Below are 57,671 nucleotides of genomic sequence, written 5' to 3' on the forward strand. Positions count from 1 at the left end.
GGCAGGGTGTGTAAGCGTTGTGAGGCGTTGAGCTAACCTGTACTAATTGCCCGTGAGGCTTAACCATACAACACCCAAAGGGTTTTGATGGACTCAAAGCAAGAACAAATTGAATGTGTATGAGAACACAATAACAGCTTTCCGAATTAAGAATTTGCTTGGCGACCATAGCGTTGTGGACCCACCTGATTCCATGCCGAACTCAGAAGTGAAACGCAATAGCGCCGATGGTAGTGTGGGGCTTCCCCATGTGAGAGTAGGACATCGCCAGGCTTTAAATTTGAAAGAGCCCGTTTGAAAAGACGGGCTTTTTTAGTCCTGAAGGGCAACCACTATGCTGATATAGCTCAGGTGGTAGAGCGCATCCTTGGTAAGGATGAGGTCCCCAGTTCGAGTCTGGGTATCAGCACCAGTATTTAGAGTCATCTTGCAGAGCAAGGTGAACCCAAGCAAGATTTTTGTTTGGCGACCATAGCATTGTGGACCCACCTGATTCCATGCCGAACTCAGAAGTGAAACGCAATAGCGCCGATGGTAGTGTGGGGCTTCCCCATGTGAGAGTAGGACATCGCCAAGCTTTATTTCCACGCCTCAGCATTTGCTGGGGCGTTTTCGTATGTGTTGCTTGCAGATCGTCGCACCGTAGGATATTGCCAAGCTTTAATTCCACGTTTCCGCATTTACTTATAGTGCTTTGTTACTTATTTCCTTTCGCTACAGTTGTAGTAATGTTTGGATTTATTATTTAATTCCGTCCATCTTCTTCAAACTGCCATCTTTTATCACATTAAAACAGTGTTAGACTCGTTACTATCTTTACCTACTAGCAAGATTACGATGGAACGACATAGTCCCTTTATTATTACAGGCGGGCCAGGGTCTGGTAAGACAACACTGCTTGATGCTTTAGCCGCTCGTGATTGTAAGACGTTTGAAGAAGTACCGAGAAAGCTTATTGAAGAACAGTCGAAACTAGAAAATGGAATACTTCCTTGGAATCAATTAGCTGCTTTTGCTGAACTATGCTTTAAGGATATGATGAATCAAAAGCAGGTAGCGTCGACAAGCGATCAACTGAGCTTTTTGGATCGTGCTATTCCGGATATATGTGCCTACTTAACCTTTGGAAACGAACCGGTTCCGCCAAGAGTAATGGAACAAGCTAAGCTAGGATATCAGCCTCTAGCTTTTACTTGCGAACCTAACACTGCGACATACGTTCAAGATGACGTTCGACCTTATCCATTTGAAGAAGCATTAGAGATTCATCGACAATTGATAGAACAATACCAGTCTCTAGGATACCGCTGTATATCAGTGCCTTTTTTAAAACTAGAGCAACGAGTAGAGTTTGTTTTGGCCGAGTCTTATGCTCATTTGGGCCAAACAGCATAGCAAGGATTAATTAGATGCCAATCAAAAGCCCAGATGTGGTTATTAAGAGACTGTTATTTGTTGGGCAAGAAACCTTAAATTTCTCCCGTTATTTAGCCCAAAGAATGTCTCACGATAGGATTAATGTGAATGCAGGTTATCTTGCCTATATCACTTTGCTATCAATCGTCCCTCTTTTGACGGTACTGCTTTCCGTACTGTCCTCATTTCCTGTTTTTTCTAATACAGGAGAAGTGCTTCAAGACTTCATTATTCAGCATTTTGTTCCTGCTGCCGGAGATGCTGTGTACTCTGCGTTAGTCGAGTTTGTATCAAATACCGGTAAAATGACGGCAATAGGTAGTGCTTTCTTATTTATCGCGGCACTCATGTTGATTTCTAATATTGATAAGAATCTCAACTATATTTGGCGTGTCAAAGTTAAACGCCGCATGGTTTTTTCATTTTCCATGTACTGGATGATACTAACCCTTGGACCAATTTTAATCGGCGCAAGTATAGTTGGTACTTCTTATGTGACCTCTTTGAAAGCTCTAGAACATAATGTGGTTAGCGGTGCTTTTAGCCTCTTCATCGCATGGTTACCAGCAATAATGGCGTTCTTTGCGTTTATCGGGCTGTACATGTTAGTTCCAAACAAAAAAGTACACTTCAGTCATGCTGTTGTTGGCTCAATAGTCGCTACCTTATTGTTTGAAATAAGCAAAAAGGGGTTTGCTTATTACATCACGCAGTTTCCGTCATATCAGCTTATCTATGGTGCTTTAGCGGCGATACCAATTTTATTCCTGTGGATCTATTTATGTTGGTTTATTGTACTTATCGGTGCGGAGTTCACGGCTGCGATGGGGGAGAAAGAACACTGGCTACCCGATTCGGGCATGTTACAATCTGAAGCTGTGACTGAAACGCATGATAACAAGGAAACCATAAGTGATAGCACTAATTCAAAGAGTGAGTGAATCGGCGGTAAAAGTAGACGGCGAAGTCGTCGGAGAGATCGGTAAAGGTTTATTAGTGCTACTTGGTGTAGAAAAAGACGACGATGAAGCGAAAGCAAAACGTTTGGTCGAGCGAGTCACGACATACCGTGTTTTTGAAGACGAAGACGGAAAAATGAATCTCAACGTCAAACAGGTCGGTGGTAGTGTTTTAGTCGTATCGCAGTTTACCCTACCTGCGGATACTAAGAAGGGAACAAGAGCTGGGTTTTCGAGAGGGGCTCATCCTACTGATGCAGAGCGTCTTTATGATTACTTTTCAGATCATTGTTCTGAAGTTTTACCGACTGAACGCGGCCGTTTTGCTGCTGATATGAAAGTATCATTAGTCAATGATGGGCCTGTTACCTTCTGGCTACAAGTATAATCGAGTAGAGCATTAGTTTGCATGCGAAAGGATATCTATGTTTAAGCTTATTACTCCGAAAACTGACAACCAGTTAGCTAAGTACTACCAATTTAGATGGCAGATGCTAAGAGAGCCGTGGCGATTACCAGTCGGTTCTGAACGTGATGAATACGATGAAATGAGTCATCACCGTATGATAGTGGATGGTCGAGGAAGACCTATGGCTATCGGACGTTTATACATTACGCCTGATAACGAAGGCCAAATTCGTTATATGGCGGTAAAAAGCAATCGCCGTGATAAAGGGATGGGCTCTCTTGTTTTAGTAGCATTGGAATCATTTGCACGTCAAGAAGGGGTGAAGCGCCTAGTTTGTAATGCCCGCGAAGATGCAATTTCATTCTACGAGAAAAATGGATTTACTAGCCAAGGTGAACTTAATGATCAGAAAGGTCCTGTTCGTCACCTACAAATGGTTAAACAGCTTGACCCTTTGGCTAAAGTATTAAGAAGACCTGAATGGTGTGCTGAGCTGCAAGAGCGTTGGGAGCAACAGATACCAATCAGTGACAAAATGGGTATTAAGATTAACCAATATACCGGTTACCGCTTTGAATGTGGCGCCCAACTAAATCCTAACCTCAATCCACACAATACCATGTTTGCAGGTTCTGCTTTTACTCTTGCGACATTAACAGGATGGGGGATGACATGGCTCTTGATGCGTGAGCGAGGTTTACATGCTGATATCGTGTTGGCAGACAGTAGCATTCGCTATCGTCATCCCGTAGAAATGAGTCCAGTATCGGTGACTTCTCTTGATGGTATCAGTGGCGACTTAGACCGATTGGCAACTGGTAGAAAGGCGCGCATCATCATCAATGTTACGATCTACAGTGGAGATGTGCCTGCCGTCGAGTTTGTTGGTACTTATATGCTGCTACCAAACTATAAAGACACGCTACTTTCCACATAACAATCTTAATAGCAGCAGGTTATGGTTGAACCTGCTGCTTTTTTTGAACTGCACATTCCACTTCTTCAAGCTCAATGTGACCAGTCAACAACTCAACATGATATTGAGAGTCGCACTCGGAGTGCAATGTTAATTGAAGTGAACGTAGTGGGTCCTTTCTTAGATCGATAGTGTTCTCTGCTTTCCCATTCCATTCTTGGCTCGAGACCTCGAATGCGGCAAGGGTCAGCTGCCCTCTATCTGCATTTAACTTAAATGGCGACAGAGAAACGTTATTAGTATCTGTTTCTTCAGTTGTCATCTGAGTGTTGTAGAAATTGGCTTCAAGGGAGCCCGATAAAGTGTGCTGTAACGATAACTTGTCTGCCGTAAGAGCATTTACTGACAGCGCCACATCGGCTAAGCCAGAAATTTGTATTTGCTTACTGTCAGTTAAGTAATTGAGTAGCTCGACAGGGGCTGAGTAAGCTTCAGCATCAATTCGTAAAGGCTGACTTGGCGCAGCAAAGTCAAGCTCTGCAGAGGCGCTGATGTATCCACTGTCATAAGGGATAAACAGTCGGTTGAGTTGCCATTTTCCATCAGTACTTTTGGTTTCAACGGCTACTTGGTTGGCGATTGTTTTATCGATACTAGCGCTATTGGCTGACGCAATAGCGCTTCCCTGCCAAAAGCCCCAGCGATAATCTTTTTTGATAAGTAGATCTTCAGCTTGTAGGTTTAGACCTGTGACTTGCCAATAAGGCTTTCGAGCAAGTTGAATCCATTGACTACGGTTGATATTCAGCGAGTCGATAGAGAGTTGTTTGAGATCGCTGAGATGCAAGTGAGTAAATAGATCCGTTAAAGAGTGATTTTGTTGTTCTTGGTAATACTTGATGCCATCTAAATCGACTTTGTCCAATGCTATTGAATTTGGAGTTAACGTACCTGCTATTTGAATCCGACCTTGTTCAAGGTTGGTATCGAGATCTTTGATGTCGAGTTTATTTGGTGAAAAGCTGAGTTCTAGAGTCGGCTCAATGAAATCAAACTGTTGCCATTGAAGCTTGTCAGCATCGAGTGAGAGATACGCTTGACTTTGTGTCCATATCGAGCGAGTGAGGTCGATGTTTTCTAACGACGCACTGACGTTTTCTGCATGCGCTCCTTGGTAGGTAATATCAGAGTTTAAAAGATCCAAACTGTTAATATGGCCAATCACAGATGTGAGTGTACTTAACGGTCCCTGGCTGAGTTCTGACAAATCAAATTTTAGCTTATTGATAGTGGTGTTGACTAAAGACCAATGACCATTCTCAATTTGCGCTTGAGTGGTGACTAGCGCCTCTTTCCATGTGAATGAGGCGCCGTAGATTTTCGTGTTGTCGCCAGCAAGAGAACCATCAAGGAGAAGCTCATTAATAGCTTCACCTTGATAGTAGAGCTGGGAAGCACGAACTTGAAAGTCTGCTCTAGTACTTTCGATTGATGTTCTTACCTCTAGGTTTCTTAGTTGGAGCTGCAGATCATTGATGATCACGTTGTGTCCAGAATAATCCACATGATCGAGAGCGATGTTGTTGATCTGGTAATCAGCTAATGCATCTAGGCCCAGCGTAAGGTTTGATAGATTGGCACCACTAACATACAACTCGTTAATGTGTAGCCACTTAGAAGTCGACGTTGGTAGTGAAAACCACACCGATAGTTTGTTGACACTAATGGAATCGTGCTCAGCTTTTGAAAAGTTGGCATTCGAAAAATCGATTCTATTAGGGTAGTGATAACTTATCGCCTCACTATCCACTTTTATGTTCAATGTTTGCTGCAGAGCATAAGTGATAATTGGTTTGGCATACTGTGTATGCAAGACACCAAAAACGATCAAAACTGAAAGTAAGCCAAGTGCAAGCAATGCTATCCAAAGCGCAATTATCTTTCTTATCACGAAGTTATTTTCCTACCTTCCAACATAAACAATAATTTAGCGTGAAAAACACGAAAAAGCCCCTCAAAAAGAGGGGCTAGAGTTAAAAAATTGAACGTTTATCTAACAATTAGTCCAATTGAGGGCCAGCGGCTACCAATGACTTACCTTCTGCATTATCAGTATACTTGTCGAAATTATTGATAAAGCGTTTCGCTAGATCTTCGGCTTTGCTCTCCCATTGTAGTGGATCTACATAAGTGTCTCTTGGATCCAAGATGGTTGGGTCAACGCCTGGAAGCGAAGTCGGTACCTCTAGATTGAACACAGGAATACTCTTCGTTTCTGCTTGTTCAATAGAGCCATCTAGAATCGCATCAATGATACCGCGTGTATCTTGAATCGAGATACGTTTACCACTGCCATTCCAACCAGTATTCACAAGGTAAGCTTCCGCGCCAGCTGCTTCCATGCGCTTCACTAGAACCTCTGCGTACTTAGTTGGGTGTAGTGTTAGGAATGCTGCCCCGAAACATGCTGAGAATGTTGGTGTTGGCTCTGTAATGCCACGTTCAGTACCCGCTAACTTCGCTGTAAAGCCTGAAAGGAAATGGTACTTAGTTTGCTCAGGTGTCAATTTAGAAACTGGTGGAAGTACACCGAACGCATCTGCTTACAAGAAGATGACTTTGTTCGCATGACCACCTTTCGATACTGGCTTCACGATATTTTCGATATGGTGAAGTGGGTACGAGACACGAGTGTTCTCTGTCTTCGAACCATCATCAAAGTCGATAGAACCATCGTTGCGAACAGTAACATTCTCTAGTAGTGCATCTCGACGAATCGCGTTGTAGATGTCTGGCTCAGCTTCTTTCGAAAGGTTGATTGTTTTCGCATAACAACCACCTTCGTAGTTGAATATACCGTCATCATCCCAACCGTGCTCATCGTCACCGATCAGTGCGCGTTTTGGATCGGTTGATAGCGTTGTTTTTCCCGTACCTGATAGGCCAAAGAAGACAGCCACATCACCTTCTTCGCCCATATTCGCAGAACAGTGCATGGATGCGATATCTTTTAGAGGAAGGAAGTAGTTCATCATTGCGAACATACCTTTCTTCATTTCACCGCCGTACCACGTACCGCCGATAAGCTGCATTCTTTCTGTTAGGTTGAATACAGTGAAGTTTTCAGAGTTGAGTCCTTGTTCTTCCCATTTTTGGTTAGTGCACTTAGCACCGTTCATGACAACGAAGTCTGGCTCAAACGTAGCGAGCTCTTCTTCTGTTGGACGGATGAACATGTTCTTAACGAAGTGAGCCTGCCAAGCCACTTCTGTGATAATACGAATGCAGAGTCGAGTGTCTGGGTTCGCACCGCAATATCCGTCAATGACGAATAAGCGTTTGTTAGAAAGTTGACCTGTAACGAGTAGTTTGAGGTCACCCCATGCCTCTTTAGACATAGGTTTGTTGTCATTTTTAACTTTATCGGATGTCCACCACATGGTGTCGCGAGTGGTGTCATCATTAACGATAAATTTGTCTTTTGGTGAGCGACCAGTAAAGATACCCGTATCTACAGCGACGGCGCCAAGTTCAGTGACTACGCCTTTCTCGTAGCCCTCTAGACCTTCGCGAGTTTCCTCTTCAAATAACTGTTCGTAGCTTGGGTTGCGTACAATATCAGTTACGCCAGTGATTCCGTACTTGGTAAGATCGATTTGTGCAGCCTTATTAATGTCCATAACGGTCATAGGTGCTCCTTATTGGATTTTTGTAGGGATTTTAAAATTTTTTTGTAATTCGTTATTTATTATTTGTTTTTTATTTTGAACTCCATGCTAGCAACGGAGACCCGAGAAAACAGGGATATAGTTCAAAAATTATTCATCAGTTATTGATGGTTTTAAGTGTTTTGTCACATATTGAAATTAGGCTAATTCTCCCCAAAGCAAACCTTTGCGTTAGATCAAATGTAACACATGATTTACGTCTTTTGTTAGTGCATTTGCATTAATAATTTGCGTATTTGTTAAATAAAACGAACAAAAAAAGCCAGATCACATCTGATCTGGCTTTTATTCATTTTTACACTCTAAAAATTAGTGTACGGTCTTGTTATCCGATTGGGCATCTGCGTAAAGTGCTTTGATCTCTGGCTCGTCAAACGCGTAGGTTGAACCGCAGTAATCACAGTGCAGGGCAACTTCGCCATCTTGAGCCAAAATGTCAAAAATTTCTTCCTGAGCGACAGTGACGATAGCTGCGCCACTACGTTCACGTGAACAACCGCAGAAAAATTCCACTTCTTTTGGTTCGAATAGCTGTACTTTATCTTGGTTATATAGACGGTAGAGCAATTCATTGGCTTCTAAACCAAATAACTCTTCATCTTTTACAGTATTCGTTAGCTGCTCTAGATGCTCGAAATCTTCTGGTGAACCGGTACCATCAGGCATAACCTGAAGCAGCATACCTGCTGCATGCTTGTGACCATCAACTTCACCTGTACGGATCCATAAACGAGTCTTCAACTGCTCAGAACGCTCGAAATAGCCCTCTAGCACTTCTGACAAATTGTCACCTTCCAATCCGACAACGCCTTGATAGCGTTCACCTTGATCTGGAGTAATGGTGATAACTAGGTAGCCTTTACCCATCATATCGTGGATTGAAGCATCATCAGCAATATCGCCTTCCCAGCGAGCAACACCACGTAGTTTTTGGTTGTGGTCTCCATTAATCACCGCTAAGGAAACTGGGCCATCACCCTGCAACTGCATGGTAATTGAACCTTCGAACTTCAACGTAGCAGTTAGTAGACTTGTCGCAACAAGCAACTCACCTAGAAGAGTTTGCAGTGGAGCTGGGTATTCTTTGCTGGATAGTATCTCCTGATAGGCGCTATCCAATTGCACGAGCTCTCCGCGCACTGATAGCTCTTCAAAGAGGTAGCGATTTAATGTGTTGTTAGCCATTTAGGAAACTCCAGCTTATTGATGTTTAAACTTAATAATGTCGCGACGCTGTTTTTTGTCAGGTCGACGCTCAGGGCTTGGGTTGTGAGCATTCAGTTTTCTGCGCAACGCGTTATCTTCTCGTTTGGCAATACTCTCTAATGTTTCGGAGTAGAGAGTTTGGGCTTCCGGTGCACCTCTGCGTTGATCTGAAATACGCTCAATAGTCACTGTCTTTTCTTCATTGCCTTGTCTGAGGGCGATGACAGCGCCTAATTCTACAATTTTACTTGGTTTAGAACGTTGTCCATTATAGTGGACTTTGCCACCATCGACCATGTTGCGAGCGATGCTTCTTGTCTTGTAGAAGCGGGCGGCCCACAGCCATTTGTCGAGGCGAACGGCTTTTTCTTCGGAACTCATGCTGAATCCTGCTATCTAACTCAATACCAGTGCTCTTGTGTTCAATAACCTGACAGTTTTAAGTAATTACTGACAAATTGAGGAGAGCTGCTGATAGGTTTATCATGCTAATATTCCTCTAAATGGAGTTTAGATCTAATTATTTCAACCCCATTCTGCGGATTGCACTACAGTCATAATAGATATGCTATAGTCAGATGATTAACCATACAAAAAACGATTGCTGATAATTTAGCAATAACAATTAATTACACAGTCAGTAAATGTTTAGTAGGGCAGGAAGTTAGGAGAGTGAAAGGAATATCCATATCGGCTGCGAGTATCAACACCGCTTCTATATCTTCATTTTTTCGTCGTTGTCTGCAGTATCAATCTCAAATTAGCCTAACGCTTACTCTAATCATGTTAGCGGTGTCCGCATGGATTGCCGGCGTTTTACTGTGGCAATTATTTCCTCAAACTCATTCTGTCAGTCAATGGGTTGCGCCCGTTGCTGTTAATAACCAAGCGCAAACTCAATCTAATAATTTACACTCTTCCGATATCAACAAAGCCAATATCTTTGGACAGTACAATCGCGAGCAAAAAGTAGTGCAGGCGCCAGTGGTGACTGATGCACCTAAAACACGGCTGAATGTGGTTTTAGTAGGCTCGGTAGTAAGCAGTAATCCTAACTTGAGTCTTGCGGTGGTTGCCAATCGTGGCAAGCAAGGTACGTATGGGATTGGAGAACAGATTGAAGGCACGCGAGCGACGGTGAGCGCCGTGATGATTGACCGAATCATTATTTCCAACTCCGGACGTGATGAGACGGTGATGTTAGAAGGCTTAGAATACAAAAAACTTGAGTTGAAGACGGCACCACAAGTCGCTGCCTCCAATATTGCGGGAAATAATCCTATTAATTCAGAAGAAAAGCTGACAGCAATTCGCAGAACGATCACTCAAGATCCACAACAGATTTTTCAGTATGTCCGACTTTCCCAAGTGAAAAGAGATGGTCAGGTAAAAGGTTACCGAGTCAGTCCTGGACGAGATCCAGAGTTGTTTAACGCCGTAGGACTTCAAAATGGTGATATTGCCGTAGCGCTTAATGGTGCCGATCTCACTGACCCTGCTGCGATGGGGAAAATTTATCAGTCTATTTCCGAGCTTACCGAACTCAATTTAACGGTAGAGCGTGACGGGCAACAACATGACATATTCATTCAGTTTTAGTTATGCGTAAGGCATTACAAGGGAGCAACAAGTGAAAAGTTGGCTTAAAACAAGTACCTGGTTATTGATGGGGAGCCTGATGGCTGCGCCAGCGGTATCAGCCAATGAATTCAGTGCCAGTTTCAAAGGAACTGACCTACATGAGTTTATCAATATCGTTGGACGCAACCTCGATAAAACTATCATTGTTGATCCGTCAGTGCGCGGTAAAGTCGATGTGCGTAGCTATGATGTTTTAAATGAAGAGCAATATTACAGCTTTTTTCTTAATGTCTTAGAAGTCTATGGTTTCGCGGTCGTAGAGATGGACAATGGCATTTTGAAGGTTATCAAAGCAAAAGATGCCAAGACCTCGGCGATTCCTGTAGTTGGTGATTCCGATAACGTCACTGGAGACAGTGTCGTGACACGTGTGGTCGCGGTGAAGAATGTTTCGGTAAGAGAGCTTTCTCCTTTGTTGCGCCAACTAAATGATAATGCTGGTGCAGGTAATGTGGTTCATTATGACCCTGCGAACATCATTCTTATTACCGGTCGTGCCGCAGTTGTTAATCGTCTAGCAGATATTATTCGCCGTGTAGACCAAGCAGGCGATAAAGAAGTTGAAGTGGTTGAATTAAAGAACGCTTCGGCCGCAGAAATGGTTCGTATTGTTGATGCTCTAAATAAGACGACGGACGCTAAAAATACCCCAGCACTCTTACAACCTAAGCTGGTGGCGGATGAACGAACTAACTCTATCCTGATTTCTGGTGACCCTAAGGTTCGTGAACGCCTGCGCCGTTTGATTAATCAGCTTGATGTTGAAATGGCGACCAAAGGCAACAACCGAGTTCAGTATCTGAAATATGCCAAAGCTGAAGAACTTGTGGATGTCCTAAAAGGGGTGTCTGATAACCTTCAGAAAGAGAAGCAGTCTGGCTCTACCTCAGGCAGTGGAGCAAACCGCTCTGAAGTGATGATCAGTGCGCACCCTGATACCAACGCGCTTGTGATTACTGCTCCGCCAGACATTATGAAAGCCCTGCTTGAGATCATTAAGCAGCTAGACATTCGTCGTGCGCAGGTTCTAATTGAAGCGCTGATTGTTGAGCTTGCCGACGTTGATGGCGCTAACCTTGGCGTGCAATGGGGTAATGCCTCGGCGGGTAGTGTGGTTCAGTTTTCCAATACGGGAGCTTCTATCGGCAATGTTATGGTTGGTATGGAAGAAGCCAAAGACAAGACCACAACAGAAACTCGTTATAGAGCGGATGGAACGCCGTACAACGTTGAAACCAAAACCACAGGTGACTATACCAAGCTTGCTAGCGCACTCAGCGGTGTCCAAGGTGCTGCTGTGGGTATTGCTCTTGGCGATTGGACTGCTCTTATTACAGCAGTTTCCAGTACCTCCAACTCAAACATTCTGTCTTCTCCTAGCATTACTGTTATGGATAACGGCGAAGCGTCGTTTATCGTTGGTGAAGAAGTGCCAGTATTGACCGGTTCGACAGCTGGCTCAAACAACAGCAATCCATTCCAAACGGTTGACCGTAAAGAAGTAGGTATCAAGCTTAAAGTCGTCCCACAGATCAACGAAGGTAACTCGGTTCAGCTTAATATTGAGCAAGAAGTTTCCAATGTTCTTGGTGCTAATGGTGCGGTAGATGTGCGTTTTGCTAAGCGTCAGCTTAACACTTCGGTGATGATCCAAGATGGTCAGATGCTGGTATTGGGTGGTTTGATTGATGAACGTGCCGCTGAAAGTGAGTCGAAAGTTCCTTTCCTCGGGGATATCCCATATCTGGGTCGTTTGTTCACTTCCACCAGTACAACGGTTGAGAAAAAGAACCTCATGGTCTTCATTAAGCCGACGATTATCCGTGATGGCATGACGTCTGATGGTATCACTCAGCGTAAATATAACTACATTCGTGCAGAGCAGTTATTCAAGGCGGATAAAGGCTTGAAGCTGATGGATGACGGCTACATTCCAGTATTACCTGAGTTCAATAATACCACGCGCTACCCATCTGAAATTCAAGCATTCTTTGATCAGGTAGAAGCGAAGTAATTATGGACACTATCCAACAGCGCCCTTTGGTGACTCGCCTGCCGTTTAGCTTTGCTAATCGCTTTAAGGTAGTGTTCGAGTCTCTAGAGTCAGACGCCGTGCTCTACTATGTAGAGCCGCTGGCGTTGAATGCATTGCAAGAAGTTAAGCGAGTGTTTCGTCAGCCTTTTTCCTTACATGCTCTTTCTTCTGAGGAGTTTGATTCAAAGCTTACTCAAGCTTATCAGCGCGACTCGTCTGAGGCTCGTCAGTTAATGGAAGATATTGGTGCTGACAGTGATGACTTTTTCTCTTTAGCAGAGGAGTTGCCACAAGATGAAGATTTGTTGGAGTCGGATGACGATGCGCCGATAATCAAGCTAATCAACGCCATGCTTGGCGAGGCCATCAAAGAAGGCGCCTCGGATATTCATATTGAAACCTTTGAAAAAGTACTGTCGATTCGATTTCGTATTGATGGGGTACTGCGTGATGTGTTGGCGCCAAGTCGTAAGTTGGCACCGCTGTTGGTATCACGTGTCAAAGTTATGGCTAAGCTGGATATTGCGGAGAAGCGAGTTCCCCAAGATGGCCGTATTTCATTGCGTATTGGTGGTAGAGCGGTAGACGTTCGTGTCTCTACGATGCCATCGTCACATGGTGAGCGAGTGGTGATGCGTCTACTAGATAAAAACGCGACGCGGCTAGATTTGCATAGTTTAGGTATGACAGCAGCCAACCATGAAAACTTTAGACACCTGATTAAGAGGCCACATGGCATTATTTTGGTGACCGGTCCAACTGGTTCTGGTAAATCCACTACTCTGTATGCAGGTCTGCAAGAGATCAACAGTAATGAGCGCAACATACTGACCGTTGAAGATCCTATTGAATTTGATATTGATGGTATCGGTCAGACGCAGGTTAACCCCAAAGTAGACATGACCTTTGCTCGAGGTTTACGTGCCATTCTACGTCAAGACCCCGACGTGGTGATGGTGGGTGAGATTCGAGATCTTGAAACGGCCCAAATTGCTGTTCAAGCCTCATTAACTGGTCACTTGGTGATGTCGACACTGCACACTAATACGGCTGTTGGTGCGATTACGCGAATGCGTGATATGGGCATTGAACCATTTCTGATTTCCTCTTCTCTACTCGGCGTTCTAGCGCAGCGCTTGGTCCGTACCTTATGTAATGACTGTAAAGCACCTTATGCAGCGGATGGCGCTACTAAGCAGTTATTCGGGCTGGCCGAGCATGAAGAGCTGGTACTACATAAAGCTGTCGGCTGTGAGAAGTGTAACCACAAAGGTTATCGTGGACGTACTGGTATCCACGAACTCTTGATGGTTGATGAAACAGTACAGACCCTTATTCATGATGAAGCAGGCGAGCAGGCGATTGAAAAAGCAGTACGCTCACATACTCCGAGTATACGAGATGACGGTTTCCATAAAGTGAAGCATGGAATTACCTCTCTTGAAGAAGTCATGCGTGTGACCAAGGAAGCGTAAGTGGCAGCGTTTGAATATAAGGCTCTGAATGCCAAAGGAAAGCAAGTAAAAGGGTTAGTTGAGGGAGATAATGCTCGCCAAGCTCGCTTACGCCTGAAAGAGCAAGGCATGATTCCTATCGATATTGTCGAAGCGAAAGGTAAGTCGAGCAAAAGTGCCAATGGTGAAACCTCAAAACCAGCCTTTAAGCGTGGTATCAGTACGCCTGATTTAGCGCTTATTACACGTCAGTTATCGACGCTAGTTCAATCGGGCATGCCGTTAGAAGAGTGTTTAAAAGCGGTTTCAGAGCAATCAGAGAAGCCACGAATTCGCAGTATGCTTGCTGCAATACGCTCTAAAGTCACCGAAGGTTATACCTTGTCAGACAGTTTGGCGGAGTATCCGCATATCTTTGATGAGCTATTTCGTTCCATGGTTGCGGCTGGCGAAAAGTCGGGCCATCTAGACTCTATCCTTGAACGTTTAGCTGATTACGCTGAGAACCGTCAAAAACTTCGTTCCAAACTACAACAAGCAATGATCTACCCAGTGGTGCTGGTGGTGTTTGCCGTCGCCATTGTGGCGTTCCTTCTAGCAGCGGTGGTACCAAAAATCGTCGGTCAGTTTGTCCAAATGGGACAAGAGTTGCCTAAATCGACTCAGTTCTTGCTTTCTTCCAGTGACTTTGTGCAGCAATGGGGCATTGTCGTTGTCGCAGTATTTCTGGTGTTGTTTTACCTATTCAAAGCTGCATTGAAAAGACCAGCAATACGAATGAGTTGGGATACCAAGGTGCTTAATCTCCCGTTGATTGGCAAAATAGCACGTGGTCTTAATACCTCTCGCTTTGCTCGAACATTGGCAATCTGTACCTCGAGCGCGATCCCAATTCTTGAAGGCATGAAGGTGTCAGTGGATGTGATGACCAATCATTTTGCTAAGAAGCAAGTGTCTAATGCCGCTGACAATGTACGCGAAGGTGCAAGCCTTCGTAAAGCACTGGAACAAACCAAACTGTTCCCTCCAATGATGCTGCATATGATTGCTAGTGGTGAGCAAAGTGGTGAGCTTGAAAGTATGTTAACGCGTGCCGCTGATAACCAAGATCAGAACTTTGAATCGACCATAAATATTGCTTTGGGAATTTTTACTCCCGCCTTAATCGCACTGATGGCTGGCTTGGTACTATTTATCGTAATGGCGACATTGATGCCAATTTTAGAAATGAACAATTTAATGTCTGGATAATCTAATCAGATAATGAAATCACAACCCTCTGTCTAGAGGCGTTTTCTTTGGAGTGAGAAATGAGAAAAACAAACAGAAAACAGGCTGGCTTTACGTTACTCGAAGTAATGGTGGTTGTTGTTATCTTAGGTATTTTGGCAAGCTTTGTTGTTCCTAATCTACTAGGCAACAAAGAGAAAGCGGATCAGCAAAAAGCCATTACCGATATTGTCGCGTTAGAAAATGCGCTTGATATGTACAAGTTAGACAACAGCGTTTATCCAACTACGGATCAAGGTCTGGAAGCGCTAGTGACTAAGCCGGGTAACCCTGAGCCGCGTAACTACCGTGATGGTGGTTATATTCGTCGTTTACCTAATGACCCGTGGGGCAATGACTATCAATATTTGAGCCCTGGTGACAAAGGCACTATCGACATCTTTACGTTAGGTGCTGATGGTCAAGAAGGTGGTGAAGGCGCAGCAGCCGATATTGGCAACTGGAATATTCAAGACTTTCAGTAATCGGTAATCAGTAGGGCGAGTATTCGCCCTACCTTTTTCAATGGTATGTCATGCGTTCTCTCATACGGCAACATCATCAAGGCTTCACCTTACTGGAAGTGCTCCTAGTATTGGTACTGTTATCCATCAGTGCCGTCGCAGTCATTTCGACCTTACCTCAGCCGCAAGACGAACAAGTGAAACAACAAGCTCAGCGCTTATTCCAAAGGCTTCAGCTCTTCAATGAAGAGGCCATGTTAGCTGGAAAGGACTTTGGAATACGAGTTGATGAAGATAAAAAGCAGTATGTGTTTCTGGAGCTCCAAGCTGACGGTTGGCAAAGAGTGTCATTGAATCAGATTCCTGAAGAAACCACGTTGCCGGAAGAGATGACTGTCAAACTCGATTTAAGCAATGGTGTCTGGGGCAATGATGACCGATTGTTTGAACCTGGTACTTTGTTTGATGAAGATATGTTTGCTGACATCGAGAAAAAGAAAAAAGCAGAAAAACCGCCGCAAGTTTTTATTCTTTCCAGTGGAGAGATTACGCCGGGAGCCTTTGTTTTAGCGCCTGTAAACCGAGCGCTTAAAGCGCAGTCTTGGTATGTACAAATCCAAGATAATGGTTCGTTACAGCTAATGGACGACAAGGATTGGAATGAAAACAAACGCTAAAGGGATGACCCTACTTGAGGTGTTGATTGCCCTTGCTATCTTTGCAACGGCGGCCATTGCGATCATTCGTTCCGTGAGTCAGCATATCAATACCTTAAACTATCTAGAAGACAAGGCCTTTGCTGCAATGGTGGTGGATAATCAAATGGCCAAGGTTATGCTTGATACGTCTGCGCTTAAAGCCCAAAAAGGGAGCGAGAAATTGGCGGGACGCGAGTGGTTTTGGAGCGTCACTCCCGTAAAAACATCTGATAATTTACTTAAAGCTGTTGATGTGAGTGTGGCACTAGATAAAAAAGCCAGTCCCATCGTGACGGTGAGGAGCTACGTTGATAGGTAAGCGTTCTCAAGGCTTTACACTGATTGAAGTATTAGTGGCTATCGCCATCTTCGCAAGTCTCAGTATTGCTGCTTATCAAGTGGTTAACCAAGTTCAGCGAAGTAACGAACTCTCGCAGGAGCGCAGTGCTCGCTTGCAAGAAATCCAGCGAGGTTTTGTCTATCTGGATAGTGACTTTAGGCAAATGGCACTTAGGCAGTTTAGACACGAGGGAGAGGCACCGTTAAATCGCTTGATCTTGTGGCAGCAAAACTTATTGGAGTCTGAAGGTAAAGGGTTACTTTTTACTCGTCTAGGATGGCTCAATCCGCAAAATCAATTTCCGCGTGGTGAAGTAGCGAAAGTTGGCTATCGACTAAAACAGGGCAAACTAGAAAGAGTATGGTGGCGCTACCCTGACACGGCTGTGGGCGAGCCTCCTGTGGTTCTCCCTATCTTTAGCGGTGTAGAAGACTTTGACATGCGTTTTTACAACGGGGAAACGTGGCTTAAAGAGTGGCAAGCAGACTTGTCACTGCCATTAGCTGTGGAGATTAAGCTTACCTTCGAAGATTATGGCGAGATAACCAGGATTTACCTGACTCCTGCAGGTACCATTAACGCGTCATCGGCACCTAATAATGGTGATGGGAATCAAGATGGTAGTGGGAATCAAGGTGGTAATAACCAAGGAGGCAACTCGTGAAGAGAGTGATGCCTAACTCCCAAAAAGGGGTTGCCTTGATTGTTATTCTGCTGCTTTTAGCCATCATGGTATCAATAGCCGCTACGATGTCTGAGCGCTTGTTTAGTCAGTTCACTCGAGCATCGAATCAGGTTAATTATCAACAGGCCTATTGGTATGCCATTGGTGTTGAGGCATTGGCCTCTGTTGCGATAAAAGAGAGCTACAAAGATAACAAAGACAGTATTAATCTGAATCAACCTTGGGCTCTTGAGGAGCGCACTTATCCTCTCGATTACGGTCAAGCAACTGGCTACATTCGAGATATGCAGTCATGCTTCAATGTCAATGCTCTGGCGAATGTGACACCGAATGCCAATAGCGCCACTAAACCATTTTTGGTACGTTTCTTTCAGCGATTGCTGGAAGAAAGTGAAGTCGAGAATTACCAAGCCGAACAAATTGCTGATTCGACTTGGGAGTTTATCAATAAGGAAACGACTGTTCGCTCCGTGTCTGGAGTTGGAGACAGTTACTACGAGTCTTTGTCGCCAGCGTACGTTGCCGCTAATGGTCTAATCGCCGACAGTTCTGAACTGAGAGCAATTAATCAGATGTCTGGTGAAGCTATGTTGAAAATTGCTCCACTAGTCTGCGCGTTACCAACATCCAGTTGGCAGCTCAATGTTAATACGATTTCGGTCGAGCAAGCACCGTTACTCGCTGCGTTATTTGCACCGAATTTGTCGGTGGATAATGCCAAACAGCTTATTGAAAATCGCCCCTTTGATGGGTGGTCTGGTGTGAATCAGTTTTTAGCAGAGCCACAAATGGGTGCGGTGGATGACAATACAAAGCAGCAAGGTTCTCCTTTCCTGACTGTGGACAGTGTTTACTTTGAGTTAGATGCGCAGGTAGTTGTGGACGAATCAAGACTGCGATTAAGAACCTTATTTTTTAGCCAAGATAGGCAAGATGTGACGGTAGTGCGCCGTCGATTTGGAGGATTTCGTGAGCGAGTTTTTAACCGTTCGCCTGAATAGTCAGCCGACTAGCCCTGTACATTGGGCGGTTTGGTCGACCAATCAGCAAGAAGTGATAGCGAGTGGTGTGCTTGACAGTTTAGCGCAGCTCGAAGAGATCAAGGAATACGCGCAGCAGCGTGTCACAATGCTTATGCTATGTGCACAGGATGTTCACTTCGCTCAAGTTGAGATCCCAGCAGGTGGAGCTAGGCAGTTTGAAACCATGCTGCCATTTCTTGTAGAAGATGATATTGCTCAAGATGTCGAGCAGCTTCACTTTACGATTCTTAATAAACACGCTGACAAAGCGGCAGTGTGTGCGGTTGATAAGCGCTATTTATCTGATGTGCTTGAGGCGTTTTTGCAACATGGTATTGAAGTTAAAAAGGTCGTTCCTGATGTTTTAGCTTTGCCCAAGACACAACATGTTTCTGCGATTGAAATGGATGAGCAGTGGCTGTTTCGTACCTCTGAATGGTCGGGTATGACGGTTGATAACAACTGGCTTGAAGCGGTTATTAAGTCGGATTATTTATCCTCTCGGGAGCAGCAAGATCAAGAAGAGTCTGCAGTAGTAGTCGTAGAGAGCTATTCAGAAGAACCTACGATTGTTGCTTCGTATTCTGACCATGTTTCATGGCAAACTTTGCCAGCAGAACCCGCCATGGCACTACTTTCAAAAGGAGTGGTGGATAGCGGCTTTAGTTTACTCAGTGGTGACTTTAAACCTAAAGCTTCTTTCTTAAAACATTGGAAAGTTTGGAAGAAAGTAGCTATCGCGGCCTCAATACTTATCGTTGCTCTGATTGCGGAACAAGTAGTGCTTGTTAATCAGTATGAAGCTCAAGCAGCAGCTTACCGAGCGGAAAGTGAACGTATTTTCCGAAGCGTGTTTCCAGATAAGAAACGCATTCCTACAGTGAGCTACCTGAAGAGACAAATGCAAGATGAGCTAGGCCGATTAGGTGGCTCCGATATCTCCAGTGCGTCTGTGTTGGAATGGTTGTCGAAATTGCCCGACACCGTGGGTCAAGTGAATGGCATGCAAGTTGAGAGTTTTACCTTTGATGGCAATCGCAATGAGGTTCGTATGAGTGTCACCAGCAAGGATTTTGAAAGCTTTGAAGCGGCAAGAATAAAACTGGAAACGCAGTTCGATGTGTCACAAGGTCCCCTTAACCGTAATGGTGAAGTGGTGATGGGTAACTTTGTGTTGAAGGCAAAATAGGGTCAATCATGAAAGGTCTACTTCTTAGCGCACAAAGCTGGTGGCTTAGCATCAGTCAAAGGGAACAGCGACTGGTTTTGGCATGTTCTGTCGTTGCCATTATTGGGATCATCTATTGGGGGATACTCGCCCCATTTGCTCAGCGAACTGAGAATGCCCAAATGCGTATTCAGTCAGAGCGTCAATTGTTGTCTTGGGTAAGTGAACAAGCCGATACCATCGTTGAAAAACGTCGTGCTGGCGGTGTGGTTGTCTCCAAGCAGCCTTTAAATCAGGTTATCACGTCGTCAACAAATCGATTTAATGTCGAGTTGATTCGAATGCAGCCTCGTAACGACCAGTTGCAAGTCTGGATCAAACCGATCCCATTTGAGTTCTTCGTAAATTGGTTATTCTATTTACAGGAAAACCACGGAGTGACAGTGGAAAATATGGATATTGATAAGGCGGATTTGAGTGGTGTGATAGAAGTGAACCGTCTGCAATTTAAAAGAGGTAGCTAAGTGAAACGAGTCATTAAGTACGCGTTACTTTGCACCAGTGTGTTTACCGCTAGTGCTATCTATCACTTGCCTGCGAGCGTGGCATTGAGCTTCTCACCGTTGCCTCAAGGTGTGTTTATTGATAGCGCAGAAGGAACGGTTTGGCAGGGGCGAGCTCAAAATGTACGAGTTCAGAACTACCAACTGGGAGAACTTAACTGGTCCTTCTCATGGTCGAGTTTGCTAACTCTGTCCCCAGAATATGCCGTTAGGTTTGGCCGAGGCAGTGCTATTGGTCTCTCTGGAAAAGGGAATGTCGGTATTAGCTTCTCAGGACCTTACGTGGAGACCTTGTTAGCTTCGATACCGGCAGATACCGTTCTGCAATATTCTCCTATGCCCGTGCCTGTTTCGGCAGGGGGGCAGCTTGAATTGGCGATCAGATCGTTGCAATACCAATCTCCTTGGTGTGGAACAGGAGAGGGCAGTCTGTCATGGAGTGCTGGCTATATTGAAACCCCTGTCGGCAGCTTAAGCTTCGGGCCGACTATTGTTGATTTGGCGTGTAATGACAGTGTATTAACCGCGAAAGGCAGTCAATCTAGTAAGCAAGTCTCTAGTGAGTTCTCAGGGCAGCTGACGCCGAACCGACAATATCAATCCAGCGCGTGGTTTAAACCGGAAGGTGATTTCCCTGCGACCATGCGTCAGCAGTTGAGTTGGCTAGGTAACCCTGATAATCAAGGTCGTTATTCCTTTAATTATCAAGGAAGATTCTAGGAAATGGAGACGAAGTTGTTTGCTGAGTTAACAACTAAAAAGGAGGCTTAGCCTCCTTTTTAGTTTTATTGTAGTGTCTATTCTTGAATGAGAATCTTATCCCAAGCTAGCGATTGATCGCCAATCACAATGAAGTTTGGATTTTCCAATGTCTCTCTTTGATTGTAGGACAGCGGACCTAACTCGGTACTTAAGATGGCACCGCCAGCTTCTTCGACAATGCATTGGGTTGCTGCTGTGTCCCATTCACCTGTTGGGCCTAAGCGCAGGTAACAGTCCACCGCGCCTTCTGCCACTAGACACGCTTTTAGTGCCGCAGAGCCAAGAGGAACCAAATCGTAGTTCCACGCAGAGCTCATTCTTGCTGTGACACGATTGATATTTTGGCGGCGACTAATCGCAATCGCGATGGATTGATCTTGAGCATCATGTTTGAGGACATTAATTCTCAAGCTTTCATCCATGGATGGTATTTTCCAAGCCCCTTTATTCTCGTAGGCATAATAAGTCACGCCTGACACGGGCGCATAGACGATGCCCATAATCGGCTTATGGTTGCGAACCAGTGCAATGATCGTAGCAAAATCGCCACTGCGAGCAATGAACTCTTGAGTGCCATCAAGCGGGTCAACAAGCCAATAGGTATCCCATTGCGAACGTTGTTCAAGGCTAATATCTGCTGCTTCTTCAGACAGTACAGGGATATCTGGTGTTAATTGACTGAGCTTTTCAACAATCAGCTTGTGAGCTGCAAGGTCGGCGGTGGTGACTGGAGTCTCATCTTCTTTGGTAAAAGCCTCATATTGCTTGTTTTCATAGATGTCTAATATGAGCTGTCCAGCAAGGCGAGCAATGCTGATGGCGTCGGGAATGAGGTGGGAGAGATCTTTATTCAGTGCCGTCACGTTATAGTCCTAGTTCTGACTTCATTCTTAACATCAGCAGTAATGCGGTAATACTGCGCGCTTCGGAGAAATCCATATGAGAGAGGAGTTCATCTGCTTGAGCCAGTGGCCATTTCACTATCTCTAAAGGCTCTGGTTCATCGCCTTCAAGCTGTTCAGGGTACAGATCTTGAGCAACAAACAAGGTCATGCGACTTGAAAAATAAGACGGTGCTAAGATCACTTCTTTTAGCGGAGTCAGCTTATTTGCCCCAAAGCCGATTTCTTCTTTCAACTCTCGCACCGCTGCTTGGTCAGGTGACTCGCCAGGGTCGATAAGTCCTTTAGGAAAGCCCAGTTCGTATCGCTCTGTGCCAGCAGCGTACTCGCGTACCAATAAAATATCACCATGCTCTGTAATAGGAACCATCATGACTGCGTTACGACCACTTGGCTTCATTCGCTCATAAGTGCGCTTAGTACCATTAGAAAACGCTAAGTCTAACGCCTCAATCTTAAATAGCCGAGATTCGGCAACGGTCTTTTGGGCTAAGATTTCAGGTCCTTTTTTGGACGGCATGGCTTATCTCCTTAGCGTTGTTCCACATAGATTAATGATGTGAGCGTGCGGAACAGAAATTATTGTACTGCTTAATATATATAGGAATTGAGTCATCGCCAAATAGAACCATAAAAAAACAGAGCGCAAAGGTTTCCCTTGGCGCTCTGCTCGAACTTCATGGCCGCGTGGGCGAAAAAGTCACTTAGTAGTATGAGTGCTCGCCACGATCGTGCTCGGTCATATCTCTAACCGCTGTAAGTTCACCAGAGAACTCTTGAAGAAGTTGTTTCTCAATACCTTCTTTCAGGGTTACATCAACCATGGAGCAACCGTTACAACCACCGCCAAACTGAACGATGGCAATACCGTCTTCAGTAATTTCCATCAGACTAACGTGGCCACCGTGACCAGCAAGCTGTGGGTTTACTTGAGTTTGGATAGCATACTCGACACGTTCCATTAATGGCGCATCATCAGCGACTTTACGCATTTTCGCGTTTGGTGCTTTTAACGTAAGCTGTGAACCCATTTTGTCGGTGACGAAGTCGATCTCAGCATCTTCAAGGAAGGGTAGAGATAACTCATCAACATAAGCAGATAGGGCTTCGTATTTAAATTCTGTGTCGTTTGACTCAATCGCTTCTGGTGGGCAATAAGACACACCGCATTCAGCGTTTTGAGTGCCTGGGTTAACGACAAAAACACGGATGTTCGTACCCTCTGGCTGTTGAGCCAGTAGTTTGGCAAAGTGGCTTTGTGCACTTTCTGTAATAGTAATTGGATTTGACACGACGAATACCTGAGTATAGTTGTAGGTTATTACCACTATTCTACTCCTGTCGTGAGTAGATGCCAAAATTATTTGTCTGTATTGTGTGCAACTTGAAGTTCCAGTGGATTACCGACTCATTTTGGCGTGCGGCACAAGCAGTAAATATCGATTTTTTCTACCCCTACATCAAGCAATAATTCGCTTAAATGTCTGACAGTTGCGCCAGTTGTGACCACATCATCAATTATCGCAACATGACTTGCTTTTGGTCGCTGATGTAATGAAAACGCTTGGCGAACATTACGCAGCCGTGCGGTTTTATCTAAGGTTTTTTGCATTGGGGCTCGAGCATGTTTGAGAAATACATTAGGCATGAGTTGAGTTTGAGGCGCGGACTTAGCTATCTCGTTAGCGAGCACTTCACTAAGATTAAATCCCCTTAATAGATATTGATGCCAGTTCATTGGTACGGTGACCACTAAGGGAGCGGGGTGAAGAATTAAACCGCTGAGCATACGAGCTAGAGGAGGAAGTAGCCAATAGCGTTTCTGCCGCTTTATCTGCTGGATGAGCGTTGAAAGTGGGTATTGGTAGTCACCCAAACAGTACATTTGATGCCATGGAGGCGGTGACTTAAGGCACTGGCCACACTTATCGGCCTGTGTTTCTATCTTTAAACCGCAGCAACGGCAGCGTTTAATGTGTAACGCCATTTGTCGATGACAATGCGAGCACCATAAATGGTGCTCCTTGGTTGAGTCGATACGTAAACCGCATAAATGACACAGAGAGGGTATTGGAAGTGACAGTTTCATTGGTCTAATTTGACGTTTGAGAATATCTGTTTAGCATGAAGCAAAACAACCCCAACGTAGTATGAATTCGGTAGGAGATAACGTGAGCTCAGCATCAAAAGTACATTGGCATTCTGAAGGTCAGGGACCCGATATCGTTTTGCTTCATGGTTGGGGCATGAATGGGGCGGTATGGTCCAAGTGCAGTGCCGAACTGGCTCAGTCTTTCACCGTGCATAGCGTTGATTTGCCCGGTTATGGTTTCAGTCATGATGTTGAGTATCAGTCCCTTGAGCAGTTTTGTGAGTTATTACTGGCGGATGCTCCCGACCAAGCCATTTGGTTGGGTTGGTCTTTAGGCGGGTTAGTGGCGACTCACATAGCTCATTATTATCCGCAAAGAATCTCGCAGCTGGTGACATTAGCAAGCTCGCCCAAGTTCTCTGAAGGTGAACAGTGGCGCGGGATTAAAAAGGATGTACTGGCTGCATTTACTGAACAGCTAACTGAGAACTTCAAGCTAACCATCGAACGATTTATGGCACTGCAAGCCATGGGCAGTCCAAGTGCTCGTCAAGATGTGAAACAACTAAAAGAAGCGGTGTTATCGCGGCCTATGCCTTCTCAAGAAGCGTTGATGCTAGGACTGAATTGGTTGGACTCCCTCGATCTGCGTCAACAGTTGGGAGAACTATCGATGCCAGTTCACCGTTGGTATGGTCGATTAGATGGTTTGGTGCCAGTGCGCGTTGCAAAACAGCTAGATGAGCTCACATCCGGTCATCAATCACATGTATTTAAGGATTCTTCGCATGCTCCGTTTATTACCGAGCAAAGCGGTTTTATCGACAAGGTGCAGGCGCTAGTTCGCTGATATTTGCAGGATTTTTACACAAAATCGGTAAAGCTTTATGCATTTTGTCCGATACTGTATTGAGATGATTGACGATATTTCAATCAGCTAAAGATAAGGCTAAGTGTAGAGGTATTGGCTGGAATCACTCATTGCAGAGGAGAGTGACCATGATCGTGTCACCCAACAGTGTAAGTGCCCCGGTTATTGCACCGTCCGTGAATCCACAGACAGAGCAAGTGGCTCGTGATAACAAAGTGAGAGAGCCGATCATTGCTCCCGTGGAACTGGCGAGAACCAATGCAGAACGACGCATCAACGAGGATGAAAAGCGCCGTAAGCGCAGTGCCTGGGATCCTGCTGAACACCCTGAGTATGAAACGGAAGAAGAGGATTCTCAGCCGCATAATCCGGTAGAAAATTGGTTTCGGTTGTTGTCGCTAAATACCTATAGTCAGTCGCAAGGGAAAGGCTATGCTATGCGCTTTCGTTTACCGAAGAAAATAGTCGATGCAGCGATACTCGAAGGGAAGATGGCCAAACGTCGCACCGTGATTCGTTATCATTATGGCCATGCAGTAGCGCCTAATACACCCTCTGATATTCTTGCGGTCACTTAGTTGAACGGTTCGATATAACGTGAATTAAAAAGAGCACCTTAAGGTGCTCTTTTGTTATTGATAGAAACTACTTTTTCGCCTTGGCAAACGCCGCTGCGAATGCGCCACCCATGGCGCTATTACCGGATTCCTGACGAGGTTTGTGTTGACGCTGTCCGCCTCGAGGCTCTCTCGGCTTTTGAGATGAGCTGCGGCTAGTTCTGTTATCTTGTCCAGGTTCATCGTTTAAACGCATAGACAGGCCGATGCGTTTACGGGCTGCATCGACTTCCATTACCTTAACTTTAACGATGTCACCTGCTTTAACTACTTCGCGAGGGTCGGCGACAAACTTATCCGTTAGAGCTGAAATATGTACCAATCCATCCTGATGTACACCAATATCCACAAAGGCACCAAAGTTAGCGACGTTAGACACCACACCTTCTAGCACCATGCCGGGTTCTAAGTCGGAGATCTTGTTGACCCCTTCAGCAAAGGTTGCAGTCTTAAACTCAGGTCGAGGGTCACGGCCTGGCTTATCCAATTCGCGGATAATATCGGTGACAGTTGGTAAACCAAATGTCTCGTCGGTGTAATCAATGGCGTTAATAGACTTCAAAAAGCTGCTATCACCGATAATCGTTTGCACTTTACGGCCAGTTTTCTCAGCAATTGTTTTAACTACTGGATACGCTTCAGGGTGAACCGAAGATGCATCAAGCGGGTTTTTGCCATTCATGATGCGAAGGAAACCTGCGCACTGTTCAAAAGCTTTAGGACCTAGACGGGCGACTTTCTTCAAGGTTGTACGGGCCTCGAAGCGGCCATTTTCATCACGATAGTCGACAATGTTTTGCGCCAGTGTTGATGAAAGTCCTGCCACTCGAGTGAGTAGTGCAGCTGAGGCCGTATTTACATCAACCCCAACGGCGTTTACGCAATCTTCGACTACTGCATCTAGGCGTTTAGCCAGCATGGTTTGACTTACATCGTGCTGATATTGACCAACACCAATAGACTTAGGGTCGATTTTCACCAGTTCAGCCAGTGGGTCTTGCAGTCGGCGTGCAATAGAGACGGCACCACGTAGTGACACGTCCATGTTTGGGAACTCTTTGGCAGCAAGTTCCGAGGCTGAGTACACTGAAGCACCAGCTTCGCTGACGATAATTTTCTGAACTTTAAGATTGCCACGTTTAATCACATCGGCAGCAAAGCTGTCTGTCTCGCGTGAGGCAGTACCGTTACCAATCGCGATTAGGTCGACATTGTATTGACGCACTAACTGCTCAATAACCTGTGCTGACTTATCGTATTGCTTTTGCGGGGGGTGAGGGTAGATGGTCTCTGTTGTTAACACTTTACCTGTAGTGTCGACGACAGCCACTTTACAGCCTGTTCTCAAACCAGGATCTAGACCTAATGTTGCTCTTGGGCCAGCAGGTGCGGCCATCAGGAGGTCTTTCAAGTTTGTAGCGAACACGGTAATGGCATCGACTTCCGAGCGTTCTTTGAGCGCGCCCATCAGTTCGGTTTCCATATGCATGGATACTTTGATGCGCCATGCCCAACTGATGACTTGTTTGCGCCAAGCATCCGCTGGCGCTTGGCTTAGATGAACACCATAATGCTCTGCAATGATGGTTTCACAGTGAGACTCGCGCGCGTTTTCTCGATTAGCAGGATCGGCGTTGAGGGATAATTGCAAGAAGCCTTCATTGCGACCACGAAGCATGGCCAGTGCACGGTGCGACGGAACTTTGCTGATGGCTTCGTCGTGTTCAAAATAGTCCTTGAACTTCTCGCCTTCGTGTTCCTTGCCTTGGATAACTCGAGCACTAAGTTCCGCATTACGGTTTAGGTAGTGACGAATTTTCTCTAATAGGTCTGCATCTTCAGCGATGCGCTCCATGATGATAGCGCGTGCACCATCAAGAGCGGCTTTGCTATCTGCGACACCCTTTGACTCATCAACGTACTGTTGGGCAGCGTCTTCCGGAGTATGACTTGGTTGATTCCAAAGCAGATCTGCAAGTGGCTCTAGTCCTGCTTCAATGGCAATCTGCCCTTTGGTGCGACGTTTTGGCTTGTATGGTAGATACAGATCTTCAAGACGTGTTTTGTTATCGGCGTTTTCGATTTCAGCGCGTAATTCGGCACTGAGTTTGCCCTGCTCATCAATGGATTTCAGAATTGTCTGACGTCTTTCGTCCAATTCTCTTAGGTAACTAAGGCGAGAATCCAAAGTACGTAATTGGGTGTCGTCAAGCCCGCCTGTTACCTCTTTTCGGTAACGTGCAATGAAGGGTACGGTGTTGCCGTCATCAATCAAAGTGACAGCAGCTTCAACTTGCTTAGTGCTGACGCTCAGCTCTTTAGCAATCAGTTGACAGATAGCTTGGCTCATCCGTGTATTCTCTTGTTGTGTGTTAGGGAAAGGAAGGTCCTTTCTTCGATATCTATAGGATATAAGGGCTTGAGCTAAGTTTTGCAATTGCTTGGTTATTTTTCTCTATCACTTAGCCGTGAAACACTTCAGTAATTTGCTAATTTATTGATAATCGCGTGGATATTCCGTTAATTTTCTGTAAAGTTAAAGAGAGTTGGCAATGAATTACAGTGGCCGTTGTCTCAAGACAAACGGGGTATTAAAAGTCGGTCAATGAATGGATGTATTAAAATGAATAGAACAGCAACTAAGTTGGCGTTAATTCTCGCCTCAATGACCAGTGGGTGGGCTATGGCTGCACCAGATCTCTCTACTACTCAAGCACCTGTACTTTCTATCGAAGATAAACTCGTCTTAGGTCGCGTTGAGAGTGTGTACTATCAAGATATTGATGCACTTAAAGGTATCCCTTTTGTTGGCAAGATTGATACCGGTGCGGACACTACATCGATGCACGCTGAAGATATCCATGTCACCAGCGACAACCCAAAGTACCAAGGGTTAACTGATGAGAAGCTGTTGCAGACCATCGTAGATGAGTATGGCGGCTCTGCCAGTGACTGGTGGCTAGAAGAATTTGATAATGAAGAACGAAACTTCGGTGGTATGGTGACTTTTACGCTTCGTCACCCATACACCGGAGAGAAAATCACTATGGAGCGACCTTTGACGCGCACCAGTGTGATTCGTAGCCGAACCAGTGCGACACCTATCTATCGCCCTGTGATTACTCTGCCGCTGACTATTGCAGGTAAAACGGTAGAAACCGAAGTGAACTTAACTGACCGAAGTGGTTTTAGTGCTCCTATCTTAATTGGTAAAACGTTCTTAGCTGACAATGCTTGGGTCATGGCTGGTTACGACTATTTGCAAGAACAGAAAGACGCTCAAGTTATTGGTCGTCGTGAGTCTGGTGAAGTTGATGGTGTGCCAGTCGATGTAAGCCTATCTTTGCAAAATAACTACAGCATTCTTAATGCGCAGAATGTTGAAGTAAATAAAAAAGATAACAGCGTAAGCTTTGACTTAGCGGGTAAAGAAAACGCGAAAAAGCGTGTGACGTATCCATTGGTGAAAATGCTCTCTGTCAGTGGTAATGAATACCCAGTTGTTTTTGTACCGTTCAAAGGTGGTAAAGACTTTGAGCAGACGATTCAGGTGTATTTAAAAGACCGCTCTAAATACAGTACTCAGCTTCGATTGGGCCTAGACACACTTAGTAAAAACTTTATTGTCGATACGGGTGCCAAAGATAAGCTGGACAAGAAGAGGCAGAGCTTTGAGTCTCGTATGAAGAATAAACCGCTGGTGGTTTCACCTGTGGAAAGTCTGATTCTTGATGGCTACCAGTTAAACGCTGAGCCTTCTTTTGCGGTTAGCACGCCATTATTAAAAGTCGCTAGCTTTGAAATGATTGAAGCTAAAGGTCGTGACAAAGTGGAGTACTACTTATCTAACGACCAAGGTAATGAAGAAAAAATCCGCAAGACCATTCTTCGTAAAATAAAAGTAGGTGATACGGTGCGACCGGTTGTCGACGGTGAGTTTATTGTTGGCGACAAAGAAGTGACGGTTGAATTTGCTTTGGAAGCTTTGGATAGTGATGAAGGTGAAGAGCCTTACTTCATCATAGGTAAGAAAGCGACGAAAGCTGGTGTCTTGGTGAATACTCGAAGTGAAAACCTGCTGGACGCCTATCCTATCTTTACCGCAGGTCACATAGAGAATGCAACGGTGGAAGGCTTGAAGTTCCCTGTGAAGCTTGATACCGGCGCTGATGTTAGTTCAATGAATGCATTGGATATTAAACAGTTCAAGAAAGACGGTAAAGACATGGTGACCTTCACTTATGCCAATGATATGGGGATGAAGCAAGAATTCACCCGTGAAGTGGTGGATGTAATGCGCATTAAAGCGAAGGCGGGTGAAAAAGCCAATGTGCGCCCAGTGGTTGAAATGCGAGTGAAACTTGGCGATGTCGAGAAGACGGTTCGAGTCAATCTACAAGACCGCTCTCGTTTCCACTACAGTATGATTTTAGGGAAAAACTTCCTTAAGTACGGCGTAGTAGTTAGTAGTGATGAGAACTTCCTATTAGGAAATGATATCGGCAGTCACTAACTCAAACGTGAGCCAATAAAAAACGGCAGCGCCTAGGCGCTGCCGTTTTATTTTCTAGAGATTATTGCTGTTCATCTTTTTTGCTATCAGCATCGAGTTTCTTTTCTGAATCTGAGTTGTTGTCGACTTCTTCGTATTCTTCATCATCAGAACCATCGATCATACTGTGCTTCTCTTTCCAGTGTTCCCAACGCTGGTAAGCCAGTTCTTGCATGTCTGTGGTTTTGTCTGCTTCGTCGACGATCTCTTGGCCTAGTAAGTGCTCAAAAATATCTTCTAGCGTAATGATGCCCTGTATGGTGCCATATTCATCCACAATCATTGCAATCTGTAGGCGTGCAGCCATCATTTGCTCAAAGGCTTTAGGCAACATAATCGTGTTAAACAACACGTGGATAGGGCGCATTACAGACCCTAACTGTTTTTCACCACTGCCTTGTTGCTGCAACTTGAACAATTCCAGACGGTGTACAAACCCGAGGATATTGTCTTTTTGTTGGCTATAGACCAGCGGACGAGAGAACGGAGTCTCTTTATGCTGGTCCAAGAATTCATTGATGGTCATTTCAGCTGCAACACGGAAAACCACCGGGCGCGGTGTCATAACCTGCGTTACCGGGATATCTTGAATATTAAGAATATTGTTCAAGATATTGGATTCACCCTCAGCAAACTCACCACTTTCTTTTGCCAACATCGCCATCGCAGACAGCTCATCACGCATCTTTGGCGCTTCATGACCACGAGCCAGACGCTTAGTGATCTGCTCAGAAAACCAAACAAATGGAGTTAGTGCCCATACCATCCAACGTAAAATTGTAGCTGCGGTAGGAGCAAGTTGACGCCAGTAGGTTGCACCAATGGTTTTCGGGACGATTTCTGACAACACTAAAATACCTAATGTCAGTACCGCTGAGAAAACGCCTAGCCATTGACTACCAAACACTTTAGCAGCTTGCGCACCTGCCGTTGCCGCGCCGATGGTGTGCGCGATGGTGTTAAGCGTCAAAATAGAAGCCAATGGTCGATCGAGTTCAGCTTTAAGCTTGCTAAGCTTGTCTGCTGCAGGGTGCTCTTGTTGTCGAAGCTGAGCTAGGTAGCTTGGTGTAATACTAAGTAACACCGCTTCAAGCACAGAACAGATAAAAGAAACACCGATAGCGATCGCTATGTAAACCGTTAAAAGAAACATTCATTTCCTAATATGTGCACACATCAACCTAACTTTGCTGCAAATGAGCCTGTGCATTGTTGGTGAGTGCTTAAAAAACAGTAGCCGCATAATAGATTTATCAGGCTTATTAATTGTGCGGCAGTGCATTTATGGGACTTTATGCAATAAATTACAAGGTTTCAAACTCAATCTTCACGTAACAAATTGTGAGTTATTGCTCATAAAACGGTTAAATCTCGGTCATAAGTGAGAAAGATCGGCTACAAACCTTTGCCAGATGGGGGCTTTATGATTTAGAGTGGGCTCTAACTCGATAACATGAAGAAGGGAAACCTAATGAACAAGACCCAATTAATCGACTTTATCGCTGAGAAAGCAGACCTATCTAAAGCACAAGCTAAAGCAGCGCTTGAAGCGACGCTTTCAGGTGTTTCTGAAGCGCTAACTGAAGGTGACCAAGTTCAACTAATTGGTTTTGGTACGTTCAAAGTAAACCACCGTGCAGCTCGCACTGGTCGTAATCCAAAAACTGGTGAAGAGATCCAAATCGCTGCAGCGAACGTTCCAGCTTTCGTAGCTGGTAAAGCGCTAAAAGACGCAGTTAAATAATTTCTACAGCACCGATGAGTTTTCATCGGTGCTGTTTTCCTTCCTATGCGGTTGATCGATAAACGTGTTAGCCGATGTAATGCGCTTATCCATCAATCTCTCCTCCAATACTCTGAATTGAAGTGAACGCCTTGTCATTAACGCTGTCCTACAGTTAGTAGAAGCTGTTGTTTGCCTACGTTGCTTTTGTTTGAGGTTATAGACATCAATGAAGAAAACTCTGTTGGTATCACTATTAGTTGCAACGCTCGCTGGTTGCTCTTCTTCTCCGTCACCATCTCTGAATCAGTATTCGGAATACACAGGTGGTCAAACGTTAGGGGATGCAACGAGTTTGTATTGGTATACCGAGCGGCTGACAAAACCGTTCAGTGCTGCTGACTATGTCAATATGAATGACTATGGTTGGTATAAGTCCAATTATCGTTGGAGTGGTGACACACTACGTGAGTTTGTGCGAGAAGGGGTGCAGAATGAGATTGAGTCAGGTTCAGTCAATTACCGTATTCACGTGCGCTTCAATAAAGATGGCGAAGCTATTTATCAACAATACCGTCGAAATGGTAAAGTCCTACCCATCAAACGTGCTCAGTTAGAAAACTACCAGCGTGAAGCTGACTTACTTGTGGAAAGAGTAAAAGAGCAGGATAGTGATGGTTTAGAGCTTATCCAAGGTCATTGGGATGGAAAGTCGCTGGAAACCTGTAGCGGTATTGAATTTAACAATATTAAGTTTGAACAGAGTTTGCCAGACTTTGTAGTGCAGCGTTTGGCGGAAGTGGAAAGCTATGTCGCGTTTTTAGGCAGTACTCGACTGACTGGAGCAAAAGTAGAACAATTGCTAATGCTCTCTGATGGTTCGACCGATTGTATTAAGCGTCCCGTGCTTGCCACTGAATAACCAGTGCAACGTGACTAGACCACGGAATAAAAAAGGCGCTCTATTGAGCGCCTTTTTTATTCCGTTCGATAGAGCGAAAGCTACTCGCCTTGCTCGCGTGCAATGGCACGATAACCGATGTCGTTGCGGTGGAACATGCCGTCCCAGGTGATCTTCTTAGTCAGCTCATAAGCGCGTGCTTGAGCTTCAGATACTGTGTTGCCCAGTGCAGTTGCACAAAGCACTCGACCACCGTTAGTCACAACATTGCCGTCTTTGTCTGTTGTACCTGCGTGGAATACTTTCTCACCTTCCACTTCTGTTGTTGGTAGACCAGAGATAACATCGCCCTTGTTGTAAGATGCTGGGTAGCCACCTGCCGCTAGAACGATACCGATAGAAGCACGTGGATCCCACTTAGATTCAACTTGGTCTAGTTTCTTATCGATCGCCGCTTGGCACAGCTCAACCATGTCTGATTGCATACGCATCATAATAGGTTGTGTTTCTGGGTCGCCGAAACGACAGTTGTATTCGATAACTTTAGGCGTACCGTCTTTGTCGATCATTAGACCCGCGTATAGGAAACCAGTGTATGGGTTACCTTCTGAAGCCATACCGCGAACCGTTGGATAGATAACTTCTTCCATGATGCGGTTGTGGATTTCTTGAGTAACCACTGGAGCAGGTGAGTATGCGCCCATACCGCCAGTGTTAGGACCTGTGTCCTTATCACCGACACGTTTGTGGTCTTGGCTGGTTGCCATTGGCAATACGTTTTCGCCATCAACCATCACGATGAAGCTTGCTTCTTCGCCATCTAGGAACTCTTCAATAACCACGCGGCTACCAGCGTCACCAAATGCGTTGCCAGCTAGCATGTCTTTGATTGCATCTTCTGCTTCTTCAAGCGTCATCGCAACGATAACACCTTTACCAGCAGCAAGACCATCAGCCTTAACAACGATTGGTGCGCCTTGCTCACGAACGTAAGCCAGTGCAGGTTCAATTTCCGTGAAGTTAGCATAAGCGCCAGTTGGGATAGCGTGACGAGCTAAAAAGTCTTTGGTGAACGCTTTTGAGCCTTCTAGCTGAGCTGCAGCTTGAGTAGGACCAAAGATCGCTAGACCCGCTTCTTGGAATGCATCAACAACACCAATCACAAGCGGTGCTTCAGGACCAACAATCGTTAGCTCGATGTTTTTATCTTTTGCAAATGCAACCAGACCTTGAATGTCTTCAACGTCAATCGCAACGTTCTCTAGCTTAGGCTCAAGCGCAGAACCTGCATTGCCTGGTGCTACGAAAACAGTTTCAACATTTGGATTCTGAGCCACTTTCCAACCCAGAGCGTGCTCACGACCACCAGCACCAATAATTAGAACGTTCATTTAATAATCCTTTCAAAATTTGGATTACTCTAAGCAGTTGGTGTTGCAGCACTAATGTGGCTACAGCACCAAATGCGACGAGTAATTAGTGACGGAAGTGGCGCATGCCTGTGAAGATCATCGCCATGCCATGCTCATCAGCGGCTGCGATAACTTCGTCATCGCGCATAGAGCCACCTGGTTGGATAACGCACTTGATGCCAGCTTCTGCTGCAGCGTCAATGCCATCACGGAACGGGAAGAACGCATCTGATGCCATCACGCAGCCTTCAACCTGCAGACCTTCGTCAGCAGCTTTGATACCAGCAATTTTCGCAGAGTACACGCGGCTCATTTGACCAGCACCTACGCCGATAGTCATGTCGCCTTTCGAGTAAACGATCGCATTGGATTTCACGTATTTAGCCACTTTCCAGCAGAATAGTGCATCTTTCAGCTCTTCTTCGGTCGGTTGACGCTTAGAAACTACTTTAAGGTTATCAAGTGATACCATGCCTTGGTCACGGTCTTGAACCAGAAGACCACCGTTAACGCGCTTAACGTCAAAACCAGTTGTTTTAGTTGTCCACTCGCCACACTCTAGTAGGCGAACGTTTTTCTTAGCGGCAACCACTTCTACTGCTTCAGCTGAAACAGAAGGTGCGATAATCACTTCAACGAACTGACGCTCAACAATGGCTTTCGCTGTTTCTGCATCTAGCTCTTGGTTGAAGGCGATGATGCCGCCAAACGCTGATGTTGGGTCAGTTTTGTAAGCGCGGTCATACGCTTCAAGGATGTCTTTACCCAGAGCAACACCACATGGGTTTGCGTGCTTAACGATAACGCAAGCTGGCTCATCAAACTCTTTCACACACTCAAGTGCAGCGTCAGTGTCAGCGATGTTGTTGTAAGACAGCGCTTTACCTTGAATTTGGTGAGCGGTAGATACAGACGCTTCTTCTGGGTTTGCTTCTACGTAGAATGCAGCGTCTTGGTGGCTGTTTTCACCGTAGCGCATGTCTTGTTTCTTCACGAACTGTTGGTTGAACGTACGTGGGAATTTAGACTCTTCATCACCCTCTTTGTTCTCACCGTAAGATGGAACCATAGTACCGAAGTAGTTAGCAATCATGCCGTCGTAAGAAGCTGTGTGCTCGAACGCAGCGATAGCTAGGTCAAAACGTGTCTCTAGAGTCAGAGACTTTTCGTTTGCGTCCATTTCAGCAATAACGCGGTCGTAGTCGTGTGCGTTAACAACGATAGTCACATCTTTATGGTTTTTCGCAGCAGAGCGAACCATAGTTGGACCACCGATATCGATGTTCTCAACGGCGTCTTCTAGCGTGCAGCCTTCTTTAGCAACCGTCTCTGCGAATGGATAAAGGTTAACGACAACCATATCGATAGGGTTGATACCGTGTGTTTCCATAACAGCGTCGTCTTGACCGCGACGACCTAGCACACCACCATGAACTTTAGGGTGCAGAGTCTTGACGCGACCATCCATCATTTCAGGGAAGCCTGTGTAGTCAGATACTTCAGTTACTGCGATGCCTTTCTCTGCAAGTAGGCGAGCTGTACCACCTGTTGATAGGATATCAACACCACGTTGTGCTAGCGCTTCGGCAAACTCAACAATACCAGTTTTGTCAGATACGCTGATAAGAGCGCGGCGAATTGGACGAGCGTTATTCATGCTTCTGTCTTCCTCAAAATCACGGAGTTAACGTTGCTGTGTGTAGGTGTTTATACCTACGGCATAAAGATAGTTGCCAAAATAGCGTGGCTTGCACCATCATAGGGACAGGTCACTAATACTTTGGCAATTATCCTTGAGCAAAAAAGCATCATTTGTGTCGATGGCGCGTATTCTAACCAATCTATTACAAAAAAGCTCGCGCAATCGTTTGGCATCGCAAAAAAAAGTGCAAAAAAAAGGATTATAGGCCAGTTTTGTAACAAAGAGGTTAATTTAAACGGTTATGTTTCAGATAGGTGAGTTAGCAAAACGCTGCAAAGTCACAGCGGATACGTTGCGATTTTATGAGAAAAACCAACTTATCGCTCCCGCAGGGCGCAGTGAATCTGGGTATCGTCTTTATAATGAAGAGAGCCAAAAGCAGGTTAGTTTTATTTTAAAAGCCAAAGAGCTCGGCTTGAGCCTAGACGAAATCAAAGAACTGCTAGGTATTAAACTTGAAGCTACCGAGCATAGCTGTGCAGAGGTGAAAGCTATCACCTCTGCCAAACTTAGCATTATTGATGAGAAAATAGCGGAACTAACACGTATTCGGACTGCGTTGAAAAAAATCAATGACGCGTGTTGTGGGCATGGCCATGATGCCAGTCATTGTTCTATATTGGCTGCGTTGGAATAACCACACCTCATAGGTATCCGCGAGGCTACCAACCTTAGTTTGCACCTTTGATCATCGGCATTGTATAGGTGAAAACTCTCAAGACCTCTATAATCGCGCCTTTCCACCGTCATCCGCTGGTAGCGTGGGGCTATAAAGTGCGGGGACGTGTATGTGAGAGACGAAAATTCATATGGTAGAGGTCTATTTTCAAATCAACGACTGGGTTCTCAGTGTTGATGAAAATAAGCTGTATCGACAAGATAGGGAAGTCTCTGTTGAACCACGCTTAATCAATCTATTACATTTCTTAGCCGAACACTCTGGCCAAGTCTACTGTCGCGATGAACTAATTCGTTACGTTTGGGACGGCGCCATTGTCACTGATCAGGTTGTGACTCAGTCTGTGTTTGAACTGCGAAAAATCCTCCGAGATGGTCGTGAAGAGAATCTGCATTATGTCGGAACGGTGCCCAAACGTGGCTACAAACTAGTGGCTGCCGTCACACCAATGACGCCAGAGCAATTTCTTCAATATCGATCTTCTTCTATTGCCCCTGCAAGTTCGGAGACGTTAACGTTACACTCTAAATCCGATCCAATAGTTGCGGAGAGTGACACCGATACTCAGGAAGCGATCGCTTTTCCGGCTGCGCCATTGACTCGAGCTCTGTACCAGAAGCAGAAGGCAACGCGAAGTAAAAAGCCCAAACGCCTGTTAAGTCCATGGCGTTTAGGGGTTATCAACGCAATTTGGATTGGTATTTTGGTGGCCGCGATTGGCATTTTTACCTACCAGCAGTCGGAAGTGAGCATAACTCAGGTTATCGATACGCATCTTATCGAGTTTGAGTTTCAAGATGGTATCCGCAGCTTGGGGCGCAGTTATGAACTGGCGGATGGTTTTGCTCAAAAGTTGATGTCGGATATTACTCAAGTCAGTGGCTATCGGGTGATGCTGCATAAAACGGCATTCAAAACGGGAATTGTCCCCGGTAAAACTGTACTGGTAAGAGTGGATGAAGACGATGGCCGCGACTTTCTTGAATTGGAATATCGAGATAACTCCTCCGAAAAAGTGTTGTTTAGCCGTCAATATGCCTTAGCCGACAAGCATTTGAAATCTGTACTCAAACAAAGCTCCTTAGATTTGATGCGAGTGCTTAATGTAGCCAATGCTGAGCAACGTGCGGTGACCATGATGGCTGGAGTACCTAGTGACCCTGAAGCACTAGGGTTGTTTATTCGTGCTAACCATTATTTGAATATGTCTGATGTTAGGCAGTTCCAATATGGCATTGATTTGTTGGAAAAGGTGGTAGAGCAAGAGCCGGATAACGCCTATGTACAGTCTGAATTGCTGGCCGCCTATTATGTTAGAAGTGCTTTAGACGAGAGCAGCCCTTTAACCCAAGAGAAGTTAGGCAAACTCAGTGGTGCGCTAAAACAATACCTTGCGACATCGAATGGACCGATACAACCGCGTATCTACGAGGCACTGTCTTTACATGAAACCATGGTGGGAGACCAAGAGCAGGCCGCCGCCTACCTGAACCAAGCGCTTCAACTTCGTGATTCTGTGTTGGCTTATATCATTAAAGGTAAGCACGCTGAGTTATCAGGGGATGTGGATAGTGCAAGTGAGGCCTACAGTGAAGCCTTCTATATTGATACGTCCGTAGAAACCTACTTGTTGTGCGAAAATCTGATTTTTTATAGCAATCTAAAACAGATTGACCACGCCATGTATCGTGCAGTTCATCCTTCTGTTGTCCGACTTATCTAATCCTTGTTGAGCGCGTAGAGAATCAGTAGCGCGCCCATACTCAAATACTCGCCCTCCTTATTGGAGGGCGTTTTTGTATCTGGCATAGGGCTGTCTTGATATCAGGAAAGTACGTTTTTGGTGATAAAGGCTCACCTTGATATTTTTAGAATGGTTTAGCTTGGTAGTTTATTTTGCCTATCTCATTGTTTTTTAACGGTTTAATTTTATTTTTGATAAGGTTTATATCAAGGTTGAACGTTTCTAGCTAATGGTTTTATTGATAACTTCAGATTGATTTCTTTGCTTGAAATTGGGCGTAACCTGCATCTCGAAAATTCACGAGGTGTTGCTCAACCTTCTTACGGTGACATCTCGAATCGGCTTCAGTTTGAACGCATGACGTTCAAGTAGAACTAATTTGGAGATGTTATGTCATCGAATACAAAGAAAATCGGCCTCATTGCCTGTACTGGTGTTGTGGCGGGTAACATGATGGGCAGTGGTATTGCGTTGTTACCATCGAGCCTGGCGGCTGTGGGTTCCATTTCACTCTATAGCTGGGTGATATGTATTGTTGGTGCGTTGAGCCTTGCATTTGTGTTTGCACGTTTGGCAACGAAGAACCCTCAAGAGGGGGGACCTATCGCGTATGCCGGTGAAATTTCTCCTGTATTTGGCTTCCAAACCGGAGTGCTCTATTACCACGCAAACTGGATCGGTAATTTAGCGATTGCAATTACAGGTGTTTCTTATCTTTCGGTCTTTTTCCCAGTCTTAAACAACCCAATTCCCGCCGGCATCGCGACGATTGCCTCGGTCTGGGTATTTACTATGGTGAACTTGCTTGGTGGTAGTTGGGTTAGCCGCTTATGTACATTGGGGCTTGTGCTTATCCTCATCCCTGTGCTCGGTACCGCGTTATTCGGTTGGACGCACTTTGAACCTGCATTATACAGCCAAAACTGGAATGTCTCTGCGGGCAGTGATAGTCACGCTGTTATCGCGGCGGTATTGATTTGTCTATGGTCTTTTGTTGGTGTTGAATCAGCAGCGGTGTCCTCCGGTATGGTGGATAACCCAAAACGTACTGTTCCACTAGCAACCATGTTAGGGACCGCTATTGCTGGTGTGATTTACATTGTGTCGACTCAAATGATCAGCGGTATGTTCCCTGCTTCTGAAGTTGCTGCATCTGGTGCACCGTTTGCACTAGCTACCACAGAGATCTTTGGTCACTGGACTGCGCCTTTCGTTGCCGCTTTCACTGCACTGGCCTGTTTTACCTCTTTGGGTTCTTGGATGATGTTGGTGGGTGAAGCCGGTAAACGGGCGGCCAATGATGGCAACTTCCCGAAAATTTATGGTGAAGTCGATAAAAATGGTGTTCCTAGAAAAGGTCTCATTCTCGCTTCAATCAAAATGACAGCGTTAATGTGTGTATTGATGGTGTTCAGTTCAAAAACTGCTCATGCGGCAGACCTATTTAATCAACTGACGACTGATGCCGTATTGCTCACTATGCTGCCTTACTTCTACTCCAGCATTAACTTGATTCGTTTTGAAGGTATGACGACTCGCAATGGTTTCGTGATGTTCTTCTCTGGTATCGCATGCTTGTTCTGCATGGTGGCATTAGCAGGAGCAGAAGGAACAACATTAACAGCCACCTTCATCATGTCACTCATCATCTTGATGTTCTACAGCAAAAAAGCGGGCTTAGCTCAGTACATGGAGCAACACCCTAACGAGCTGTCTTCGCAACAAGCGAGTCACTAATTCTTCGCTGGTGCGAAGTGCACCAGCCCATTTATTCCTAGGCGCTCTATTTACTCACTGTCTTTGGCAGGGAGCGCCCTCATTCACCTTGGAGATGTCCAAATGAATATTTTCGCAATCCTTAATCACATGGGTGTGTTCTTCAAAGAAGAGCCTGTTCGTCAACTGCACGCTGCGCTAGAAAAAGCAGGTTATGACGTAGTTTACCCAGTTGACGACAAAGACCTAATTAAACTGATTGAAATGAATCCCCGCGTCTGTGGTGTGCTGTTTGACTGGGATAAATACTCGCTCAATCTTTGTGAGCGCATCAGCGCAGTAAATGAGAAGCTGCCAGTACATGCATTTGCTAATGACCAATCTACATTGGATATTTCACTGACGGATCTGCGTTTAAATGTCAGCTTCTTTGAGTACGCTTTAGGTATGGCGGACGATATTGTCATCAAAGTGAACCAAGCAACGGAAGCGTATAAAAACGCTATCATGCCGCCATTCACTAAAGCGTTATTTAAATATGTCGAAGAAGGAAAATACACTTTCTGTACTCCAGGACATATGGGAGGCACGGCATTCCAAAAAAGCCCTGCGGGAAGTATTTTCTACGACTTCTATGGACCAAATACCTTCAAGGCCGATGTCTCAATCTCTATGCCTGAACTAGGATCGTTACTTGATCATTCTGGTCCGCACAAAGAAGCGGAAGAGTATATCGCGAGAACATTTAACGCGGATAGTTCTTACATTGTGACTAACGGTACATCGACATCGAACAAAATCGTTGGTATGTACTCAGCGCCAGCGGGCAGTACTGTACTTGTGGATCGTAACTGTCATAAGTCACTAACTCATTTAATGATGATGAGCGACGTGACACCGATTTACTTCCGTCCAACTCGCAATGCTTACGGTATTCTTGGGGGGATTCCACAACGCGAGTTTAGCCGTGAGGTTATTGCTAACAAAGTAGCAAATACTGAAGGGGCTAGCGCACCGACCTATGCGGTAGTCACTAACTCAACGTATGATGGTCTACTTTACAATACCCAGTTCATCAAAGAGTCTTTGGATTGTAAGCACATTCATTTTGACAGTGCTTGGGTGCCTTACACTAATTTCAACGCTATTTATAATGGCAAGTGTGGCATGAGCGGTGAAGCAATGCCGGGTAAAGTGTTCTATGAGACACAATCGACTCACAAATTGTTGGCAGCCTTCTCTCAAGCTTCCATGATTCACATTAAAGGTGAGTTTGATAAAGCTTCTTTCAATGAGGCATTTATGATGCACACCTCAACCTCACCACAATACGGTATTGTGGCATCAACAGAAACGGCAGCGGCAATGATGCGTGGTAATACAGGGCGTAAGTTGATGCAAGACTCTATCGACCGAGCGATTCGTTTCCGTAAAGAGATCAAACGCCTTAGAGGTGAAAGTGAAGGCTGGTTCTTCGATGTATGGCAGCCTGACAACATCGACACAACAGAATGCTGGAAATTGGATCCTAAAGAGACATGGCATGGATTTAAAGATCTAGACGATGACCACATGTACTTAGATCCAATCAAAATCACGCTATTGACTCCGGGTATGAGTAAGTCTGGTGAGATGGAATCAACCGGTATTCCGGCTTCCCTAGTTGCTAAATACCTTGACGAACGCGGTATCGTGGTGGAGAAAACAGGCCCATACAATTTGTTGTTCTTGTTCTCCATTGGTATCGATAAATCTAAAGCAATGCAACTGCTGCGCGGTTTAACCGAGTTTAAACGCGGTTTCGACCTTAACCTAACCATACGTACTATGTTGCCGTCACTATACCAAGAAGACCCTCATTTCTATGAAGGCAAACGCATCCAAGAGGTGGCTCAGGGTATTCATGAGCTAACAATGAAATACCAATTACCAGAATTGATGTACAAAGCATTCGATGTTCTGCCTGAAATGAAAGTCACACCACATGCGGCTTGGCAACAAGAGCTACGTGGTCAAATTGAGGAGATTAACTTAAAAGAGATGGTGGGTCGTGTCAGTGCTAATATGATCTTACCTTATCCTCCAGGTGTGCCACTTGTGTTACCGGGTGAAATGGTGACTGATAGTTCACGTCCTGTGTTGGATTTCTTGGAAATGCTGTGTGAAATCGGCGCGCATTACCCAGGCTTTGAGACTGATATTCACGGTGTTTATCGTCAGAAAGATGGCTGCTATACCGTTAAAGTATTGAAAGACCAATAAATAGATTGATTAGGGCGTCTGATGTCGTTTTGCATGCTCCATCTTGATGCACTCATCCTAGAGAGTGGCCGCTACCCCGATTGACGACCGCTTAATAAAAAAGGCGAACAGCGTGACTGTTCGCCTTTTTTATTCTTAGTACTTAAGGCTAAGAGACTTTAAAGGTGCTTATACCAGAACTGAGTTGATGGCCGTTTTCCATTAACCGCTCACTGGCTTGAGCCAGTTTTTGAGCTTCTAGAGCTGACTGATTACCGTGATCAGCAATTTGTGTTAAGTTCTGGCTAATTTCGTCAGTCGCCAAGGTTTGCTGTGAACTGGCTTCAGCGATTTGCTGATTCAGCGCAACGATAGCGTTCACTTGGGTGTCAATCTCTTGCAGCGCGAGCTTGGCGTTGCTCGCTTGTTCTAATGTTTTTTGTGACTGTTGCTGAGTTTGGGTCATCGATTGACTTACTTGCGCCGCTTGATTTTGCAACTTTTGAATAATCAGTTCGATTTCGTCCGTGCTGCTTTGAGTGCGAGTGGCCAATGTACGAACTTCATCTGCAACCACCGCAAAGCCTCGACCCTGCTCTCCCGCACGAGCTGCTTCGATAGCAGCATTGAGCGCGAGCAAATTGGTTTGTTCAGCCACGCCACGAATCACCTCTAAGACAGCCCCTACCTGTTGGGTGTCACTCGCCAGTAGCTTGATGTTGTTATCCGTTTCTGTAAGACGCTCTGAGAGGGACTGCATGTATGACGCGGCAAGTTCTATCACTTCACTACCTTGCTGTCCTTGTTCACTGGCTAAAGTGGCGGCATGAGCGGCATGCTGAGCAGAGTTGGCCACTTCTTGGTTACTGGCATGCAACTCGTTCATAGCGGACGCTACGGTATCCACAGCTTGCTGTTGCTGCTGTGATTGACTAGCCCCGTTTTGTGCTACAGCGTTAAGGGAAATAGCAGCTTGGGTGATGTTGTCGGTTACCGGCTTAATATCGCTAATGATATGTTCCAACTTATGTGTGAAGCGGTTAAATGCAGCGGCAATATGGCTTAATTCATCATTGCCTTGCTCTGGTAGTTTCTTCGATAGATCGCCGTCACCGCTGGCAATCTCTGTCAGTGCCTCTAATGTTTCACGGCAAGGTTTCGCAATACTACGGCTGATGAGGGTGGCACATGCCAACATAAAGCCCAATGCAATCAAGACGGTTATCAAGACTTTCTGTATGGCTTGCCAGACTTGCGCTTGAACATCATCGACATAGACACCAGTACCGATAATCCATCCCCAAGGCTTAAAGGTCTTGATATAAGAGACTTTTTCTACGGGTGTTTCTGAACCAGGTTTAGGCCAGAGATAAGGTACAAAACCCGCTTGTTGTTGTTTTGCAACTTGCACCATCTCAACAAACAGTTTTTTACCACTGGGATCGGCAATTTGACTAAGGTTTTGCCCGTTTAGTTGGGGCTTGATAGGGTGCATGACCATGGTGGGGGTAAGATCGTTAATCCAAAAATAATCGTTCCCTTCATAACGAAGACTCTGAATCGCTTTAGCGGCCGCTGCTTGAGCCTGCTGTTGACTCAACTTACCGGACAATTGTTGCTGGTGGTAATGGTCGACAAGCGTGTAGGCACTCTCAACTAAGTGGCGAGTTTTAGTTTTCTTTGCCGCTATCAGGGACTGTTGATAATCAACTAGGGCGAGAACGAGCGGGACCATCAGCGTGATGGAGACAATCGCTATCAGTAGATAGAGACGAGTTTGAATAGTGCTACGGCGCAAAAATGAGGCATTCATCCTAAGAACTCCTTTTTCTTATAGGTGAACACATTACCAACAGGGCAGTTGGCATGCTGACTTTCATTGTTTGTTATTGTGTGGCCAGTCTGACAAGGTTTTGTGGTTATTGTGTGTTCTACGATACGTGATGGTGAAACATCCGGCTATTCCCTAATGGTCTAAGATTTGACCCAAGTTCCGTTTTATCGAATGCAATATGGCTGATAACAGCAGAGTTGTGATCTACAGACAATAAAAAAGCCAGAGCTAGGCTCTGGCTTTTTCACAAAAACAATCACAATGGATTAGTTCATGCCGTATTTCTTAAGTTTCTTACGAAGAGTACCGCGGTTGATACCCATCATAGTTGCTGCGCGAGTTTGGTTACCGCGAGTGTACTGCATGATGGTGTCTAGTAGCGGCTGTTCTACTTCCGCTAGAACTAGTTCATACAATTCAGTGACGTCTTGACCATTTAATTGAGCAAGGTAGTTCTTTAGAGACGCTTTTACAGAGTCGCGTAGAGGCTTCTGTGTGATCTGGTCTTGAGATGTTACTGTAGTAACTGTCAATGGTTCTGAAGTCAAATTTTGTTCGAACATAATCGGTTTAGCTCTTCTCGTAATTATGATGCAACGTTTTCAAAATAGCCTTGCAATGCGTTTAGCTGCTCATTAGCCGCTTCAATCGCGTTGAAGGCACGGCGGAACTCACTGGCTTGTTCATGCTCTTTTAAATACCAGCCAACATGCTTACGAGCGATGCGTGGACCTAAATATTCACCATAAAACTGATGAAGTGCCTGAACATGACCTAGCAAAATGCCTTGTACGTCCTCGGTGGGACGCTCTGGCATCAGTGTACCGTTTTCCAAATAGTGTTGGATTTCCTCAAAAATCCATGGCCGTCCTTGGGCCGGACGTCCAATCATCAAAGCGTCTGCACCGGTATAATCCAGTACGAATTTCGCTTTCTCTGGGCTATCGATATCACCGTTAGCAATAACCGGTATAGAGATAGCGTTTTTAACCGCTTTGATGCTGTCGTATTCTGCCTCGCCTTTGTACATACAAGTTCTAGTTCGACCGTGAAGGGCGAGTGCTTGTATGCCGCAGTCTTCGGCTAGTTTTGCAATTTGGACACAGTTCTTATTGTCTGTATCCCAGCCTGTACGGGTTTTCAATGTCACAGGGACATCTACGGCATCAACCACAGTACGCAGAATATCTTCGATAATGTCTGGGTACTTAAGCAGAGCTGAGCCCGCGAGCTTTTTATTCACTTTTTTAGCAGGGCAACCCATGTTGATGTCGATGATTTGCGCACCGTTCTCAACACTGAATTGTGCCGCCTCAGCCATAAGCTTGGGATCGGCACCTGCTATTTGCACCGAGCGAATACCAGATTCACCCTCGTGCACCATGCGTTGCTGTGACTTAGCTGTTTTCCACAGTTTCGGGTTGGATGACATCATTTCACTGACCGCCATTCCCGCACCGTAACGAAGGCACAACTCTCGAAACGGTCTATCCGTAACACCCGCCATAGGCGCCACAATCAGATTGTTCTTAAGTTGGTATTGTCCGATTCTCAAAACATTGCCACAGGTTTACACAAGCAAGGGCGCGCATTTTACGCATTTTTTCGGTGCGTGAAAAGACTAATATTTGAGCATTTACAATTTGTTTCTGCAAATTGCCTGATTTTCAGGCGTTTAGTGGTAAAACTATTCTGTATCAACAAAAAAAAGCAGTGCGTTAGCAAGCTAACGCACTGCTTTGTAAATAATAATGGTTACTTTTTACCCGAGATTCGGCACCATTCATTGAGCTCAACGATTGGGTCGATAGTCATCTCATCACGGTAATAGTTCGCAACATCTTCTGCTTGGGTGTCTAACACGCCAGACATGGCAAGTTGGCCACCTTCTTTCACTAAGCCTTTAATGATGCCAGATAGGTCACGAAGAGGACCCGCAAGAATATTGGCAACGACCACATCGGCAATTAAGCCTTCCGGTTGGTTTTGTGGTAGGAATAGCTCCAATTGGTCAGCAACGCCATTGCGCTCAGCGTTATCTTTCGATGCGGTTAGAGCTTGAGGATCGATGTCGATCCCGATTACTTTTTCTGCACCAAGCTTGATCGCGGCGATTGCTAGGATCCCAGAGCCACAACCAAAGTCGATAACGGTTTTACCAGCAAGGTCTAAAGATTCAAGCCACTCAAGACACAGAGCTGTAGTAGGGTGCGTGCCTGTGCCAAAAGCCAAACCAGGGTCTAGCATCACATTTACGGCATCTGGCTCTGGAACATCGCGCCAGCTTGGGCAAATCCACAAGCGTTCGCCAAACTTCATTGGGTGGAAGTTTTCCATCCACTCACGCTCCCAATCTTTGTCTTCGAGCTGTTCAACTTTATGAGCAAAGCCCTCAGCGAGCATGTTTGACGCAGTTATTTGGGTCAAAATAAGCTTGGTGTCTGCTTCTGCATCGTACAGGGCTACGATGTCAGTATCGCCCCACAGACGAGTTTCGCCAGGTAACGGCTCAAAAACAGGGGTATCATGTGCATCTAGGAAGGTGACGGATAGAGCGCCAGTTTCTTCCATCAACATATCGCCGATTTGTTCAGCGTTTTCGTTGGTTGCATTTAGTTTGATTTGAATCCAAGGCATGAGTTGGGTCCTTGCTTGACGAATTTTGCGCAGAGTGTAGCAGATTCGCGTTAAGTGAGCATAAAAAAACCCACCGTAGTGGGTTTTTAGTATTTTTAGAAAGGGCTTAGCTCATGCCAAGCTTTTTCTCTAGGTAATGAATGTTGGCACCACCGTGTTGGAAGTTCTCATCATTCATAATCGATTCTTGAAGTGTGATATTAGTTTTAATACCTTCTACAATCATCTCACCCAGTGCGTTCTTCATACGAGCAATGGCAACATCGCGGTTCTCACCAAAAGTGATTAGCTTACCGATCATTGAGTCGTAGTGAGGAGGCACAGTGTAGCCAGTGTAGATATGAGATTCCCAACGTACACCCATACCACCTGGCGCGTGGAAACGCGTGATAGTACCTGGACATGGTAAGAAACGCTCAGGATCTTCCGCATTGATACGACACTCGATAGCGTGGCCACGAAGTTTGATGTCATCTTGAGTGAAAGACAGTGGTTGGCCTGCAGCAACACGAAGCTGCTCTTTGATTAGGTCTACGCCCGTTACCATTTCTGTTACTGGGTGCTCTACCTGAATACGAGTGTTCATTTCGATGAAGTAGAACTCACCGTTTTCGTATAGGAATTCGAACGTACCTGCACCACGGTAACCAATTTCAATACATGCACGAGTACAACGCTCACCGATGTACTTACGCATTTCTTCTGTAATGCCTGGAGCTGGAGCTTCTTCCACTACTTTTTGGTGACGACGCTGCATAGAACAGTCGCGCTCACCTAGGTGAATTGCGCCACCTTGGCCATCAGCAATCACTTGAACTTCAACGTGACGTGGATTTTCTAGGAATTTCTCCATGTAAACCATATCATTGTTGAAAGCGGCTTTTGCTTCTGCACGTGTCATAGCGATAGCTTCAATAAGCTCACCTTCGCTACGAACAACACGCATACCACGACCACCGCCGCCACCAGAGGCTTTGATGATGACTGGGTAGCCAATGCGCTTAGCGTGCGCTTTGTTCTTTGTTTCGTCGTCGTCTAAAGGACCATCAGAACCAGGCACGCAAGGAACACCCGCCTTCTTCATCGAGTTGATTGCCGAAACTTTGTCACCCATCAGGCGAATCGTTTCTGCTTTCGGACCAACAAAAATGAAACCACTACGCTCTACTTGTTCAGCAAAGTCAGCATTCTCAGATAGGAAACCATAACCCGGGTGGATAGCAACGGCACCAGTCACTTCCGCTGCACTAATGATGCGTGGGATATTTAGGTAGCTATCGATGCCGCGTGCAGGACCAATACAAATGGTTTCGTCTGCTAGTAGAACGTGCTTAAGATCGCGGTCAGCCGTTGAGTGAACAGCAACCGTTTTGATACCTAGCTCTTTACATGCTCGCAGAATACGTAGTGCAATTTCACCACGGTTCGCGATTACTAATTTATCTAACATAATGAGCGCTCTCTATTATTCGATAATTACTAGAGCTTGATCGAACTCAACAGGTTGGCCATCTTCAACAAGGATTGCTGCAATCACACCAGACTTGTCTGCTTCGATTTGGTTCATCATTTTCATCGCTTCAACGATACATAGAGTATCGCCAGCGTTAACTTGTTGGCCTACTTTTACAAATGGTTTCGCATCTGGACTTGGAGCGCTGTAGAACGTACCAACCATTGGAGAAAGAACTTGGTGACCCGCAGGAGCTGCTGGCTCGTCTGCTGATGCTGCTGGCGCTGCCGCCGCAGGAGCTGCTGCAGGTGCCGGTGCTGCCGCTGGAGCAGGTGCTGCTGCGTATTGAACTGGTGCTGGTGCTGCACTGACCGGACTGTTACGGCTGATACGTACCGATTCTTCACCTTCAGAAATTTCTAGCTCTGCAATGCCAGATTCTTCTACAAGTTCAATTAGCTTTTTAATTTTACGAATATCCATGTTTCTTTCTCTTTATCTTGTGAGTAAGACGGCCTCAAATATTGAGCCGTAGAGTATTTGGTTATTTTGCTTTCAGGGCTTTAATGGCAGCTGAAAGCGCAAATTCATAGCCTTGCGAACCCAATCCGCAGATAACACCTTGGGCAACATCAGACAAATAAGAATGATGACGGAATGTTTCTCGGGCATGAACGTTAGATAAGTGCACTTCAATAAATGGGATTGAAACACCCAGTAATGCATCACGTAGTGCAACACTCGTGTGCGTAAAAGCAGCAGGGTTAATAATGATAAAATCAGTATTACCATGCGCAGCATGGATGGCTTCAATCAGTTCATATTCACGATTTGACTGGAGATGGGACAATTCAATATCCGCAAGTGATGCTTGATCAGTTAAGTTATCAACGATTTGCGCTAGTGTTTCATTTCCATAATGACCAGGTTCTCTTAGACCTAAGAGGTTAAGATTTGGTCCATTTAAAACTAGAATTCGTGACTTTGCTGCCATAATGTCGCCATCTTCGGTTAACGTGAAATAAACGTGATTTATTTCAAGTCTACATAAAAAAATGAGGGTATGAAAAGCTCATAACCATCATATTTTTAAAAATTGACCAAGATTATAGCTAATTCACAGCATTTAGCAGCAATTTACTGGTCTAATCACCTCTTGTCTGTCAGAAAAATTGCAACACAGAGCACATTTTGACGTCACCTTGATAAATCCTGATACAAAAAAACCGCCCGAAAAGCGGGCGGTTTGTTGATTAAGTGTCAAATAAGTTAAGCAAGTTCGGCTTTTTCCGCAATCAGCTTATCTACGACGCTTGGATCTGCCAAGGTCGAGGTATCACCAAGGTTGCTAGTATCACCAGTCGCAATTTTGCGTAGGATACGACGCATGATTTTACCTGAACGAGTTTTAGGTAACGAGTCAGTCCAATGAAGTACATCTGGTGTAGCGATTGGGCCAATCTCTTTTCTCACCCAATCTTTCACTTCTTTATGCAGTTCTGCCGATGGGAATTCACCGTCATTAAGAGTGATATAAGCGTAAATCGCCTGACCTTTAATATCGTGTGGGATACCAACAATGGCCGCTTCAGCAATTTTATCGAAGGCAACTAAAGCGGATTCAATTTCGGCGGTACCCATACGGTGGCCTGAGACGTTCAGCACATCATCGACACGACCAGTAATCCAGTAATAGCCATCTTCGTCGCGACGAGCACCATCACCAGTAAAGTACATGCCTTTAAATGTAGAGAAGTAAGTTTGCTCAAAGCGATCATGGTCACCATAAACCGTGCGCATCTGACCTGGCCATGAATCTAGAATGACAAGGTTACCTTCGGTAGCACCGTCAATAACATTGCCCATGTTGTCTACCAGAGCAGGTTGAACACCAAAGAATGGACGTGTTGCTGAGCCAGGTTTAAGTTCGGTTGCCCCTGGTAATGGGGTAATAAGAATGCCACCCGTCTCAGTCTGCCACCATGTATCGACGATTGGTGATTTCTCATTGCCGATGGTCTTGTAATACCATTCCCAGGCTTCTGGGTTAATAGGTTCACCAACCGAGCCCATAATGCGCAGACTATCGCGAGTCGTGCCTTTGACAGCTTCATCACCTTTAGCCATTAATGCGCGGATTGCTGTTGGAGCGGTATAAAGAATATTAACCTGATGCTTATCAACTACTTCGCTCATACGACTTGTGTCAGGATAGTTTGGGACACCTTCGAATAGAATCGTTTTAGCCCCGTTTGCCAGTGGTCCATAAACCAAATAAGTATGGCCAGTGATCCAACCTACATCAGCGGTACACCAGAAGGTTTCACCTGGTTGATAATCGAAAACGTATTTAAAGGTCATGGTGGCGTATACGAGATAACCACCAGTAGTATGAAGTACACCTTTTGGCTTACCAGTAGAGCCAGAGGTGTACAGAATAAACAGCGGATCTTCCGCTTTCATCTCTTCTGGAGGACAAACGTCAGAAGCTTGTGCTGTCGCTTCATGCCACCAAACGTCGCGGTGCTCGTGCCATTCGACATCGCCTCCGGTGCGTTTTAGCACCATCACTTTGCTAATGGTTTTTACATCTGGATTGGTCAGTGCTTCATCGACATTTTTCTTAAGTGGAACTGCACGTCCACCACGTACTCCTTCGTCTGCCGTAATAACGACCTTGGCATCGGAGTCGATAATGCGTCCAGAGAGTGCTTCAGGCGAGAAACCACCGAATACCACCGTATGAACTGCACCAATACGAGTACAAGCTAACATAGCGATGGCGGCTTCTGGCACCATTGGCATATAGAGGCAGACGACGTCGCCTTTGTGAACTCCTTGAGCTTTTAATGCATTAGAGAACTTACACACTTCTTTATGAAGCTCGTTGAAAGTTAGAGTCTTGTCATCTTCTGGGTTGTCGCCTTCCCAAATAATGGCAACCTCATCACCTTTATCCGCTAAGTGACGATCGATACAGTTGGCAGATACGTTCAGGGTGCCATCTTCAAACCAGCGAATATCAACGTGTCCAGTGTCGAATGAGGTTTGCTTTACTTTGGTAAATGGCTTAATCCAATCAACGATTTTTCCATGCTCACCCCAGAAGGCTTCAGGATCGCTGACGGATTGTTGGTACATGGATAGGTAAGTGTCGTCATCCGCGTGAGTGTTTGTTTTAATATTTTCTTTTACCGGATAAACATGAACTTCACTCATTGCTTCTCTCCTTGTGAATTGAGCTTTTTTGACTAGGGCTGAACTAGATCGTGTATTAACTCTCGGCTAGATTGCGGTATTCAGCAATTAGACTTTAGGCTTAGTATAGGAAAGACAAACAAAATTAATGACTTACAAGCCTGCGTTAATGAGAGCTAAGTCGCATTCTGACCGATTAGCATAATTAGCTCTGTGGGCGAAAGGGTGGAAGTGAGCCTCGAGTCAGCTTGAGATAGACCATGGCGGCGGCTTTAGCGTCTTCCAATGCGTCATGTTTGTGATAATTAGGAATCTGCAAATGTCGACAGATTGCCTCCAAACTTAGATCGAAGTAACCATTGGGAAGCAGCTTGAGTAGTTTATCATTGTAGATCTGACTAACTTCAATGAGCTCATTGGGTAGGGGGAACCCAAGGTGTTTTTTAGCTGCGCGATCAAGAATCTTCTTATCATAACGGATGTGATAGCCTACTAAAGGTCGATTACCAATAAAGTTCAGCAGTGCTGACATCGCTTGCTTTTCGCTAATGCCGTGTTTGAGCTCATCGTGAGTAATATGGTGAATCTTCACCGAGTCTTCTCCTAGCGATTTGGGTGCAGACAAACGTACTTCAAATGGGTCACTGGTGATTATCCGGTTATCAATAATTTTAGTTGCGGCGATGGTGACAATCTCTGCCACACTTGGGTCTAAGCTTGTCGTCTCACAATCCAAGGACACATACTCATTGTGTTTGGGGCGAGCAAACAAGTGCCGATGTGGCGAGTGGCGCAAATGATAGCGCCAATAGGCTCTTGAGATAATATTCATGGTACTGCCTTGCTCCGCTGAAATTAGTGACGTATTTGGTAGTGATATCCCAGCCACTGTTTAAATTTTTTCACGATATGGAATCCATGTCGTAGTAAGTCTCGCTCTGGTCTCTCTAAATCATTAAGTTGAATGGCATTGCTAATATCGTGATGAGATAGCTGCTGCTGCAGTCTGAGTTTAAAGAAATGCTTGAGCGCTTCGGCCAAATTTTCTGCGGTGGAGGTTTCCAGTACTCGCTTACTGACCAGTTGTTCGATGCGATCAAAGGTGTTGGTTTCGTTGATACCATACTCAAGACTGATGGCACGCACCCCATGAACTATTGGGAAGATACCGCCTTGTTTAAGATCCACACCTTGTTTTGATGATTTAACATTACCAAACAAAGTCAGAGGCACTGCAAAGTTGAGGGCTGGGCGAGTGAATTCGGTAAGGATTGCTTCTTGACCTTCCATCTGCTGTTGCAAATGTTGCTTAACTGGTGTTAACAATTCAGCGTTTCCTGCGACAGCTCTGGCGTCGGCCAGAATCGCGATTTCCATGACACTTTCACTACTAGCGCTACTCACGAGTTGTTCTATGCGCTGTTTCCATTCGCTGGTGGTGTTGACCCAATGAGCATTGCTGACCATCACATTGCCAGGGCAAAGTGGGTAACCTAACCTGGCTAGTGTATGGTTTAACTCCTTGAGCGCGCTGTCTTTATTAGGCCAATCAATACCATCTTCTAAGATAAGCGCGTTATCCTGGTCAGTTTTTAGAATCTGTTCTCCACGACCTTCTGAGCCCATGACGATAAGACAGCAGTGACCGTGCATCGCAGGTGGCAGAATAAGCTCAAACGCGCGCTCAATGATTTGCTCGTTGATAGCAGAAACCAGTTCCATCATAAATCGAGTTCGGATTCCGTTAGTCACGAGACTATCTACCAGTTGCTGCTGTCGATTAGATGCTAACGCCAACTCATCAACATTGTTGGCTCTGGCGATACTGAGTGACAGCACATGCGAGTGTGTAGAGAAAGCACTGAGGATTTGAGTCATATCGAGCATGCCCACCGCTTTCTTCCCTTCGCATACCATTAGTCGTTTTACCCGTTGTCGAGTCATAGTCACCATTGCATTGAAAAGGAACTCTTCTTTGTCGACTTGGTGGACTGGAAAAGTAGCAATCTCACTGATTGGAGTGGTGCTAGGTAGGTTTTCTAGCACTACGGCATGGAGCATATTGGTGCGAGTGACTATGCCGTAAGGCAGGGTATTAGGGTGGCGCTGCTGAGTGTCAGTATCCAGATTCAGTTCAATTAATGCCGCGTCGACACCATGATTGAGCAACTGCTGAGTGACGTCAGTAATGGTTAAGCCTGGCCCTAGAATTAACGGAGGGTGGTAGATGTCTTCGTCGACTTTGGTCAAGATGAACTCAGCAAGGTTTTGTTGCTTCTGTGCTTCTTCTATTAACTGCTGACGGGTGGCTAAACTGGTATCAAAGTAGGCCGCAAACTGCCCGTTACTATGATAAAGAGATAAGAACACCTCTTTAGGTAACAAGTAAACTAAGGTGTCCTCTAAAGCGACATAATTGTGTTTCACGCTATCGCCCAGTAATGCACGGACGTCAAAGAGATCATCATAGGTATAGTGGGCAAATACTTCTTGGTTGTGTTCATCGCGCTCTTCGACAGAGCCTTTAATAATAATATGTAAACTGTCGCTGGGTGACCCGGCACGCAGCATGACGTCCTTATCTCGAAAATACGCGACATCTAAGGCTGTTCTTAGCTGATTTTGTTGCTGTTCGGTGAGTCTGTCGAAAGGAGGTGACGACATATTGAATTTATCAGGCATAAAAACGAGCTCCGTAACCGTGGCTATGCTGATAGTCTGGCAAAATTAACGACAAGCTCCAGACGACTTTAGTCGAATATTGGCCACGTAATATTTAGGGCATTTTGATATGAGGAAATTCATTTCTATAAACAATTCCCTTTTTTGCAAACGTTTCGCATTGCATAATGGGCGCGATCTTATTCAGAGCGTCTCTTTGCTCTCTTTCCTGTCGATGTTTTAGGTTGCAGCTATGTTGAGTCCATCCCCATTTGCTTGGGTATCCCAATATTTATTTGGTTTCTTTTTTGCCTACGGTGTTTATCTGCCTTTTTGGGCGTTATGGTTTGAAGATCAAGGGGTATCTGCAGCTGATGTCGGTATGTTGATGGGATTAGGCTTTGCGACTCGCTGCGTTGCAAACCTATTGATTACCCCACGAATTCATAAAGCAGAAAGTCTGTTACCAGCACTACGCTGGGCAACGTTAGCGTGCACCATTTTTGTCGCTGCTCACCTAGCAGCAGGCCCAAGTTTTATGATGCTAGCCTTGGTCACAGTTCTGTTTAACCTCAGCTTTGGCCCGGTTGTGCCTTTATCCGATGCGATGGCTAACCACTATGCGAACCGCAGTATGTTGGATTATGGCCGTACCCGACTTTGGGGCTCTATTGCCTTTATAGCGGGTTCTTCTGTGGTGGGTTATTTAGCCTCACAGTTTGGCGCGAATATGATTGTTTACACCGCGATTGCGGGTTTCGTGTTCTCGATGCTGTTGGTGATGCGTAGTCCAGCGACTATGCCAGTTTCTCAACATGAAGATGATGCGGTTAGGCCAAAGCTGACATTACTGTTAAAAGATTGGTCGGTGATACGCTTTTTGGTGCTTATTGCGCTTATTCAGGGAAGCCATGCGGCTTATTACAGCTTTAGCTCTATTTATTGGAAGGAAGCAGGGCACCCAGAAAGCCTAATCGGCTATTTGTGGAGCCTAGGTGTGGTATCGGAAGTGCTATTGTTCGCTTTCAGTAAGAAATGGTTTGCAGGATGGTCGCTACGCACTCTGTTTGTTATTTCTTCTGTTGGTGTCATGGTTCGTTGGGGGTTGACGGCTTCAACGACCGCCGTTGGGGCACTTGTCGTTATCCAGTTACTGCATGGTGTGACGTTCGCAATCGCTCATATTGCTGCCATTCAATATATCCAAAAGTCTGATGCTAACAAGATGGTGGCATTGCAGGCCCTGTATAACGCCATCCCATTAGGTGCATTTATTGCGTTGATGATGGCCGTCAGTGGCTGGGGCTACGAACTGTGGGGAGCCAACGTTTTCTGGGGGATGGCGGCGATGGGCTTCTTCGCACTGTTTATTAAAGTTGAGCCGAAAAACAAAGGTGTGCGAGATATCAATGAAAATTCTCAGCCTGAGCCACAGAATTGAGGCTGAACATTTGTGAAAATTAGTGATAGCCCTTTAAATAATAGTTAAGGAATTTAAAGGGATATCACAACATGCAAGGATGGGTAGTCGTCCCCGTTTCACTGGCGTATTTGGGGATTTTGTTTCTTATTGCGTGGTATGGAGACAGACAAAAGAAATGGTTGTCTAACTGGCGACCTTGGGTGTATAGCCTGTCTATTGCTGTGTATTGTACTTCGTGGACCTTTTACGGAACCGTTGGTCAAGCCAGCTCCAATCCTTGGGCATTTCTACCCATTTATATCGCCCCCATTATCGTCTTCACATTAGGCTGGCGTGTTATTGCTCGCCTTATTTTGATAGCAAAGCGCGAACACATTACTTCAATCGCGGATTTTATTGCCGCACGATATGGCAAGTCTCAAGGCTTAGCGGTAGTGGTGACGCTGATTGCGGTAGCCGGCATCTTGCCTTACATAGCATTACAGCTTCGCGGTATTACGATGGGATTGGATGTCGTCGCACCGAATCTAGCGGATGAACTGGGCTATCAAGATAATCATATTTCGTGGTTTGTTGTTGGTGCGCTAGCAATTTTTACCATGCTGTTCGGCACTCGCCATATCGATAATACCGAGCACCATCGCGGCATGATGATGGCTGTTGCTTTTGAATCAATTATCAAATTGGTAGCATTCCTCGTTGTTGGCTTTTTCATTCTTTACTTGGCATGGCAACGCCCAGATATCCATCTTGGTGAACTGGCATCGAATACCTATCAATCCCCTAATATTCCTACCTTGCTAATTCATACCGGCCTGACCATGATGGCGATCGTGTGTCTGCCGCGTCAGTTCCACACGATTGTAGTGGAGAATGAGCGCGCCCAAGATTTACATACCGCAAGGTGGTTGTTCCCCGCGTATTTGGTCCTGATGGGGATATTTGTGTTGCCAATTGCTTGGGTAGGACAAGGCTTATTGATGGGAACATCTCCAGATACCTTTGTCATCAGTATTCCTAAATTTGCAGAGGCGAACAACATCGCCTTATTGGCGTTTTTAGGAGGCACATCTGCCGCCAGTGGTATGGTGATTGTGTCTACCATTGCATTGGCAATTATGGTGTCGAATGATCTGGTGATGCCATTATTGCTGCGCCGAATTAAACTGGCGCACCGCTCACACCGTCATTTATCCGGTCTGCTGCTTATAATTCGTCGAGCACTCATTTGCTTGCTGTTGTTTGGCGCTTGGGCGTTTTATCAGGCGCTGGACACAATACACTCGCTATCGGCGATTGGCTTTTTGTCATTTTCGGCTATTACCCAGTTTGCACCTGCTTTGATAGGGGGGATGTATTGGCGTCTTGGCAATCGAAAAGGGGTGTATGTCGGACTGTTTGTTGGATTCGCCATTTGGCTGATCACCCTGATGAGTGAAACCGGGCTTTTAGCTGGCGATGCGACCAATAACTTACTTTTACGAGTGATTACGCCGCCCGATATTCTCTCATCTCTGCATATTGAAAGCTCTGACTGGGGCATGCTGATTAGCGTCGTGTTGAATGCTATTTGCTTTGTAGTGATTTCACTGGCCACTCGTTCAAGCCTAACAGAAAGACTGCAATCGGCTTCGTTTGTTGGTACGCCACTTCCTGAAAGTGAGAATCTCAGCTTATATCAAAGCCGAGTCACAGTGGCTGAACTGGAGATGCTTGCTTCTCGGTTTGTTGGCAGAACCAGAGTCAGAAGTGCATTTCGACAGTTTTGGAAGCAGCAGGAAAAGCAGCCTTTACCCAATCAGCAAGCCTCAGCAGAGCTAATTCGTCATACCGAACGTGTTTTAGCTGGGGTGTTTGGTGCGTCATCGGCCAAATTGGTGTTAACGTCGGCCTTGCAGGGACGAAATATGCAGCTTGAGGAAGTGGCAACCATTGTTGATGAAGCGTCGGAGCTTTATCACTTTAGTCGTGGCTTGTTGCAAGGGGCAATTGAACATATTGGACAAGGCATAGCGGTAGTAGACAAACAGCTTCGGTTGGTAGCGTGGAACCGTCGATACCTCGAGCTATTCAGCTTTCCTGCTGGATTAATCCAGGTCGGCAGACCCATTGCTGATGTCATTCGTCACAATGCACAACAAGGCCTATGTGGGCCAGGTGATCCTAATGAGCACGTTCGCAAACGTATTCATTATCTGGAACAAGGCTCTCCTCATACGTCGTCTCGAGTGCGTCCCGATGGTAGCGTGATCGAAGTTCAAGGTAACCCTATGCCCGGCGGCGGTTTTGTTATGAGCTTTACTGATATTACGGTATTTAGAGAAGCGGAAAGTGCATTACGTGATGCGAATGAGCGGCTTGAAGAGCGGGTGATTGAACGAACGCAAGAGCTCGAACAGCTCAACAAACGATTGGTGTTTGCCACCAAAAAGTCTGAATCGGAATCGCAATCAAAAATGCGTTTTCTAGCTGCGGTGAGCCATGACTTAATGCAGCCATTAAATGCAGCTCGTTTGTTTGCCTCTTCTTTATCGGAGGCAAGCAAGGATGATGAAACACGCCAACTCTCTTCTCATAT

At 45.4% G+C, this 57,671-nt stretch carries 48 protein-coding genes, 1 tRNA gene, 2 rRNA genes and 2 pseudogenes (1 of these 53 running past the window's edge); 30 read left to right on the forward strand and 23 right to left on the reverse strand.

Annotation, left to right across the window (positions count from 1 at the left end):
- Positions 1–157 precede the first annotated feature (157 nt).
- From rrf (VME0621_RS22575) to VME0621_RS22605, 7 genes are all read left to right on the forward strand, one after another.
- Positions 158–273: ribosomal RNA gene (gene rrf, locus VME0621_RS22575) — 5S ribosomal RNA — on the forward strand.
- A gap of 63 nt (positions 274–336) precedes the next feature.
- Positions 337–412 (forward strand) — tRNA-Thr (locus VME0621_RS22580).
- Positions 413–461: 49 nt separating this feature from the next.
- A 5S ribosomal RNA gene (gene rrf / locus VME0621_RS22585) occupies positions 462–577 on the forward strand.
- Between the two features lie 260 nt (positions 578–837).
- Complete coding sequence (locus VME0621_RS22590) at positions 838–1,395, forward strand: AAA family ATPase (protein WP_062461601.1); 558 nt, start codon at positions 838–840, stop codon at positions 1,393–1,395.
- 14 nt (positions 1,396–1,409) lie between these two features.
- The gene (locus VME0621_RS22595) at positions 1,410–2,357 is read left to right on the forward strand and encodes a virulence factor BrkB family protein (RefSeq protein WP_062461604.1); all 948 of its coding nucleotides are present in this window, start codon (positions 1,410–1,412) and stop codon (positions 2,355–2,357) included.
- Positions 2,329–2,763 carry a D-aminoacyl-tRNA deacylase gene (gene dtd, locus VME0621_RS22600; RefSeq protein ID WP_006073346.1) on the forward strand — a complete coding sequence of 145 codons (435 nt, stop codon included), beginning with the start codon at positions 2,329–2,331 and terminating at the stop codon, positions 2,761–2,763. Before VME0621_RS22595 ends, dtd begins: the two co-directional genes overlap by 29 nt.
- A 37-nt stretch (positions 2,764–2,800) precedes the next feature.
- Positions 2,801–3,721 carry a bifunctional GNAT family N-acetyltransferase/hotdog fold thioesterase gene (locus VME0621_RS22605; protein WP_006073348.1) on the forward strand — a complete coding sequence of 307 codons (921 nt, stop codon included), beginning with the start codon at positions 2,801–2,803 and terminating at the stop codon, positions 3,719–3,721.
- A 19-nt stretch (positions 3,722–3,740) separates the two neighbouring features.
- On the opposite strand, the gene VME0621_RS22610 is transcribed toward VME0621_RS22605, so the two are convergent.
- From VME0621_RS22610 to hslR, 4 genes and pseudogenes are all read right to left on the reverse strand, one after another.
- The gene (locus VME0621_RS22610; RefSeq protein ID WP_062461608.1) at positions 3,741–5,651 is read right to left on the reverse strand and encodes an AsmA family protein; all 1,911 of its coding nucleotides are present in this window, start codon (positions 5,649–5,651) and stop codon (positions 3,741–3,743) included.
- A 109-nt stretch (positions 5,652–5,760) separates the two neighbouring features.
- Positions 5,761–7,389: pseudogene (pckA, locus tag VME0621_RS22615) on the reverse strand (phosphoenolpyruvate carboxykinase (ATP)).
- A gap of 348 nt (positions 7,390–7,737) precedes the next feature.
- On the reverse strand, positions 7,738–8,613 hold the full coding sequence (gene hslO / locus VME0621_RS22620; RefSeq protein WP_006073352.1) for an Hsp33 family molecular chaperone HslO: 876 nt from the start codon (positions 8,611–8,613) through the stop codon (positions 7,738–7,740).
- A gap of 15 nt (positions 8,614–8,628) precedes the next feature.
- Positions 8,629–9,015: a ribosome-associated heat shock protein Hsp15 gene (gene hslR / locus VME0621_RS22625; RefSeq protein ID WP_062461614.1), complete on the reverse strand. Its 387-nt coding sequence runs from the start codon at positions 9,013–9,015 to the stop codon at positions 8,629–8,631.
- A 291-nt stretch (positions 9,016–9,306) separates the two neighbouring features.
- Here hslR and gspC point away from each other — a divergent pair, with 291 nt between their 5' ends.
- From gspC to VME0621_RS22685, 12 genes are read left to right on the forward strand one after another with little or no spacing between them, the layout of a single operon-like run.
- Positions 9,307–10,233 (forward strand): type II secretion system protein GspC, encoded by a 927-nt coding sequence (gene gspC, locus VME0621_RS22630; protein ID WP_038223893.1) that lies wholly within the window; start codon positions 9,307–9,309, stop codon positions 10,231–10,233.
- Between the two features lie 31 nt (positions 10,234–10,264).
- Entirely contained in the window at positions 10,265–12,289 is a 2,025-nt protein-coding gene (gspD, locus tag VME0621_RS22635) for a type II secretion system secretin GspD (protein ID WP_062461617.1), read from the forward strand.
- Positions 12,290–12,291: 2 nt separating this feature from the next.
- A complete protein-coding gene (gene gspE, locus VME0621_RS22640; RefSeq protein WP_038223889.1) occupies positions 12,292–13,785 on the forward strand; it encodes a type II secretion system ATPase GspE in 1,494 nt (497 codons plus the stop codon).
- Entirely contained in the window at positions 13,786–15,015 is a 1,230-nt protein-coding gene (gene gspF / locus VME0621_RS22645) for a type II secretion system inner membrane protein GspF (protein WP_038223887.1), read from the forward strand.
- Between the two features lie 59 nt (positions 15,016–15,074).
- The gene (gspG, locus tag VME0621_RS22650) at positions 15,075–15,518 is read left to right on the forward strand and encodes a type II secretion system major pseudopilin GspG (protein WP_006073367.1); all 444 of its coding nucleotides are present in this window, start codon (positions 15,075–15,077) and stop codon (positions 15,516–15,518) included.
- A 50-nt stretch (positions 15,519–15,568) separates the two neighbouring features.
- A complete protein-coding gene (gspH, locus tag VME0621_RS22655; RefSeq protein ID WP_062461620.1) occupies positions 15,569–16,174 on the forward strand; it encodes a type II secretion system minor pseudopilin GspH in 606 nt (201 codons plus the stop codon).
- Entirely contained in the window at positions 16,158–16,514 is a 357-nt protein-coding gene (gspI, locus tag VME0621_RS22660; RefSeq protein WP_062461623.1) for a type II secretion system minor pseudopilin GspI, read from the forward strand. Before gspH ends, gspI begins: the two co-directional genes overlap by 17 nt.
- Positions 16,504–17,199 carry a type II secretion system minor pseudopilin GspJ gene (gspJ, locus tag VME0621_RS22665; protein WP_062461627.1) on the forward strand — a complete coding sequence of 232 codons (696 nt, stop codon included), beginning with the start codon at positions 16,504–16,506 and terminating at the stop codon, positions 17,197–17,199. The genes gspI and gspJ overlap by 11 nt, the downstream gene beginning before the upstream one ends.
- Positions 17,200–17,207: 8 nt before the next feature.
- Positions 17,208–18,221: a type II secretion system minor pseudopilin GspK gene (gene gspK / locus VME0621_RS22670; RefSeq protein WP_038222770.1), complete on the forward strand. Its 1,014-nt coding sequence runs from the start codon at positions 17,208–17,210 to the stop codon at positions 18,219–18,221.
- Complete coding sequence (gene gspL / locus VME0621_RS22675) at positions 18,190–19,431, forward strand: type II secretion system protein GspL (RefSeq protein WP_006073379.1); 1,242 nt, start codon at positions 18,190–18,192, stop codon at positions 19,429–19,431. Before gspK ends, gspL begins: the two co-directional genes overlap by 32 nt.
- An 8-nt stretch (positions 19,432–19,439) precedes the next feature.
- Positions 19,440–19,934: a type II secretion system protein M gene (locus VME0621_RS22680; RefSeq protein WP_031493654.1), complete on the forward strand. Its 495-nt coding sequence runs from the start codon at positions 19,440–19,442 to the stop codon at positions 19,932–19,934.
- A complete protein-coding gene (locus VME0621_RS22685) occupies positions 19,935–20,693 on the forward strand; it encodes a type II secretion system protein N (RefSeq protein WP_062461630.1) in 759 nt (252 codons plus the stop codon). It begins immediately after the preceding gene.
- A gap of 77 nt (positions 20,694–20,770) precedes the next feature.
- Here VME0621_RS22685 and cysQ read toward each other — a convergent pair whose 3' ends face one another.
- The 4 genes from cysQ to VME0621_RS22705 all read right to left on the reverse strand — a co-directional run bounded on the left by cysQ (position 20,771) and on the right by VME0621_RS22705 (position 23,726).
- Entirely contained in the window at positions 20,771–21,598 is an 828-nt protein-coding gene (gene cysQ / locus VME0621_RS22690) for a 3'(2'),5'-bisphosphate nucleotidase CysQ (protein ID WP_370736794.1), read from the reverse strand.
- 1 nt (position 21,599) lies between these two features.
- Positions 21,600–22,157: an ADP compounds hydrolase NudE gene (gene nudE, locus VME0621_RS22695; RefSeq protein WP_031493657.1), complete on the reverse strand. Its 558-nt coding sequence runs from the start codon at positions 22,155–22,157 to the stop codon at positions 21,600–21,602.
- A 184-nt stretch (positions 22,158–22,341) separates the two neighbouring features.
- Entirely contained in the window at positions 22,342–22,929 is a 588-nt protein-coding gene (gene nfuA, locus VME0621_RS22700) for a Fe-S biogenesis protein NfuA (RefSeq protein WP_031493658.1), read from the reverse strand.
- A 116-nt stretch (positions 22,930–23,045) separates the two neighbouring features.
- On the reverse strand, positions 23,046–23,726 hold the full coding sequence (locus tag VME0621_RS22705; RefSeq protein WP_065311742.1) for a ComF family protein: 681 nt from the start codon (positions 23,724–23,726) through the stop codon (positions 23,046–23,048).
- A 61-nt stretch (positions 23,727–23,787) separates the two neighbouring features.
- Here VME0621_RS22705 and bioH point away from each other — a divergent pair, with 61 nt between their 5' ends.
- Together bioH and VME0621_RS22715 are read left to right on the forward strand one after the other, a co-directional pair.
- A complete protein-coding gene (gene bioH / locus VME0621_RS22710; RefSeq protein ID WP_006073396.1) occupies positions 23,788–24,579 on the forward strand; it encodes a pimeloyl-ACP methyl ester esterase BioH in 792 nt (263 codons plus the stop codon).
- A gap of 149 nt (positions 24,580–24,728) precedes the next feature.
- The gene (locus tag VME0621_RS22715) at positions 24,729–25,178 is read left to right on the forward strand and encodes a hypothetical protein (RefSeq protein WP_006073398.1); all 450 of its coding nucleotides are present in this window, start codon (positions 24,729–24,731) and stop codon (positions 25,176–25,178) included.
- 67 nt (positions 25,179–25,245) lie between these two features.
- Here VME0621_RS22715 and VME0621_RS22720 read toward each other — a convergent pair whose 3' ends face one another.
- Positions 25,246–27,567, reverse strand: coding sequence for a Tex family protein (locus tag VME0621_RS22720; RefSeq protein ID WP_062461638.1), 2,322 nt, complete (start codon positions 27,565–27,567; stop codon positions 25,246–25,248).
- Positions 27,568–27,840: 273 nt separating this feature from the next.
- Between VME0621_RS22720 and VME0621_RS22725 the strand changes: the two genes are divergently transcribed.
- Positions 27,841–29,730, forward strand: a complete 1,890-nt coding sequence (locus VME0621_RS22725; RefSeq protein ID WP_062461641.1) for a putative ATP-dependent zinc protease — start codon at positions 27,841–27,843, stop codon at positions 29,728–29,730.
- Between the two features lie 61 nt (positions 29,731–29,791).
- On the opposite strand, the gene VME0621_RS22730 is transcribed toward VME0621_RS22725, so the two are convergent.
- Positions 29,792–30,922 (reverse strand): CNNM domain-containing protein, encoded by a 1,131-nt coding sequence (locus tag VME0621_RS22730; protein WP_062461645.1) that lies wholly within the window; start codon positions 30,920–30,922, stop codon positions 29,792–29,794.
- Between the two features lie 318 nt (positions 30,923–31,240).
- On the opposite strand from VME0621_RS22730, the gene hupA reads away from it, so the two are divergent.
- On the forward strand, positions 31,241–31,513 hold the full coding sequence (hupA, locus tag VME0621_RS22735; RefSeq protein ID WP_006073404.1) for a nucleoid-associated protein HU-alpha: 273 nt from the start codon (positions 31,241–31,243) through the stop codon (positions 31,511–31,513).
- A 208-nt stretch (positions 31,514–31,721) separates the two neighbouring features.
- Complete coding sequence (locus tag VME0621_RS22740) at positions 31,722–32,414, forward strand: DUF1481 domain-containing protein (protein WP_062461648.1); 693 nt, start codon at positions 31,722–31,724, stop codon at positions 32,412–32,414.
- An 80-nt stretch (positions 32,415–32,494) separates the two neighbouring features.
- Here VME0621_RS22740 and purD read toward each other — a convergent pair whose 3' ends face one another.
- From purD to VME0621_RS27030, 3 genes and pseudogenes are all read right to left on the reverse strand, one after another.
- A complete protein-coding gene (gene purD / locus VME0621_RS22745; RefSeq protein WP_062461650.1) occupies positions 32,495–33,784 on the reverse strand; it encodes a phosphoribosylamine--glycine ligase in 1,290 nt (429 codons plus the stop codon).
- Positions 33,785–33,869: 85 nt separating this feature from the next.
- Complete coding sequence (purH, locus tag VME0621_RS22750) at positions 33,870–35,462, reverse strand: bifunctional phosphoribosylaminoimidazolecarboxamide formyltransferase/IMP cyclohydrolase (RefSeq protein WP_031493222.1); 1,593 nt, start codon at positions 35,460–35,462, stop codon at positions 33,870–33,872.
- 159 nt (positions 35,463–35,621) lie between these two features.
- Positions 35,622–35,717, reverse strand: a pseudogene (locus tag VME0621_RS27030) (phosphoribosylamine--glycine ligase); the annotation flags it as partial.
- Between the two features lie 31 nt (positions 35,718–35,748).
- Between VME0621_RS27030 and zntR the strand changes: the two are divergent.
- The 4 genes from zntR (at position 35,749) to VME0621_RS22770 (ending at position 41,908) form a co-directional block, all read left to right on the forward strand.
- A complete protein-coding gene (gene zntR / locus VME0621_RS22755; protein ID WP_006073412.1) occupies positions 35,749–36,144 on the forward strand; it encodes a Zn(2+)-responsive transcriptional regulator in 396 nt (131 codons plus the stop codon).
- 172 nt (positions 36,145–36,316) lie between these two features.
- The gene (gene cadC / locus VME0621_RS22760) at positions 36,317–37,909 is read left to right on the forward strand and encodes a lysine decarboxylation/transport transcriptional activator CadC (protein ID WP_062461653.1); all 1,593 of its coding nucleotides are present in this window, start codon (positions 36,317–36,319) and stop codon (positions 37,907–37,909) included.
- A gap of 411 nt (positions 37,910–38,320) precedes the next feature.
- Positions 38,321–39,667 carry a cadaverine/lysine antiporter gene (gene cadB, locus VME0621_RS22765; protein ID WP_062461656.1) on the forward strand — a complete coding sequence of 449 codons (1,347 nt, stop codon included), beginning with the start codon at positions 38,321–38,323 and terminating at the stop codon, positions 39,665–39,667.
- Between the two features lie 102 nt (positions 39,668–39,769).
- Complete coding sequence (locus tag VME0621_RS22770; RefSeq protein ID WP_062461660.1) at positions 39,770–41,908, forward strand: lysine decarboxylase CadA; 2,139 nt, start codon at positions 39,770–39,772, stop codon at positions 41,906–41,908.
- 148 nt (positions 41,909–42,056) lie between these two features.
- Here the strand turns inward: VME0621_RS22770 and VME0621_RS22775 are convergent, their stop codons facing one another.
- The 10 genes from VME0621_RS22775 to VME0621_RS22820 all read right to left on the reverse strand — a co-directional run bounded on the left by VME0621_RS22775 (position 42,057) and on the right by VME0621_RS22820 (position 53,691).
- Positions 42,057–43,700: a methyl-accepting chemotaxis protein gene (locus tag VME0621_RS22775; protein WP_062461663.1), complete on the reverse strand. Its 1,644-nt coding sequence runs from the start codon at positions 43,698–43,700 to the stop codon at positions 42,057–42,059.
- Positions 43,701–43,987: 287 nt separating this feature from the next.
- Complete coding sequence (gene fis, locus VME0621_RS22780; protein WP_006073423.1) at positions 43,988–44,284, reverse strand: DNA-binding transcriptional regulator Fis; 297 nt, start codon at positions 44,282–44,284, stop codon at positions 43,988–43,990.
- 23 nt (positions 44,285–44,307) lie between these two features.
- A complete protein-coding gene (gene dusB, locus VME0621_RS22785; protein WP_031494196.1) occupies positions 44,308–45,276 on the reverse strand; it encodes a tRNA dihydrouridine synthase DusB in 969 nt (322 codons plus the stop codon).
- Between the two features lie 200 nt (positions 45,277–45,476).
- The gene (prmA, locus tag VME0621_RS22790; RefSeq protein WP_062461666.1) at positions 45,477–46,358 is read right to left on the reverse strand and encodes a 50S ribosomal protein L11 methyltransferase; all 882 of its coding nucleotides are present in this window, start codon (positions 46,356–46,358) and stop codon (positions 45,477–45,479) included.
- 106 nt (positions 46,359–46,464) lie between these two features.
- A complete protein-coding gene (gene accC / locus VME0621_RS22795; protein WP_038223863.1) occupies positions 46,465–47,808 on the reverse strand; it encodes an acetyl-CoA carboxylase biotin carboxylase subunit in 1,344 nt (447 codons plus the stop codon).
- Positions 47,809–47,823: 15 nt separating this feature from the next.
- Entirely contained in the window at positions 47,824–48,294 is a 471-nt protein-coding gene (accB, locus tag VME0621_RS22800) for an acetyl-CoA carboxylase biotin carboxyl carrier protein (protein WP_006073430.1), read from the reverse strand.
- A 61-nt stretch (positions 48,295–48,355) separates the two neighbouring features.
- Entirely contained in the window at positions 48,356–48,805 is a 450-nt protein-coding gene (aroQ, locus tag VME0621_RS22805; protein WP_006073432.1) for a type II 3-dehydroquinate dehydratase, read from the reverse strand.
- A 275-nt stretch (positions 48,806–49,080) separates the two neighbouring features.
- Positions 49,081–51,030: an acetate--CoA ligase gene (gene acs, locus VME0621_RS22810; RefSeq protein ID WP_006073433.1), complete on the reverse strand. Its 1,950-nt coding sequence runs from the start codon at positions 51,028–51,030 to the stop codon at positions 49,081–49,083.
- 184 nt (positions 51,031–51,214) lie between these two features.
- On the reverse strand, positions 51,215–51,841 hold the full coding sequence (locus tag VME0621_RS22815) for a 3'-5' exonuclease (protein ID WP_038222766.1): 627 nt from the start codon (positions 51,839–51,841) through the stop codon (positions 51,215–51,217).
- Between the two features lie 23 nt (positions 51,842–51,864).
- A complete protein-coding gene (locus VME0621_RS22820) occupies positions 51,865–53,691 on the reverse strand; it encodes a putative nucleotidyltransferase substrate binding domain-containing protein (protein WP_062461669.1) in 1,827 nt (608 codons plus the stop codon).
- A 232-nt stretch (positions 53,692–53,923) separates the two neighbouring features.
- Between VME0621_RS22820 and VME0621_RS22825 the strand changes: the two genes are divergently transcribed.
- On the forward strand, positions 53,924–55,111 hold the full coding sequence (locus VME0621_RS22825; protein ID WP_006073437.1) for a 3-phenylpropionate MFS transporter: 1,188 nt from the start codon (positions 53,924–53,926) through the stop codon (positions 55,109–55,111).
- 71 nt (positions 55,112–55,182) lie between these two features.
- A protein-coding gene (locus tag VME0621_RS22830; RefSeq protein ID WP_062461672.1) for a hybrid sensor histidine kinase/response regulator crosses the window boundary here: on the forward strand, positions 55,183–57,671 show its 5' portion. 937 nt of this gene lie beyond the right edge of the window; 2,489 of the gene's 3,426 nt are visible here — the first part of the coding sequence; it begins with the start codon at positions 55,183–55,185; its stop codon lies off the right edge, out of view.

Source organism: Vibrio mediterranei, from assembly GCF_900088415.1.
Classification (GTDB): domain Bacteria; phylum Pseudomonadota; class Gammaproteobacteria; order Enterobacterales; family Vibrionaceae; genus Vibrio; species Vibrio mediterranei.

What these genes read in the sequence shown, in the direction of transcription:
- VME0621_RS22590 (WP_062461601.1), top strand. Translation starts at nt 838, where the DNA reads ATGGAACGACATAGTCCCTTTATTATTACAGGCGGGCCAGGGTCTGGT.
- VME0621_RS22595 (WP_062461604.1), top strand. Translation starts at nt 1,410, where the DNA reads ATGCCAATCAAAAGCCCAGATGTGGTTATTAAGAGACTGTTATTTGTT.
- VME0621_RS22605 (WP_006073348.1), top strand. Translation starts at nt 2,801, where the DNA reads ATGTTTAAGCTTATTACTCCGAAAACTGACAACCAGTTAGCTAAGTAC.
- hslO (WP_006073352.1), bottom strand. Translation starts at nt 8,613, where the DNA reads ATGGCTAACAACACATTAAATCGCTACCTCTTTGAAGAGCTATCAGTG.
- hslR (WP_062461614.1), bottom strand. Translation starts at nt 9,015, where the DNA reads ATGAGTTCCGAAGAAAAAGCCGTTCGCCTCGACAAATGGCTGTGGGCC.
- gspE (WP_038223889.1), top strand. Translation starts at nt 12,292, where the DNA reads ATGGACACTATCCAACAGCGCCCTTTGGTGACTCGCCTGCCGTTTAGC.
- gspG (WP_006073367.1), top strand. Translation starts at nt 15,075, where the DNA reads ATGAGAAAAACAAACAGAAAACAGGCTGGCTTTACGTTACTCGAAGTA.
- gspH (WP_062461620.1), top strand. Translation starts at nt 15,569, where the DNA reads ATGCGTTCTCTCATACGGCAACATCATCAAGGCTTCACCTTACTGGAA.
- gspI (WP_062461623.1), top strand. Translation starts at nt 16,158, where the DNA reads ATGAAAACAAACGCTAAAGGGATGACCCTACTTGAGGTGTTGATTGCC.
- gspK (WP_038222770.1), top strand. Translation starts at nt 17,208, where the DNA reads ATGCCTAACTCCCAAAAAGGGGTTGCCTTGATTGTTATTCTGCTGCTT.
- VME0621_RS22680 (WP_031493654.1), top strand. Translation starts at nt 19,440, where the DNA reads ATGAAAGGTCTACTTCTTAGCGCACAAAGCTGGTGGCTTAGCATCAGT.
- nudE (WP_031493657.1), bottom strand. Translation starts at nt 22,157, where the DNA reads ATGCCGTCCAAAAAAGGACCTGAAATCTTAGCCCAAAAGACCGTTGCC.
- VME0621_RS22705 (WP_065311742.1), bottom strand. Translation starts at nt 23,726, where the DNA reads ATGAAACTGTCACTTCCAATACCCTCTCTGTGTCATTTATGCGGTTTA.
- bioH (WP_006073396.1), top strand. Translation starts at nt 23,788, where the DNA reads ATGAATTCGGTAGGAGATAACGTGAGCTCAGCATCAAAAGTACATTGG.
- VME0621_RS22715 (WP_006073398.1), top strand. Translation starts at nt 24,729, where the DNA reads ATGATCGTGTCACCCAACAGTGTAAGTGCCCCGGTTATTGCACCGTCC.
- VME0621_RS22720 (WP_062461638.1), bottom strand. Translation starts at nt 27,567, where the DNA reads ATGAGCCAAGCTATCTGTCAACTGATTGCTAAAGAGCTGAGCGTCAGC.
- VME0621_RS22725 (WP_062461641.1), top strand. Translation starts at nt 27,841, where the DNA reads ATGAATAGAACAGCAACTAAGTTGGCGTTAATTCTCGCCTCAATGACC.
- VME0621_RS22730 (WP_062461645.1), bottom strand. Translation starts at nt 30,922, where the DNA reads ATGTTTCTTTTAACGGTTTACATAGCGATCGCTATCGGTGTTTCTTTT.
- hupA (WP_006073404.1), top strand. Translation starts at nt 31,241, where the DNA reads ATGAACAAGACCCAATTAATCGACTTTATCGCTGAGAAAGCAGACCTA.
- VME0621_RS22740 (WP_062461648.1), top strand. Translation starts at nt 31,722, where the DNA reads ATGAAGAAAACTCTGTTGGTATCACTATTAGTTGCAACGCTCGCTGGT.
- purD (WP_062461650.1), bottom strand. Translation starts at nt 33,784, where the DNA reads ATGAACGTTCTAATTATTGGTGCTGGTGGTCGTGAGCACGCTCTGGGT.
- purH (WP_031493222.1), bottom strand. Translation starts at nt 35,462, where the DNA reads ATGAATAACGCTCGTCCAATTCGCCGCGCTCTTATCAGCGTATCTGAC.
- zntR (WP_006073412.1), top strand. Translation starts at nt 35,749, where the DNA reads ATGTTTCAGATAGGTGAGTTAGCAAAACGCTGCAAAGTCACAGCGGAT.
- cadC (WP_062461653.1), top strand. Translation starts at nt 36,317, where the DNA reads ATGGTAGAGGTCTATTTTCAAATCAACGACTGGGTTCTCAGTGTTGAT.
- cadB (WP_062461656.1), top strand. Translation starts at nt 38,321, where the DNA reads ATGTCATCGAATACAAAGAAAATCGGCCTCATTGCCTGTACTGGTGTT.
- VME0621_RS22770 (WP_062461660.1), top strand. Translation starts at nt 39,770, where the DNA reads ATGAATATTTTCGCAATCCTTAATCACATGGGTGTGTTCTTCAAAGAA.
- VME0621_RS22775 (WP_062461663.1), bottom strand. Translation starts at nt 43,700, where the DNA reads ATGAATGCCTCATTTTTGCGCCGTAGCACTATTCAAACTCGTCTCTAT.
- fis (WP_006073423.1), bottom strand. Translation starts at nt 44,284, where the DNA reads ATGTTCGAACAAAATTTGACTTCAGAACCATTGACAGTTACTACAGTA.
- prmA (WP_062461666.1), bottom strand. Translation starts at nt 46,358, where the DNA reads ATGCCTTGGATTCAAATCAAACTAAATGCAACCAACGAAAACGCTGAA.
- accC (WP_038223863.1), bottom strand. Translation starts at nt 47,808, where the DNA reads ATGTTAGATAAATTAGTAATCGCGAACCGTGGTGAAATTGCACTACGT.
- accB (WP_006073430.1), bottom strand. Translation starts at nt 48,294, where the DNA reads ATGGATATTCGTAAAATTAAAAAGCTAATTGAACTTGTAGAAGAATCT.
- aroQ (WP_006073432.1), bottom strand. Translation starts at nt 48,805, where the DNA reads ATGGCAGCAAAGTCACGAATTCTAGTTTTAAATGGACCAAATCTTAAC.
- acs (WP_006073433.1), bottom strand. Translation starts at nt 51,030, where the DNA reads ATGAGTGAAGTTCATGTTTATCCGGTAAAAGAAAATATTAAAACAAAC.
- VME0621_RS22815 (WP_038222766.1), bottom strand. Translation starts at nt 51,841, where the DNA reads ATGAATATTATCTCAAGAGCCTATTGGCGCTATCATTTGCGCCACTCG.
- VME0621_RS22820 (WP_062461669.1), bottom strand. Translation starts at nt 53,691, where the DNA reads ATGCCTGATAAATTCAATATGTCGTCACCTCCTTTCGACAGACTCACC.
- VME0621_RS22825 (WP_006073437.1), top strand. Translation starts at nt 53,924, where the DNA reads ATGTTGAGTCCATCCCCATTTGCTTGGGTATCCCAATATTTATTTGGT.